The following is a 45,545-nucleotide window of genomic DNA, read 5'->3' as shown; positions in this document are numbered from 1 at the left end:
TTTTGTTTATAAATCCCTTGAAAAATGTAAGGAATATAATCTTGATATCCAGCCCTATGCTCCAGTTTTCAATGTAATAAAGGTCATATTCGATTCTTTTTCTTATGGATGTGTCTCCGCGATAACCATTCACCTGAGCCCAGCCGGTAAGTCCCGGGCGAACCTGATGTTTCACCATATATCTCGGGATTTCTTCTCTGAATTTCTCTACAAAAAACGGACGCTCCGGTCGTGGTCCCACAAGACTCATGTTACCCTTCAGTATGTTGAAAAGCTGTGGCAGTTCATCAATACTGGTGTGACGCATAAACTTTCCGATGGGTGTTACTCTTGGGTCATTCTTTACTGTCCATGCCTTCTTCTCTTCCGATTCCGGCTGTACTTCCATGGAACGGAACTTGTACATCCGAAAAGTCTGGTTATGAAGTCCAACCCTCTCCTGTTTATAGATCAGTGGTCCCGGTGATGTCAGCTTAATGATAGCACACATTAACAGCATCAGCGGTGAGGTTACTATGATTCCAACAATAGATCCTGCAATGTCCATCGCCCGCTTGACCAGTGCATTGAATGTATTGTTCAACGGTACATAACGGATATTGATAACCGGAAGTCCCAGTATGTCTTCTGTATATGGTTTTGTCGGAATGATCTTATTATAATCCGGAATAAACTTGGTGTGTACCCCGGACTTTTCACACAGTGCTACAATCTCTTCCAGGCGGTAATATTCACTTAAGCCCAGAGTGATCGCTATTTCATCCAGCCGGTTCTCCGGAAGTATTATATTCAGATTGGCAATCCTTCCAAGAACTTTGATTCCCTTGTACTCTGTTCCTGCCGGAACATTGTCATCCAGTATTCCGCGGATCACATATCCCCACTGAGGATTGGCAAGAACTCTGTCAATGTATTCCTCTGCTGCGCGGCTGTATCCCACACAGATCATCTGTTTCTGATTCAGTCCCTTCTCTCTCATATCTCTCAGAAGAGCGAAAATCAACATTCGGGCACACCACTGAAGCACAATATTGATTACATAAAACATAATATAAGTAGAACGGGAAAAATCGCTCTCATCTATCATGTAAAATGTAAACATCAGAATAAGGAGCCCAAGCGAGTTGGCCTTTACAATATTAGCCAATACAAGCCGACGCCCCTGCATCCGCATGGGAGTATACAATGTGAAAGCCTGATACAACAACAGATAAACCGGTACAATAAAAACCAGCATCAGCATATACTGCTGAAAGCTTCTGGTTCTGACTGCTGTTGCTGCCATAGGACCAACAAAACGGATCAGCCATGCCAGAAAATATGACAGTACCAGTACAATTGCATCAATGATCATATGGAGACGACTGAAATTCTTTTCATTGTCCTTTAGCAATCTTTTGTCACCTCATTTTTTTATCGTTTCTATATTATAATAGTTGTTTTATAAAAGCAATAAAAATTTATCTTTCTTTCTTATCATCCGCACAAACGCCTGAAGATATTCACCCACAATTCAACTTGAATCCTAAAATAGTTTGACAGATTTTGAAATTTAAAAGGTATTTTATGATTTTTTTTACTGATCTGGAATCCATTCTTAATTCCCGCAATATACTCTCTTCCGAATCCTTTCAGCGTAAAAAACAGAATTTTGATTCCAAATCCTGCAACAAGAAACGGAAGATTGATAATAATCTGTAACACCGGCATATTTTTGTATATCAGATAAATATTATTTCTGGAAGAATACCGGATCTTGAACTGATTATATCTGGATCCGCTGGTACCGCTTCCCACATGGTATACCATGGCATCAGGTGCATACCAGTTTTCATATCCGTAGATCCTGGCCCGGTATCCCACGTCCATGTCCTCCAGATATGCAAAATGTTCTTCGTCAAAATATCCCAGTTCATCAAAGATCTTCTTTCTGTAAATAGCAGCTCCTGCGCAGGAAGCAAAAATCTTCTCTTCCTTTTCATAGGTATGGATATCTTTCCCTTTACCTCTCGCATAAGCCCATCCAAGAGCGCAGTAATAGTTTCCTGCATCATCCAGCCTGTCCCTGTCATGAAACTGAATCATTCTGGCAGCACAGGAGAAAGCTTTGGGATGCCTTTTGATGGCTGACAGCATTTCTTCTATAAAATTCTCCGTTACTTCAATATCATTGTTTAAAAGCAGTACATAAGGTGAGCGTGATGCTCTGATCCCTTCATTGACCGCTTTACAGAATCCGAAATTCTCCGGCAGTTCGATCAGATGGACCCATGGATACCTTGCAGCAACAAAAGCACAGCTTCCGTCATTGGATCCATTATCCACAAGAATTACATCAAAATTGCTTACAGTCTGACACTCCAGACCTGCAAGTACGCCATCCAGATAAGCCATCCCATTAAAATTCGGAATGATCACTGATACTTCCTGCATGATTTCCTCCCTGTCTTCTCTTTTTTCTGTCCTGCTTCTGTCTCCATTCCCAGGATTGGCTTCAGAGAATAATTCCATTTGGTAAGAGACAGGTTTTTGTTATAACAGGGATCTCCGTTTTTGAGAATGTCTATCCAGTGACATCGCATATATTCAATCTCCGTCTGAAAACGGCGCACTTTCTCCTTGCTGTCCTCAGCTCCTCTGGTCTTTGATTCCATATGATAAAGCTTCGCATAGGGATCATATACGATCAGATAGCCGTTTTTTCTTACTTTCAGGCAAAGATCCACATCATTAAATGCCACAGCCAGTTCTTCTGTAAATCCTCCTGCCTGCTCAAAAACCTCTTTCTTCATCAACAGACAGGCGGCAGTCACTGCACTCATATCCTGAAGAAGGGATGCCTTATGCAGATAGCCAGTACAGTCCGCAGGCATATCTACGAACATATGCCCCGCAATACCGCCCATTCCGATCACACATCCTGCATGCTGGATCGTATTATCCGGATAAATGAGCTTTGCTCCGACACCGCCCACTTCCGGACGCTGACACACTCCAAGCATTTCTTCCAGCCAGTCCGGATTGATGGATTTTACATCATTATTCAGGAAAAGCAGATATTCTCCCTTTGCATGCGCCGCAGCAAAGTTATTGATGGCAGAATAATTAAATTCTTTTCCCCATCTCAAAAGATGGATCTTCCGGTTTCTGGAAAGCTCTTTATAATATCGGAAAATCTCATCAGTGGTACTGTTATTCTCCACGATTATGATTTCAAAATTCTGATAACCGGTATTCTTCTCCAGCATTTCCAGACAGGTCTGAAGAGTCTCTTTCTCGTCTTTGTTTGGTATGATAACAGACACCAGAGGTTTTCCCTGCACCGGATATTTCACCCGGTAAAAGCCCAGATCCTGTGTATGGCTTACCTCGCCTTTTGTACCTGTTCTCTCAAGATGAGCTTCTATTGCTCTCTTGCCGGCTTCAAATGCGTACATTTTACTGGCAGGATTATCTGCAGTGGAGGCTTTGTGTGTTCTCCAGTGATACAGGATTTCCGAAACATGTAAAACCTCTCCGGCATTCTCCGTACAGCGGAAGATAAAATCGTAATCCTGAGCTCCGTCGAATTCTTTTCGGAAACCTCCGGCCTTTTCTACAATACTCTTTCGCACTACAAAAAAGTGGCAGATATAATTATTGGAACGCAGGAGATCCAGATTAAAATCCGGTTTCAGATGTGGCTGAAAATGCTCGTCCAGTTCTGTTGTAACCTTATCCTCGTCTGTATAAAGCGCATCTGCCTGCGGATGATCCTGCAGTATTTTCACGATCTCATATAATGCATTGGGTGCCAGCAGGTCATCATGGTCAAGAAGCCCCACAAATTCACCTTTTGCCATTGCAAACGCGCGGTTTGTGTTCTCTGCAATGCCAAGGTTCTCTTTAAGATTGCAGAATCTTACCCGGGAATCTCCGGCTGAATATTCTGCCAGTACTTTCTGCATCTCCTCATTGTCAGGACTTGCATTTACGATACACAGCTCCCAGTTTGAATAAGTCTGAACGATCAGTGATTCTATCATCTGTCTCAAAAATTCTACAGGTGTCTGATAAGCCGGAACTGCAATGCTGATCAGCGGTGAATAATCAAATTTCTGTTTCCTCTGTGTTTCCAGTGTTTCCTCCGTCGGAATGTAAGCCCGGTACCATGGACCATATGGTACTTCTTCCGGTTCAAAACGTTCATGCAGCCTGATCCAGAATTCCTTTGGTCCATAATGCTTCATGTAGCGGAACCCTTTCCGGATCGTATAGGGGGAAAGCTTCCTGAACATTTTCGTCCACTGGATTTTTCCTCCTGCAGATGGTTTTTTACTCATATGATAACCTCGATTTTTACTATGATTTTTTATTTTAACATTGTATGATATTTTTTGCAAGAAAGGAGAGAAATGTGTTATACTGTTATTGTTTTTATGGTTACTGTTCACATACAATGAACAGTTACTTTTCAACATTTTTATGCACAGGAGTATTATATACCATGATGATAAAGAAAAAAAGAATCACTGCAGCCCTGCTGGCTCTGGGACTTGGTGCTGTCACCATGTTTTCACAGTTTCCGGTATCTGCTGCTGAAGAAACAGCCCAGAATACAGATGCCGCCGCACAGACAGCAGATCCGTCTGTCGTAGTCACCAACGGTATCGACGGATGGCCCCAGGCTTCCGATATTTCGTCTGCCGCAGCAATTGTAATGGAAACTTCCACTAACACAGTCCTGTATTCCAAAAATGCAGATCAGCCTCTTTACCCTGCAAGCGCAGTCAAGATCATGACCTGCCTGGTTGCTCTTGAGAACAGCAGCCTGGATGAACAGATAACCATGACTGCAACCGGTGTTTCCGGTGTTACTGACGGAGGAGCCAATATTTCCTCACAGTTAGATGAGGTTTTCACCATGGAACAATGTTTATATGCCATCATGGTTGCCTCTGCCAATGATATCGCACTGCAGGTAGCTGAACATGTGGGAGGTTCTGTGGATGCTTTTGTACAGACAATGAATACCCGGGCACAGGAACTTGGCTGCACCAATACTGTCTTTACCAATCCTACCGGTCTTCCTGATGAAAACCAGCATATCACCGCCCATGATATGGCTCTGATCATGGAAGCAGCTATGGCAAATGACACTTTCCGCACCATTGCAGCAACTACTTCCTATACACTTCCGGCAACAAATGTTTCCGGCGGTGAACGTGTACTTACAAACAATTTTACCATGATCAACAGCGCCAGCGACGGTTATTATGAACCCTGTATCGGCGGTAAGGAAGGGTACACAGAAGCTTCCGGAAGTACCCTGGTATGTGAAGCTTCCAAAAATAACATGAAACTGGTATGCATTGTATTAAATGGCGCATCCGGTGTTACCGATGATGAAGCGATCGCGCTTCTCAATTATGGTTTTGACAATTTTGCACCCCTTACCATCGCAGACGATGATTTTAACCGTCTTTCCGGTGGTACAGTCATTGCACCAAACGGTGCCACAGAAGATAATCTGACCACAGAAGATACTTCTTCTGACGGACAGATCACACGCCAGTATTACTTTGGAGGAACTCCTGTAGGAACTGCGATTCTGGAAGACGCAGAGCAGCAGACAAATGATGCCGCAGTAACCGGTCAGAAGAATATGGAAGCAGCACAGGCATATTCTGCTTCCCATACAACTGCTCCTTATTATATCATCGGGGCGATCGGGGCAGCATTCCTGCTGTTTTTCCTGTTCCTGATGATCAAAGTGATCAAATCCTGAAGCATACTTCTGAATACCAGACAGTAACCATTTCTTTGATAGATAAATTTAAGGGACTTCCGCAAAAGCTTTTCATGCGGCAGTCCCTTTATTTCTTTTAAGGCAAGATTAAAAATGCCCAGCAGGCAAATGGCGAAATCACCAGCAGTACAGTCAGTACTCTGTATATCAGACTCCGCACCTTTTCATTTTTCACTGTTTTTGTCAGAATATTATTCCAGCCCAGCGTAACAAAGTACATCAGAGGATATAATGCAGGCATAAGATATCTTCCCTGTGGCTGATTATCACTGTAATAAACATAATACAGAAACAGAAATACCGGAATCATAATCAGAAATACCATCATCAAATGGAAAATACCTTCTTTATTCCACTCTCGGGATATCACCTTTGTTTTGATCTTCCATCTGTCATTTCCGACTGCTTTCCGCTGTACAACATATATTTTCTTTTTCAGATCAAATGTCTCTTTTACAAAAAATACACTGATGATCCCAACAGCAAAGAACAGCATATACAGTTTGCTGACTGTATATGGCATATAAATTTCCATCAGTCCAAAAGTACCGATGAAACTTACACACACTGTCAGAATCCAGTTATGACACCAGCCCGGATCCTGATAAAGGATAATATCCTTCCAGTTCCATCCCAGTTTTGCAGGAGTCGGATACAGTGAAGGTCTGTAATCCTTCTGAGCATATTTCTCAGCACATTCCGCACAGGATTTCCTTCCCAGGAAATCTCCGTTATACAAAACTGCGTTACGGATGAACCACCAGCCGCAGAGAACTAAAGTAACTGCTGCGATCACTGCTCCTCTGCTGAAAAGGAAACGAACTCTCTGTGAAAAAGCTTCTTCTCTGCAGAGTAATACCGTAAAACAGAAGAAGAAAAAACTGCAGAGTATCCAACCGTATGCATTATAATAAGACAATGCACATACGGCCATTCCCACTGCAAGGAGTATACAGTTTTTCCATGTCCAGTCTTCTCTCAGATAAGAGGCCCATGCATACAGGATCATGGCTGCTGCCAGCAGTGCCAGTGAGTCTGTATTCACATAAGTTCCCACAAAGATTGCCTGCGGCATAAATCCTGCCAGTGCTGCAAACAGCCATCTAACTTCTCTGGAATATTTTTCTTTCGGAAACAGTTTGCCCGAAGCTTTTACAACAAAATATACTGCACCTGTGACAAACAGTACATCTGCCATACGTGCAATTTTGAACATGGAGTATCCCGGATCTGCAAAAAGCCGGGATATTCTCATAAATAATGCAGACACCATATAAGATACAACCGGATAATATGCATAGGAAATTCCCCACACTTTATTCCTGACAGCCGGATCATCTCCCCCCGGAAGAGCTCCATGGTGTTTATAAATGTAATCTGCAACATAATATCTCATCTGTTCATCCGGCCCTGAATTAAAAGGCTGTGTCATCGCCCAGGTTGTCAGCAGGATAAACGCCAGAAATACAAAAATGAAAATTTCTGTTTTTTCATTGATCTCTTTCTTTTTCTTTAACATATCTTCTTTCACATTCATTTTATAGCAATTTCATCTTCAGATTCTTTTCAGAGAAAAGTCCTGGCTCTTCAGAGTGAGATTGGGGTTATAATAAGGATCTCCGTTCTCCAGGATCTCCGGCCATTTTTTCTCAAAGGTGGCAATTTCTTTGTTAAATCGTGCCACTTTTTCCGGAGTATCCTCAAGGCCTCTGGATTTGGATTCATAATGGTATAATTCCGCATATGGATTATACACGATCAGATATTCCGCCTTTCTCAGCTTCATGCAGAAATCAATATCATTAAATGCAACAGCCAGTTCCTCTGAAAGTCCTCCCACTGCATCAAATGCAGATTTCTTCACCATCATGCAGGCAGCTGTAACCGCACTGTAATCCTGTGCACAGATAATTCTGTGACAATATCCGGTGGTACCTCTCTTCTGCTGGACAAAACAGTGTCCTGCAATTCCGCCAAAACCGATCACAACACCTGCATGCTGGATCGTATCATCCTCATAATAAAGTCTTGCACCCACTGCGCCTACATCTTTACGCATGCAATAACCCAGGAGTTCTTCCAGACAGTCCGGATTAATGATCTCTGTATCATTGTTAAGCAGAAGCAGATACTCACCCTTTGCAAAAGATGCACCATAATTATTAATGGCAGAATAGTTAAAGACTCCGTCCCAGTATACCATGCGAACCTTCGGATTCTCTGCCTCCAGTTTTTTGTAATATTCAAAAGTAGCAGAATCTGTACTGTTATTCTCTACAATAATGTACTCATAATTTTTGTACGTAGATTTCTGTTCAATGGATTCCATACATCTCTTCAGATCATCAATATGGTCTTTATTCGGAATAATAATAGAAATCAGCGGATCATGATCTCTGATAAACTTCGTTCTGTACAGCCCCAGATATTCACCCTTAAAAACCTCTGCGTGGATTCCTGTTCTCTCATAGTGAGCCTGTACTGCACGTCTTCCGGCTTCAAAGGCATAAAGCTTGCTCTCGGGATTCTCTGCTGTGGAGTCCTCATGGCAACGCCAGTGATACAGGATTTTTGGAATATGACAGATTTCTTCATCCTTTACTGCTTCCACACAGCGTAACACAAAATCATAATCCTGTGCACCGTCAAACTCACTTCGCAGCCCGCCAACTTTTTCAATTACTTTTCGTGATACCACAAACAGATGGCAGATATAATTGACCGTACACAGCAAATCCGGATTATAGTCCGGTTTAAAATGCGGCTGAAAGAATTTATGTCCATCCATAGACATCTTATCTTCATCTGTGTAGATCACCAGTGTCTGCGGTTTCTCATTTATTGCTTTCACACATTCAAATAATGCATTCGGCGTCAGCTCATCATCATGGTCTGCAAAGGCAATGAAATCACCTGTTGCAATTTCAATGGCACTGTTGGTATTCTCTGAAATCTGAAGCGACTCCTCATGAGAAACGTATTTAATTCTGTTATCCTTCGCTGTCAGTTCTTTTAACAATTCCGTCAGCGGTGACTGTGCGCCGCTTCCGTCAGAGAAACAAAGTTCCCAGTTTGAATAAGTCTGTTCCTGAAATGATTCTGTCAGTCTTCTGAGATATTTCTCCGGTGTCTTATACAGCGGTACTACAAAAGAAATCTTGGGTCTGTATCCAAAGGATGTTTTCTTCTGTTTCTCCAGTTCGTTCCTGTCCGGCAGATGATGTCTGATCCATTTCTGATAGGATGGCGGTCCCTGACGTACATTTTTAACCTTTGTCACTACCTTCTCAGCAAGAGCCGCCGCACCCTGAGATTTCCAGTAGCGGATTCCTTTTTCTACATATTTGTCTAATTTCTTTGCCAGAATATCAGCTTTTCTCAGAGGAACCACATGTACAGTTTTCTTCTCGCCTGCATAAAACACTACATACAGGCATTTTCCCGAAACGTTGGTGATCTCAGAGAAGAATCCTGTCTTTCCCGGATCCTGTGCTTCTTCAAACAGCTGGTTGACATCCACCCTGTCTGTTCTCTGGATTTCAGCGGCAACCGGCTTTTTATCCGCATCAAAGATACGGACAGTCACAGGCTTCGGTGCAATGGCCCACCCTCTGATTCGTACAGTTCCCTGTTCTGCACTCTCTTCTTCAAAATATACCTGCGGTTTATCTCTTTTTTTATCCAGTTCACCGGCAGTGATGGAAAACCAGACATGTTTTTTATCCGAAAACTTCTCATAGATCACAAGCTTATGATATCCCTCCAGATTTTCCGGTATCTGAACAGTTGCCGTAATCTGTATTCCCTGCATTTTCTCCGGATCTTTAAAACGTTCCAGTGCACTTACATTTTCATTTTCTTTCACAGACACCTTCAGTTTGTGCTGATCCAGATATGCCTCCATCACCGCATCTTTCGGCCAGTGTCCCTGCACAATATACTGTGTCCTGTCTGATAAATGAAATCTTTCTCTTACTACTTCAAATATTTCCTTAGGCATGTTAATCTCCGTTCTTCTCCTGTTTTCTCAGAGAACAGTCTGTGTTGTTTAATGTCAGATTGGGATTATAATAGGGATCTCCTTTCAGGAGCTCTCTTTCCCATTTTCTCCGGAAACAGTTTACTTCTCTGGAAAAACGCAGCTGTTTCTCCGGTGTATCTTCCATTCCTCTGGATTTGGATTCATAATGATACAGTTCTGCATACGGTGTGAATACAATTTTCACTCCATATTTTCTCACTTTCATACAGAGGTCAATATCATTAAATGCAACCTTCAGCTCCTCGTCAAATCCTCCGACTGCTTTAAAAACAGAAGTCTTTACCATCATGCAGGCGGCAGTGACTGCACTTATCTCCTGCACACAGCGCAGACGTCCCATATATCCTTCCGCATCCCGCGGAAGTTTACATAATACATGTGCGGCAACTCCACCAAGACCAACTACCACTCCTGCATGCTGAATGGTATCATCCGGATAATACAGTTTCGCACCGACCATTCCCACGTCTTTTTGCTGACAAAGCTGAAGCATTTCTTCAAGCCAGTTCTCTGTAATGATCTCCACATCATTGTTAAGAAACAGCAGATATTCTCCCCGTGCCTCTCTTACTGCAAAATTATTGATCGCAGAATAATTGAATTCTTTTTTCCATGTAAGGATCCTTACATTTGGGTATCTGTTTTTCAGTGTCTCATAGTATACAAAGGTTTCTTTTTCCACACTGTTGTTCTCAACAATAATGATCTCGTAATTCTTCCATGTTGTCTTCTCTTCTATGGATGAAATACACAGTTCCAGATCATTAATGTGATCTTTACTTGGAATGATCACAGAAATCATCGGTTCGCCGGAAATAGTCAGATGGCTTCTGTACCATCCCTTCTTGTCTGCAAGTTCCGCTGTTGCAGAAACCTCCGCCCTGCGGTAATGCTCCTCCAGTGCCTTTCTGCCTGCTTCCCAGTTTTTCTTCTCCTGTTCTTCTGTGATCAGGTTCTCTGCTTTCATGGAATGACAGAGGATCTTTGGAACATGCACAATATTCTCTGCCTGCTCACTGCATCTTAAGAGCATATCATAATCCTGTGCACCATCATATTCCGGATCAAACTTTCCGGCCTGTTCCAGAATTTCCTTCCGGATTGCCCAGAACTGTCCGATATAATTATTTTCCCTTAATCTGAACAGATTGAAATCCGGCTTGAATTCCGGCTCAGAATAATGTTTTCCGTCTGCGCTGATCTCATCTTCATCTGTATAGATCATATCCGCTTTTTTCTCTGTGATCGCTTTGACCATCTGAAAAAGTGCATCAGGTTCAGGTATGATCTCCTGGCCGGCAAACAGAACATACTCTCCCATTGCAAGTTTCAGAGATGCATTAAGATTTCCCGAAATGCCGTTGTTTTCCGTAACCTTCTTGTAGGAAAGGCGGATCTCTTTTTTATATTTTTTCCGCAGAAACTCTCCTGTTTCCTCTCCCTCACATGCATCTGCAAGACACAGCTGCCAGTTACCATAGGTCTGTTCTGTATAAGCATCGATCACACTTTTTAACCTTTGTTCATCTGTATCCGTCACCACCATCACAATACTGATCAGCGGTGAATAAGAAAAAACAGCATTTCTCTGTCTTTTTAATTCCTTTCGGAATGCGACATGATCTTTCAGCCAGTCTTCATAATCCTGATCTCCGTCCTTAAGCTGGGAATTTCTCACATAACGGATAAATCTTCCAATACCGTTTTTCTTTATATATTCCTGATTCTTCTGCCTGTTCTTCAGAGACAGCAGTTTCATCTGCTGATACAGTCCGGTATTTTCCCGTTTTATTTTTTTTACATTTACAGTATAAATTTTCTGTACATCTTTTCCCCTGAAACAGATGCAGATATTCTGATCGTTTGTATTCTCCAGATTGACAGTAATACTGAATCCCAGATTTCTTTTCTCTTCTTCGGAAATCCCCTTTGCCTCTTCCACGTCCGGACGTCTTTGTCTGGTGATCGTACATTCCAGAACCTTCCCATCTGTACCCTGTACAAATATCTCATCCGGCTCCAGCTGGTTTACAACCCAGCCTCTGACTGTCAGGATACTCTCCTGTGTGATCTGTTCCTCATCAATATGATATTCAATAAGACTTTCCTCACAAAAGTCCTTCACTTCTGCAGCTGTGGCTTCCCAGATGATTTCTTTTTCATCTCCTGCTCTCAGCGCAAGCTGCAGTTTCTCATGTTCTTCTGCAAGTTTTATAATTTCCGGTATCTTTACTGTGAATCCGACATTTCCCACTTCTTTTATATCTTTTGTTTCTTTTAAATCTTTGGCAACATCCGCTCTTTCACAACGCGAAGGTTCAGGAACGGAAAGTTCCTTTCCCGAGCCATAAAGAATGAACTCACATTCTGACTGATCTCTGGTTATCGCCCATCCGGTAATGGCCAGAGTATGATCTTCTTTGTCACTGTATATTTTTTTATCTACACTCCAAAGTATATTTCCCATAACTAAACCCTTTTGATGGCACGATACACTTTCCATGCCTTACTGCCTTCCACCTGATCGACCAGAGCTTTCTTCTGCGCAAGCTCCTGACTCATCTGCTCCATTGCCCTTTTCTGCTCTGCATATACTTTCCAGAATTTCTTTTCTGTGGTTTTCCGGTCCAGGATCTCCATCTCAATCTTTATGGACTTTCTGTTCTCAGGAACAGAATCTACTATGATCTGCGGATCGTCACCGCCGAAATAGAATTCTCCGGAGGACACTTCACAGCCATCTGTGTGAAACTTTACCTGACTTTCATCTTCCCATGTCAGCTTTACAATTTTAAGTCCCTTGGACATTTCGCCCGGATCAAGGCGAAGCATTGTGGTATTCTCCGGAAGTTCAAACTCCGTCTGAATTTTCCCGTTTCTGAACAGATATCTCACAGAATCAGCCTCATTAAAGCTCTTTCCGTTATCCCAGAAAATCTGAAGCATTTCCAGAGATTCCTGTTTCTTTTCTCTGTAATAATCTTCTACTTCCACCCGGCCCGGAGAGATCTGGGCATACATATTTCTCATCGCTGTATGCTCACCCAGAATATACTTCTGGAAATTATGTTCCATCTCCACATAAACTTCTATATCTTCAGGCAGGATTCCTGCTTTCTCATAGAAATCCCGCTCTTTAAGTACTCCCCGTTTGTCATTCAGTTCCAGATAGTAAAAGATCATCCTGTAAACCAGGAACTGTGAAGGTACAGGAAATGCAAAGGTCCACTCATAGTCGATCACAGATACTTTATTCTCAGAGAGGATAATATTTGCAGGAACAAAATCAATATTGGATATTTCTGTACATTTCAGATCAGAACGCAGGTTTACATTTCCAAATACCCTTACAAATTCCGGTGTTTTCTCAAAGTGGTTCTTCTCGTGAATATTCTTTACTTTCTGTATATAAGAGAAGAATAATTTCTCCAGTTCCTCTGTTCTGCCTTCTTCCAGAAGATGATCCAGCTTATCTTCCAGGGTGATACCTGTCAGATATTCCAGCTGCGCACAGTCACCTTTGAGCCGGCAGCGGTTTACTTCTATTTTCTCTTCTTTATACATTCCGGTCAGTTCTTCACAGATAGTTCCCAGATTCCGTACATGAGCTGCCGCTTTCTTCTGTGACGGTACTTTCTTCACAGTCAGCTGCCCATCTGCTGCTTCACTGATTTCCGTATAAATGGAGAGCTTCTGATCTCTCTCATTGGAAAACTTCACATAAACCGGTGCTGTCTGTGGCTGTTCTTTTCCGATCACAAGAAGAAAGGAATTGGCAAATTGCGGGTAAAGATCATTGCTCAAAAGCGTGTTATACACTTGAGATTCCTGAAACAGGTCCAGACGGAGTCTGTCAAAATTGTAGTCCCTCATATGCAGCTCTCCGCTTGCAGGGAGATGTCTGTCTGAATGAATAGTCATTGGAAATTTGTAATCCGGATATGGATAATACCAGTCGGCTTTTAAGTTTCCTGCTTCCTCCAAAATTCCATTAAATTCTTTTCTTGAAAAAGTTTTAACCCCTTTTGTTTTAGGGTATCCCTGGATTCCTTCGAATAAAGTTCCAAAATGGTCCTCTGTACATCCGGCCCAGTATTTCAGTCCCAGTCTGTTCTCAATGGCCAGAATGATCTTTCCATCCGGCTTCAGATGCTTTGATATGATCCTGAGAAAGTCCACATAGGGATTCTCACTCCGGATATAGGATTCTCCATACTCAAATACACCGATCAAAGTAATATAGTCGTATTTCTCAGTAAGGTTTTTCTCGATCTCCTGAAAGTTTCCCACAAGGATCTTAAGATTATCCTGATCCTGATGTCTGTATGCATTGATCTTACTTCTTTTCATAGAAAGCTCGATGCAGGTAACTTCCTTCGCCCTTTCACAGAGAGCTCCTGTCACAGCACCACATCCGGAACCAATCTCCAGAACCTTCTCTTCTCCTGTAAAGGGAATCCAGCTCAGAATATTCTCCCTGATATGAGAAAAATGATAAAGAATTGGCCAGCTCTTTCTCTCACTGATCACTCTGTTAAATTCTTCCGGTGCAAAATCTCTGGAAATTGCAAGCATTTCATCCTCTATCGCACCATCACTGTATAGATCTTTTCCCGGATAGCACGTGGTATCCAGAATTACTTTCCCGATTTTTTCTTCCATATATAGTCCTCGCGCTGATTATTTTTTCGCACTGATATTTGTCATCATAACATTCTCAGACCTGTTCTTCGCACCGTACTTCCACCTTTGAATCCATATCATAGAATCCAACTGTATTTTTACTGGAAATAACTGTTATGTTACATGCGTCATAAAGTCTGTGGAATACCGTAAAATCTCCGTTTTTATACCCTGTACATCCAAATGACAGGAGATACTCACCGCCCTGAAGGTTCATGTTCTGTGTAAATGTTACAGTACATATATCCCCTTTTCCGGAGTGTTCTATCTTTGCATTTTCATACATGGTATTGGTACCTGTGATTTCCGTACCCTGAATATTTTTAAATGTGTATGCCATGATCGGCTCCTGAATCTCTTCATTAAACCGGACTTTCATACGAATTTTGAAGCAGCTTCCCTTTTCAACAGTATTGGAACATCTTCCTTTATCATCAATGACTCTGAAATCTGTAATCTCAGCAATACGGCTTCCATATTCCAGCATATTGGGATTTACCTGAAAATCTCCCAGTCCTTCACTGTCCTCTGCCACAATCTGCTCTGTACCGTCAGATTCATTCTGTTTTACAGGATTCTGTCCTACCAGAAGCTGTTTGTACAGGTCAACCATCTGCTTTGGTGAACCTTCATCCATCTTTACCCCTTTGTTCAGAAGAATAACTCTGTCACAATACTTGGAAACGCTTCCAAGATCATGACTTACAAACAGGATCGTCTTTCCCTGTTTCTTAAATTCCTCAAACTTGTGATAACATTTTGCCTGAAAGAACACGTCGCCCACAGACAACGCCTCATCTACCACCAGGATCTCCGGATCAATATTGATCGCAACAGCAAAAGCCAGACGCACGAACATACCGCTGGAATAAGTCTTTACAGGCTGGTGGATAAAGTCTCCAATGTCCGCAAATTCCAGAATATCATTCAGTCTGGCATCAATCTCTTCTTTTGAAAAACCGATCATGGTTCCATTCAGGTATACATTCTCAAGACCTGAATATTCCATGTTAAATCCGGCTCCCAGTTCCAGCAGCGCGGAAATTCGTCCGTCTACCTTTACTTCCCCTGCTGTGGGAGTCAGGACACCGGTGATGATCTTTAAGATCGTGGATTTACCGGAACCGTTGGTTCCGATAATTCCCACGCATTCTCCTTCATAAATATCAAAATTTACATCATGAAGTGCATAATGCTCTTTATAAAGTTTCTTTCTGGTAAGCCCCAGCGCTTCTTTCAGTCTGTCCGAAGGCTTATCATATAATTTATACATTTTGGTGAGATCCTTCACCTGAATTACTTTCTTGTTCTCCACGTGATTTCCTTTCTGTTATGTTCCTGTGTTTTTCATCTTCTTCTGACTTATTTCACGCTTACCAGTACAGCGAAAATTAAGTTTCTGCTATATTAATATTCGCTGTACTAGTTACAGTACATCTGCAAAATGAATGCGCAGACGTTTAAATACCCAGCTTCCGAACAGGAAACACAGAATTGTAAATATCCAGAAATAGACCGTCCATCCTGCATGTTCCCAAAACCAGGTTTTCATCAGGAATGTATCTCTGTATCCGGAAACAATATAATACATCGGATTCAGTTTCAGGATCTTCATGATCACAGGATGTCCCATCAGAGGTGAAGCCTCAACGATCCACATGATCGGAGTCAGCCAGACTCCTACCTGAAGCACAATGTTGATGATCTGGGTCAGATCTCTGAAAAAAATAACGATTGCACTTGTGGCATAGGATAAGCCCAATACCAGAATGAACACACATACACTGTAATAAATAATCTGCAGATAATAGAAATCAGGAAATTTCCCATACGCTGCATACAGGATGATCGTAAACAACACAAAGAATGCATGCACAAACATAGCAGAAATGATCTTGACTACCGGAAGCACACTGATATTAAAAACGACTTTTTTTACCAGATAATTGTATTCCAGCAGAGAATTTGTCCCCCCTATCAGCGCATCCTGGAAAAAGAACCATGGCACAATACCTGCTACCAGATAAAGAACAAAAGGAACTCCCAGATCCCCTGTTCCGGAACGAAAACCTACAGAGAATACAAACCAGTATACCAGGATCGTGATCACAGGCTGGATAAACGCCCACACAATTCCCAGATAAGAACCTGCATATCTTGTTTTGAAATCATTCTTTGCAAGCTTTGCAACAAGCCGTCTGTTCTTATAAATATCCATCGGTAAAGAAAAAATTGTATTCAATCGCTCATTCTCCTATTTACGGTACTCTTTAAAGCTTCCCCATTTGGTATCTTTGTCAGAAAAGCTTAATTCCATTCCTTCCGGAATCGGCCATTCAACTCCGATATCCGGATCGTTCCAGATCAGGCCGCCCTCATCATTTGGATGATAGAAATCAGAGCATTTGTAAACAAATTCCGCATGCTCGGAAAGTACAAGAAAACCATGTGCAAATCCTTTTGGAATGAAGAACTGTTTCTTGTTTTCAGCAGAAAGTACGACTCCAAACCATTTTCCATATGTTTCTGAACCTTCACGAAGATCTACCGCCACATCAAATACCTCACCATTTACAACACGTACCAGTTTATCCTGTGGGTAATTGATCTGGAAATGGAGTCCGCGAAGTACACCCTTATGTGAGCTTGACTGATTATCCTGTACAAATTCGACATCAATTCCTGCTTCTTTGAAATCATTGTAATTGTAGGTTTCCATGAAATATCCTCTGGCATCTCCGAAAACTGTAGGTTCTACCACTTTTAATCCCTTAATTCCACCACATTCTGTAACTTTGATTTTTCCCATTTTATTTTCCTCTTTTCTTTAGCTTTCTCTGTGTTTCTGTTATATCTGTTCGCATAAATCCACCCATAGCAATCCTCGTAAATAATGCATTTAAGACAGTTCAGCAGCGTGCGAAAGACAAGGAAGATATCTGCAGGCGTGCTGACGCACGGCAAAGATATCTGACGCAGGATTTCACACTCTGATGGACTGGATTAAGATGCATTATTTTAGAGGATTGCTATAGTATGCAGACTTAGCCATAATATCTTTTTTCCTTTTTTGCAAGTGCAATACTCAGAATAATAATAAGAAGAAGCATTGCCGCTCCTATGATCAGAAGTATTTTTCGCAGCTTTGGCATGCCTGCAGAAGTTTTTTCTTCTCCGACAGTATCTGCTTTCTCATTTTGATCCGCCTGATCCGTATTTCCTCCGGATGTATCAGAAAGGGCATCCACTGCAGGTTCCGGTGTAGGTGTAGCTTCCGGAACTTCAACGCTTCCCAAAAGATAATCATTATAATAGTAATCATCTACTGTATTTCCATTCTGTGAATTCTCCTGAACAGTCAGGTTATCCACAGTCACTCCGTTTGGAACTGATACTTCTCCACCATTTACCTGTGCTTTTGTGAAATTTTGATAACCATAGTTGAACAGTGCTGTGGAATCCGTACTGGCAACTGCAAGGTCTGCCGCCTTCATTGTCACTGTAATATAGGTAGTTCCATTCTTCCCTGCTGCTGTCACAAGAGTGTTTCCGGCCTCACTGGTATATCCTGTCTTGCCGCCAATACAGCCATCATAATGATAACTGCTCTCCGGGGCAAGCATCGGATGATGCGTATGCAGTACCCTTGGCTCACTGTTCATGTTCGTAGGTTTGATCGTATAATCTGTAGCACCGATGATCCTGCGGAATTTTTTATTCTTCAGACCTTCCCGCATGATCAACGCCATGTCATGTGCAGTAGAATAGTGATCAGGATCCGGAAGACCACTGGCGTTTACAAAATGTGTATTCGTGCATCCGATCTGTGCCGCACGTTCATTCATCATATCTACAAAGTGCTGCTCTGTGCCGCCTACATGTTCTGCAATCTGGGCTGCGACCTCGTTTGCAGAGCGGATCACAAGTGCATAAAGGCATGCTCTCATGCTCATCACTTCTCCCACCTGCATTCCAATATTGCCGGAATCCCAACTGATATCACGTGTTCCTGTTTCCGTAAAGACAACATCTTCTTTCAGGGAACAGTTCTCCACCGCCAGAAGCAGTGTCATGATTTTGGTAATACTTGCCGGATAACGGATTTCATCTCCGCCCTTGCTGTACAGAAGAGTTCCGCTGTCTGCATCCATCAGTACCCCTGTCTCAGATGTGATCTCAGGACCTGCAGGCCAGCCTGAAATCTCATTAGTTGAAATGGATACGGGTGTAACCTCTGAAACAGCAGCCTGCGCAGTTCCTTCCGCAGCAGTGCAGATCTGAACAGCAGTCATTGCAATGACTCCCACAGCCATAACAACCTTTAATAAATATTTCCATTTTTTCATAATATTTCCTCTTAATATATGTCTCTGTTTTCCGTCCGATGTACCGACAGGTTGATTCCTGAAACAAACTTGCGGCACACGATTATCAGAATCCGTCAAAAGAAGCTATGGTATCTGTGATATACTTCACATCCTCCATATCCAGATTATAAAACATCGGCAGTCTCAACAGACGTTCACTTTCCTTTGTAGTATAAACATCTTCCCCTGAAAATCTTCCAAATTTCTGTCCCGCAGGTGCAGAATGAAGAGGCACGTAATGAAATACGCTGCAGATTCCTTTTTCCCGAAGGTAAGCAATCAGCCGGGTTCTTACCTGTATATCACGCACCTTGATATAATACATATGGGCATTGTGGCTGCATTCCTCCGGCACATAAGGCTGTTCGATCTTACCTTCCTGTGCAAGATGAGCCAGATTTTTATGATAATAATTGTATATCTCCATTCTTTTGGCAAAAATCTGATCTCTTGCTTCCAGCTGTGCATAAAGATATGCTGCATTCAGTTCACTTGGAAGATAGGAAGAACCATAATCTATCCAGCGGTACTTGTCAATCTGTCCGCGGAAAAACTTACTTCTGTCAGTTCCCTTTTCTCTCAGGATCTCTGCCTTCTCCAGATATTCATCCCTGTTAAAAAGGATTGCACCGCCCTCTCCCATAGTATAGTTCTTTGTCTCATGGAAACTGTAACACCCAAAATCTCCAATGGTACCAAGAGCTTTTCCCTTATAACAGGCATCTACTCCCTGCGCAGCGTCTTCAACAACCTTCAGATTGTATTTTTTTGCAATCTCCATAATGGTATCCATCTCACAGGCAACCCCTGCATAGTGGACCGGGACGATCACTTTTGTTTTCTCAGTCACTGCCGCCTCGATCAATTTCTCATCAATATTCATTGTATCCGGTCTGATATCAACAAATACAATCTTTGCTCCCTTTAATACAAAGGCATCTGCGGTTGAAACAAATGTATAGGACGGCATGATCACCTCATCACCGGGCTTAATGTCGCAAAGATGGGCTGCCATCTCCAGAGCATGGGTACAGGATGTGGTAAGCATTACATGATTTACATGAAATTTATCCATCATCCACTGAGAACATCTTTTCGTATATTCTCCATCCCCACAGAGCATTCCTCTCTGTACCGCATCACGTATGTAATCAAATTCCCTGCCTGTAAAAGCAGGTCTGTTAAAATCAATCATCTGTTTTCTTTTCCTTCTCGTATTCCGGTATCTTATTTCTGTAGGCAACTTCTCTTCCCTCCGGATCCCGGATACTCATCTCACTGAAAAATTTCTCAGTCTCCATCTCCAGCTGCCTGCGGTTTTCTGTTTCTATATAATACAATGCAAGATATGGATTCGGCCCATATTCTATCACATGTTCGCCTTCTTTATAAAAAATCCAGGGTTTTACAACGCATTTTTCTTTTGCAAGCTCACAGGCTGCCGTCTGATCTGCAATCTGAAGCTGTCGTCCCTGAAAATACAGTACAGCCCCATATTTTACCGGATGATAAATATCATGACGGTCAAACATCTCCTTTATCCGGTCTTTTTCATAAAGATAATCCAGCAGCAGTTCCTCTGTCTGAAATCCATAAACCATATCTGTCAGCTCATGTTCATATCCAAAGAAACGTCCTGCAATCTCACATACCTGAATGCCCCTGCCAGGTTTCCAGAAAAACTGCATGGATAATGCACCTTCCGTCTGTCCGGTATAGCGGATATAATTCTGCAGAATATCTGTGGCACTTTTTTCGACCTCCGCCAGGAAACGGGATGGATAAACATTTCGTGTGCTGAGCGGAAGCATTCCCTCTTCCATTTCCGTTTTCTCACGATCTGCAATACTGATCACATTGACTTTCCCATCCATTACCCATGTCATCATGTTAAACTCATAACCGTCATTGTATTCCTCAACCAGAATTTCCTGACAGTCCGTATATTCCGCTGTCTGCAGGGCTTTTTTTCTGACTTCATCTGAATGATGAATAATAAAGATTCCTCTTGAACCATATTTATCCAGAGGTTTACTGATCAGAGGATACTGCAGATTTGCAATACTCTGTTGTATTTCTTCTTCTGATCCCTGTTTCAGCAGTTCCACAGATATTTTCCGAAATCCCGGTGCCGGCAGTCCAAGCTTGTCCAGAACATCCCGGCATGCCGATTTATCCCTGTACCAGGAAAGCTGTTCCGGTTTCAGATAACAGGGCAGTCCTGCTTTGTCTGCAATTTTAACCATACACTCCAGGAGCAGATCTGAAAATGATGTGATGATCCCGTCCACACCTTCTTCCCTGCACATCAGGGCAATAGCATCTACATCTGTTACAGGAATGGTATAAGCCTTATCTGCATACGTTCTGGCAATACCATCTGCATATCCGTCGCACACAACAGTCTCATAACCTTTCTCTTTTGCTTTCTTTACCAGCTCTGTAAATTCTCCGAGCGTTCCCAGAATCAACACTTTATGTTTCATATCCGTTCCTCACATTCTCTGACAACCGAAGCCATATATTTCATATCCTCCACGCTGTAACGCTGATCGCAGGGCAACGGAAGAATATTGGCAGCCCAGGTATATTCCAGACTTTTTTGTCTCAGAGTTCTCAATTATATTTTTCCAGTAAGTCGGCACAAATATCTTCTTTTCGGCAAGATATCTGCGAAGTTTCATTCCATCAGCGTGGAAATACGGATATGCAAAAGGTCCCTCCGGCACAGTCTGATTAAATATACTTTCCGATGGAAGCAGTTCTCCGAGAATCCGGTAGTTTTCTTCCCTTTTTTTCTTTGCTCTGTCATAATCCACAGCTTTCAGAAGATTCTGTGTAAGCTTTGACATCTGCCGAAGCTCCATCCCGTCATATTTTGCCGCATTTTCCAGCATATCTTTGTAGTAGGTTCCGGCATTATGCTCATAACGCCCCAGAATATGTTTCATACGCTCTGCAGAATAATCGACAGTCTTATTTTCTGTCAGGCTGGTATCTGTTGACAGATATGCGCCATCGCTGACACCCCAGAATTTTCTGCAGGAATACAGTGTATCTATCCCTTTTAATGGTTTCTGAAAAAATGCATGGGTATGGTCCACTATGATGTTTCCGTAAATCTTTTTATACTCTGATATCCGGGAATCAGACAGCTGACCATAGTAATTAACCAGATAAAGATATTCCCCTTCCGGAAGCTGTTCTTTCGGATACAGAACTTCCAGTTTCTCATTCAGATGATAAAATTCTGTCTCTATCTGATTTTCCTGACAGGTATGCACCACTGATCCACACAGAAAATACGGTAATAGGATTTTCCTGCACCTGCGGCTCTTCAAAAGCCACAGCAGTGCGGTTCTTCCAAGATTGACCCTGTACAGGTCAGGATAATATTCCTCTCCCGGCATCTCTTCCAGCTGAAAATATCCGCCAATTTCCTTCATTATTCGTCCGTATCCTCCCGACGTATTACATAATGGGGCATTTTTTTTGCCTCATTAAGAATATTCATTAAATAGATTCCCATAATTCCGATCGATAACAAAATCAGTCCAAAAAACGCCAGCATAACCAGCATCAGCGAAGTCCAGCCCTGCACAGATATGCCCAGTGTAAAATATCTTACCAGATAACAGACCGACAGAACTACACTTATCAGGAAACTGACAATTCCGATATTTCTCACCAGCAGAAGGGGAAATGCAGTATGTGTCGTGATATCATAAATCAGATCTTTCAGCAGTCTCTTAAAGGAATAACCGCTTTTTCCGTAAGCTCTGTCTGCATGCTGAACCGGAACATTAATAATACGGTTAGAACTCCTGATCAGAAGGTTTCCAATCTGTGGAAGATATGTATTTGTTTTTACCATGGCATCCACAAGGAATCTGCGGATCAGCCTGTAACTGGTGATCTGAAGATCCGGATCTTTTCCCAGCATCTTTGAAGTTGCCCATACAGAAAATTTCGTTCCCAGTTTGCGTATCGGACCATGCTTTCTTCCTTCATAGCTTGCAATGATAACATCCACATCCGGTCTCTCCTGCATGGTTCTGACCATCTTCGGAAGTTCCTCCGGCTGATGCTGAAGGTCATCATCCATTGTTACCACAAACTCTCCTTTTACATGTGCAAATCCACACAGAAGTGCCGGATGCTGTCCGAAGTTACGGGCCATCTGTATGATCCGTACCCTGTGATCCTTTTCTCTGAGTTCCGTCATGATCTCATAAGATCTGTCCTTTGATCCGTCATCTACCAGGATCAGTTCAAAGTCTTCTTTAAGAGTTTCCCGGAATACTTTCTCCAAACGGGTATATAGTTCTCCCAGTGTATGTTCAGAATTATATACAGGAACAACCACTGAATATAAGCTCATATGCTTTTCCTTTCTCTTTTCATCTTTTTGCAATCATTTTTATCATATCATTTTCAACATTTCTTTTCAAGATTCCTGCTGCACAAACCTTGACTTCCCTGCTTTTTTATGTAAAATAGTTACTGTCCGACAGCTTTCAGACACGCTCTATTGGATGAAATCCGTAAAATACCATTATCGCCCGGAGGTATTATGTCAAAACTCAAAGACTACATACAACTTCATCTGAATATCCTGCTGTTTTCACTGACAAGTGTTTTTTCCAAAGCTGCATCTGTTCAGTATAATAAACATGGTCTCAGCAGTCCTCTGCTTTACCTGTTCCTGTTCCTGATGGTAGCCAACTGCGGAATCTACGCCATCACCTGGCAGCAGGTCATCAAGAAATTCTCTTTGTCTACTGCCTATGCCAATAAAAGTGTTTATCTTCTGTGGTCGCAGATATGGGCAGTGCTGATCTTTCATGAAAATCTTTCCATTCAGAATATCATAGGTATTCTGGTGGTTTTATTTGGAGTATGGACGGTGCAGAGATATGAATAGAACATTTATTTTAATCATGTTGAGCGGAACATTTTTTTCCGCTGTTTCACAGATACTTCTGAAACAGAGCGCAAATATCAAATACGAAAACCGAATCAGGGAATATCTCAATTTCCGGGTGATTCTCTCATACACCATATATATGCTGATCCTCCTCCTCAATACATGGTGTTATACAAAAGTAGATATGCGCTATGGTCCTGTCATTGATACTGCCGCCTATGTGTTTGTCCTGCTTCTCTCTCATTTCATTCTGAAGGAAAAAATCACGAAAGGAAAAATCATGGGAAACCTGATCATCATTGCAGGTATCCTGATCTATACGCTTTAATTACGGCAATTTCATAAAAAGATCCCGAAGCTGTTGCAGAATTTCCATCAGTGCCACAGCTGCAGGATCTTTTTATATGTTTCAATATTTTTTACCGCTTTTTATATTGTCTGGTACACACTCCATTTCCATCAAACACAGATACAATCCTGTTGGAACTGGTCAGTGTAATGTTCTCGGCACGCGTACCGGAAAGTGCGGAACTGCCTTTGTAAAAATAGTATTTTTTACCATTCAGTGTCAGCCATCCCTTATACGCTTTTCCGTTTTTCCGGAAATAATAGGTGTGCTCCCCACTTTTTTCCCTGACTTTGTACATTCCATTCTCGCAACGTACACCGTCGCTTCCAAAATAGTAGATATCGCCGGTAGATCTGGTCACGCGGCGGTTTTTAAACATATATCCGGATTTTGTATGGAACCAGTAACATTTCCCGTCTACTTTCTTCATTCCCATCAGAGCATAACCATCAGAACTGATATAATAGGTCTTTCCATTTACAGTTACCCACTGATCTGACACACGTTCGCCATTTTCATTGACATAATAGTATTTTCCATTTTCCTGATGAAGTCCTGTCTGTTCCTGGCTTCCATCATTGCTGCCTGTATCGGGTTTCATTGCCGGAACATAGGAATGCAGAGATTTCCATCTCGGCGTAATTTTCTTTGTATAGTCCACATAGCCAAAATCCATATCAACATCATTGCCTGCAGGAATTCCTGCTACCAGTCCGCTGGTACTATTCAGTCCGCTTTCCCGGTTACCGTCTGTGGACTGCCATATTGTATAATTGTACCGTTCCTTATCAGGTGCCTGAATCGTGTCCCCATATCTTGCGATCCATACATCCACTCCTGATAATAAGGACCAGTCTATGTAATTATCATACCAGTTGGTATTGCAGTAAACCATTGGATAATATCCGGCCCTGCGCACTTCATTGCAGAAGGTCAGTGCCATCTCTGAGACTGTTTTTGCAGAAAGCTTACTTGCTTTTGCATACTCCAGATCATATACGACCGGATAGGAAACCTTGTAACCCTGCATTTTGCTGATGGCAAGCTGTGCTTCCTTTAATGCGGTAGTTGTCGATAAGGCTGTACTGTACACATAGGTGCCTGTGGGTACTCCGGCAAGTTCTGCATTTGTCATATTCTCATCATAGGTATAATCTTCGTGAGTCAGGCCATAGGAGATCCGGACAAACGCAAAATCTATATCAGACCTCTTTACCTGTTTCCAGTCAATATTGCCCTGCCATTCAGAGACATCCATGCCTCTGGTTATCGCACCCGGAATGATTTCACCACTTCCGTTATAGCAGACACCGTTGATCTTTTTCCATGCTTTGGAGTTCACTTTTTTTCTTGATGACTCTGTACCGGAAGTTCTTGCAGAATAAATAAATTCCTCCTCAGCCACTGTATCACGTCTGTCATAATGCGGATTTGCAAAAACAGAGCTTACAGGCTGCGCTACAGCTATCGCAGCTGCCAGACAACCAACAATAAGCCTTTTTCTGATTTTTAAAAAATCTCTTTTCATCTTTCTACTCCTGTCTTCTAATAAACGTCCATTTTATTACAATACTATTAACATATTATACACACTATATTACATTTTCGCAAGATAATCCCTGATATATACCCAAAAACGGCTGCACATTTCTTGCTCTGTGCAGCCGTTTTGCATATTTCGTTTCTATAAGCAATTATGTTTATTTATCCTGGCAGAAATATCCGGATCAGACAGCCGGATCTGTAGGATCAAAATTAGCAGCTCCTCTTAACGGAGTCAGTGCTTTCTTTCCAAGAGGTCCTTTCATTGCATCATCTGCTTTATATTTACCATCAATAATACTGATCGGTGCGCCATTACAGTTCTCATAAACCCACTTCGCATCTGCCACACAGGTTCTGATACATCCATGTGATGCGGGAGATCCAAGCTTATTGTACTCTACTGCCGGAAGATTATATGAGTTTGCCTGGCCGCAGGCTACAGAATGAACAAAGATTCCTCCCTGTCCGGCACCGTCTACATGAGTTCCATACTGTCCCCAGGATGGTCCCATAAGAGGCTGCCACCTCAGGCTTCTGCTCAGTGTAAAGTTACCGGTCGGAGTTGGTGTTCCTGCTAAACCTACAGATACCCTGATCGTCTTAACAGGAATTGTTCTGGCTGAATCAGCATAAACAGTCATAACTCCGTTTACTCTGTCCACCTGAACAGAATACGGTCCTCTGTATCTGTTTGTCAGATCAGTGATACGGTATCCGTTATGGTCAAAGTAATACAGAATTCCATTAACTCTCATACTCTTATTTCTTGCAAATCCGTTTCCTGACGGATCGATATATCTCACCAGGTTTTTAGCATTACTTACAATTACCCATCCTCTTGTATATTTACCGTTTGCATCCAGATAACCGTTTACTCCATTCTTTTTCATAAACTGATTTGTCTGAACCACACATTCTTTAAGATAATAGTAATTGCCGCTGTATTTTCTCCATCCGCTCTTATACAGGCTTCCCTTAGAGGATGCGATATACCATTTCTTTTTATAGCGCACCATTGTGCTCTTATATACTTTACCTTTGTGTTCTGCGGATGTAGATGATTCAAATATATATTTCTTTCCATCGATTTCTGTCAAACCGCTTGCAAGCTTTCCTGATGGTTTAAAATAATAACCTGCGGAAGTCCACTTATCCGTATAATGATTTCCCTTGGAATCAAAATACAGCCAGCCAAGGAATTTGCCACTGGTGCTGACAAGTTTCTGCCAGCCATGTTTCTCAACAACACGACCCGGAGTACTTCCAAAGTAATAGTAATGATCGCCTGCTTTTGCCCATCTCTTTGTCCAGGTTGCCCGCTTTCCGTTTGAGCCAAAATAATATCTGAAATTGCCGTATTTTACAAGTTTATTTCTATAAATCTGGCCGTTACTGTCGGTACAGTAATATGCACCATTCTGAGCCTTCTTCATCACTGATTTCAGAACATATCCATTGGCATCCAGCAAGTAATCTCCGGTTCCTTTCTCCGGGATAGCTGTGGCAACTACGCCACGCTTATAATATTTACCGATGTCTGCCGGAATATTTCCCTTTTTAAAATACAGCCAGCGCTCTCCCTTAGTGGTATCTGAACGAAGCCATCCATTGTGGAACATTTTTCCGGGAATGTCGCTGCTTGCAGGATCAAAATAATACAGGTTTGATTCGCCGTTAACTGTGAGGGTGATCTCTCCTGTCTGTGGCTTACCTTCAGAATCAAGGCAGTAATAATCCTCATTGATCTTGAAATATCCGGTATATGTACCTGCTGCTTTTGCTTTCGCTTCAAGCTGTGCAATTGTCTCCAGATTACCATTCTCATCGTAGTACTGGAAATATGTTCCTGTCCATTTCCATACACTCTTCTCCTGCTGGCCTACTGTAGATGTATATGGAGTTATCGCTTCTCCTTCACATCCGGTATAAACAACAGCCTCATCTGCAGTTGTAAAATAGGACTGATTTGCCTGGGCTTCTGTTTCTTCCCCTGTGGCATCTTCTCCTGCTGACTGAGCTGCATCTGATGTCGGTTCTTCATCAGCTGAAGATTTTTCTTTTACCTCAGCCTGTCCAGTTACAAGGATTCCCTCTTCATCAAACAGATAATATCCTGTATGGGTTTCCCCTTTATACTCTGTGCTGATCTTTACAATTCCGTCTGCCACTGTATAAAATTCTTCATTTGTTACAGACACTGTATCCGTTGCTGCTGGTGTTTCCATTGCTGTAACCTCTGCTGTCACAGCTGTTGTATCTGTTTCAGCCACTGCTGTTTCAGATGATTCTGTCTGATCTCCTGAGAATCCGTCAGTCTCAGACAGCATCTCCTCATCGGGTAGTGCTGCTGTTGCTGCTTTCTGATCATCTGTATTTGCTGTATCCTGATTTTTTGCAGGTTTGCGCAGTTTAAAGCCATTCTCTGTGCTTACCCAGTCCTCAGCTTTCACTACAGCGGCTCCAACGGCATCCGTAGCATCTGCTGTTGACGGCGTCTCGTCCGGCAATGCAGCAGCCGTATCCGTTCCCGCTGTAAATGCGTCGTCTGTCTGTTCCTGTGATGGTACTGCTGTCCCATCATCTCCATCTGAAAAAGCGTCTGCTTCTGTTTCAGAAGTTTCTTCTGTAACATTTACTTCTTCTGCATCTGTCTGTGTGGCAACAGCCGGAGCTGTATCAGGTGAAGTAAATGCAGCAGCACCTGCTTCACTGACAGTTGCCATTGTCATAATAAGACTCAATGTAACCGCAACTAATCTTCTTTTCACAATAAGTTCCTCCTCTTTTATTCATGTTACTTTATGGTTACTGTTCACTCTGTTTGTGCACAGCAGCTTTCTACTCGCCAAGGCCGCTATCAATAGCAGCAACAAGATGATCCAGGGCTTCCTGTTCATCAACACCTTCACAGGTAAGTTCTATCTCATTTCCGCATTTTACGCATGCACCAAGTACACTCAGTACACTCTTTGCATTTGCCATGCCCCCATCGTAGACAAATGTTATCTGTGACTGGTATTTCATTGCCTCATTGCACAAAATCCCCGCAGGTCTCAGATGAAGACCTGTGGGATTTTTAACTGTCACTTTTTTACTGACCATTTCACTGTTCCTCTTATATTGTTACTACCCCTTCTGTAAGTGGAGAATTCTTTTATTCCTTGTTTTCCTTACTGTCATCAACAGCAGTCCCTGATGAAATCACTACTTCCGTAGTCACATCTTCCACTGTCTCATAACCATCCGGCAAGACTATCTCAACCGGGACTTCATAACTTCCTTCTTTTTTGCCATCCAGATCTATAGATGCCTTAATGTCTTTGTCATTATTCAGATCATCCAGATCTTTGTTATCTGATTTGATTCTCACTTCTATCTGCGCAGTCTCAAATGTTACCTGCAGATCTTTCGGTTTATTCTTAACCTCTATATTCTTAGTCGGAAATTCAAACTCTCTGCTTCCGGCCGGAAGAATACTTACAGTCACCCATACATCTTCACTGGAGTCACTGGTAAGTTTCACATTGTCCGGCAGAAGATTCGTAAGACTGATTTTTTTCTCCACATCTTCGGATTCACCGGAAATATCAATACTGTCTTCCGGTATAGTGATCACATTATTATTATCCGCAAGACTTTCAAGACCTTCTGCACTGCCTGCTACACTGATCGTATCCGGCACTGTTCTCACAGCCCCAACCTGATATCCTTCAGCCGGTGTCCCTACATAATCTGCAGATATCTGCACTCCCTGACGGATTTTCCATAATTTTGCAGTCACTGTTACTTTTGCATTATTCTCAATCCGCAATGAATTCATTTCAGAATCGGTAAGTACCTCCTGATTCTTATCAATGATCGTAAGGTTTACATCCTGTGTAAAATCCTCTGTATTCCCATCCAGTTCAATGGAAGCATTTACCTTATCTATTTTATTGATCAGCGTCTTCGGGCCTGTAATCCTTACTTTCTCCGGACTGGCAGTCAGACTTCCTACTTCATAATCTTTGCCCGGTTTCGTATCACCTCTGCTGACATTTACCACAAACTCCTGTGTCTCTTTTTCATCAAGATTTACACTGAGATTCTGAGGAGTAACTTTGATATCACTGGGAGATACCCCCGGTACAGAACAGGTAACGGTAATAGGAACCATAACCGGATTTGTATCCAGGCTTACCGCCTGCTGAAGATCAGCTACCGCAGAGATGTCTGTGACTTTGATCTTGTCTCTGATCTTCTTGGTTGTAGTGATCGCAACTTTTATGGAATCCTGGTTCTGTTCCGGCATACACATCTTACCGATGGTATCTGAAGATTCCACATATTCCTTGTTGATCAGTTCCACATCATTGAGCGTATAGTAATTGGTTCCTGTCGGATTATCTATGTTTACAACGATCAGCCATAGCACAACAGCTATTGCGACAGACATGATTTTCAGAGGTATATTATCTGTTATTTTTCGCTTCTTCATGCTTCACTCTTCCTTTCAGTAAATGGCGAAGTTTGCTGTTGTCTACAACCTGCTTATTCTGCGCTCTGACCAGGATTTCTCTGAGTTTTGCACTGTTTACACTTCTGGTCAGCTTTCCTCCCTGCGCTACAGATACCTGACCGGTTTCCTCTGATACAATGATCGTAACAGAATCTGTCTGCTCACTGATCCCCACACCTGCCCTGTGCCGCGTTCCAAGCTGTTTGCTCAGTTCCATATTATCAGACAGTGGAAGATAGCATGTTGCAGCCACAATCCTGTTCTCTCTTACAATAACAGCTCCGTCATGAAGTGGTGTGTTATGTTCAAATATATTGATCAGAAGCTGACTGGTAAGGATTGCATCCAGATTAATACCTGTTCTTATATAATCGGTCAGCAGCTCATTCTGCTCAATTACGATCAGTGCTCCGGTCTTAACTTCTCCCATATCAAAACATGCTTTGACCAGCTCACTGATGGTTTTATCCGTAAATCTTTCCTTCACCTCTTTACCTGCATCAAAAGGTATCAGTGAAGCCATGATTCGCTTTTGTCCAAGCTGTTCCAGAACTTTTCTGAGCTCCGGCTGAAAAATAACGATCACACCTACGATCAGTGTACTTGCCAGATTTGAAAAAATCCACAGAATCGTATTCATCCTGAAAATATACGCGATCAGAATGAAGAGGAGAACGACCAGTATTCCTTTCAGAAGTGTATATGCATGAGTATATTTGATCCATACCATGAACTGATATACAAAAAAAGCGATCAGTGCAATCTGTATGATATCTATAATCCCAATCTTAGGAAATGCCAGTCTTGATAATGTTTCTATCAAATTTCCTGAAAAATCCTGCATATGGCTCTCCTTTCCTTATCATTTTTATATATCTTATCGTTGAAAATGTTTTCAGTGGATTTTGTGTTACTGTTCACTCCGTTCACAGTAACGTAGCCAAAATTCATTCCAGATTGCCTGCGGCAATGGAATTTTGGCTCGTATGTCTCATCGTTACCGGAAACTGCTTTTTACAGATTTTTTAATGATTCTTCCAGTTTCTTCTCAAAATCCACGCTGTCAATATCTTTCTTTCTCTCTACAGGTGCTGCAGCCTCATCTGTCGTCACTGCTTTCTCATCACCATGAAAAATAGGATTCGCATAAGAAACAACGTTATCCTGTGCCGGTCTTTCATCCTTTGCAGAACTTCCGTTAATCTTCTTTATACTTCTTTCAGATGTTGTGACACAGGCTTTCGGCACTGCTTTTACATAATAATAATATTCATCATCCTCATATTCCAGTCTCTCGGTACGGGTATAGTCACCACCAAATACAAAGAATTCAAGAAGTAATCCTATCACCACAGAGATCACTGTATAAATGATCAGCGTAACAACATCAATATCCAGTCTAAAATAAAATCCACCTGCAATAATCATCAGAACATACACAACTCCACCTGCAATAATGGCAATTCTCCATGCATAGTCAAAAGAGCGGGTACGTATCAGATTCACCAGCAGAATCACTGCGATAAAGGCAATCACTGTGATCCACATTCCCCAGTTCTGCACGATTCCATCTGTCAGAAGTTTTAATTTGTCAGCTATGGCAACATCCGGGTTTTCCAGAAGTTTATGCTGTACACGTATAAAACGGATAAAATAGTAAATAATCACTCCGCAGCCTGCAGGAAGTGCAGAAAACGCATTGCACAAAAGTCCGCTTCCGATAGGAAGAAGCGTCGGAACACTGAACCCAAAGGAAAGCGGTGTAAATACAAGTACTAAATTATTGTCTGAACTGAATCTCAGGAAGAGAATTGCCATAAACAGGATCAGCACAAGCATAAAACCTGCAACTTCTATCCCCAGTGCATAACCATGTGCGACCATCAGGGCAAATCCTACAAAAATCATTACACCTGAAGGAAGAATGGAACAGATCAGTGCAAGGATCAGAACAATAAATATATTATCGATCTGCTTCATATATCCCATATTGGTATTGATCCATATGAAATAAACCATTGCCAGAACGAAACGTAAGACAGGCAGGATATAAATCTCATACTGGCTGTATAAATTCTTTATTCGCTGTTTTAATTCGAGTAATGCTGTCATTTTTTATATCCTCCTGTAACTCCTCTGGCTGAAGATTTTTTATCTTCGCGACCGTAGATTTTACTTAATTGTGTAAGTTCTTCATAATAATTTTTCACACTTTTCTTTGCTTTGTGGTATTTCACCGTATATTGGATATATGTCAGGACAGAAAACAGTACCAGCACTGCCACATACCCCAGAATAACTTCCACGCCCAGTGAAACAAGGTTCATCTTATGAACATTATCTATCAGATATTCAGCAAAATATGCTGCGATACCGGCCAGAATCAGGCAATACCCAATCGTAACAAGGAAAAAATTCTTAATCATGGCAAGTCCGATATAATCACTACGGTAGTACCTGCTGACCGGAAGATATTTCTTTCCTTCCCCCTGTTCATACATGGCAAGTTTATTCATGATTTTTATCTTCTCTTCATTTAACATAAATTACTCCTTACTGTATGCTTTTCCTTTTGCTATAATCCGCTATTACTGTTCACTCTGTTCTCAGCAACAACCTGATATCATTCATATAATCATACAGATTAATTGTAACATATATCATTATGTATGAAAAGTGTTTTTTCTTATCTCCTGCCTATGCAAACCGTAAGAAAATAAACATTTCCGGCACCTTTTCTCTTCAGGCATCCGGCCATTGCATCGATCGTACTTCCTGTTGTATACACATCATCTATCACCAGGATATTCTTTCCCCTGACATCTCCGGTCACGCAGAACGCTTTTTCCAGGTTTTTTCTTCTCTGCAAAGCATTCAGTTTTTTCTGCGACTTTGTCTTTAAAACTTTCTGCACAATATTGACATCTGTGGAAATCCCGGTATAATGACCGAGTTTCTCCGCCAGATATGCAGCCTGATTAAAACCTCTCTGCCGCTCCTTCGACCTGTGTACCGGAACCGGCACGATCAGATCCGGCTTCCATTCCCGCAATTCTTTCTGTGCATATCGATACATTGCTCTGGCGTAAAAATCACCGTATTCTCTGCATCCATAGTACTTATATCTGGTAACAGATCTTCTCATTATGCCATCATAAACAAAAATACCTCTTCCCTGTTCATACATATGCCTGTGTTTCTGACAGTCTCTGCAGTATTCCCCTGTTTCTATGGGTTTTCCACATTTATAACATCTGGGATGACCAATCGGACGAAGTTCTTTCTCGCATTCCGGACAGATCATCCTTCGCTGATCTGCCAGTATTTTCTGACAGACCGGACAGCATCTCGGGTAAAAAATATCAGCAACCATGTTCAGAAACCGTTTCATTTCCATTTCCTTCCACTATTTTACTCTTTGTTTTGCTATCCTCTGTATTTCTGTTTTTTTCATATTATCGGAATAAATTTTTTCTCTGTTATTATTCAGTCATCAGATCACAGTCTGCAATATCATTCTTCACCATCTGTATTATTATCCCCTGTAGTCTCACTCAGTTCTCTGATCCGTTCATCCAGTGCACTGTATCTCTTCTGCTGTTTTTCATTGCGTATCATCTCTGCAAAGGTCTCCTCTTTTCCCACAACCGTCACACATTTTCTTGCTCTGGTAACTGCGGTATAAAGAAGGTTCCTGTTTAAAAGCATCTGTGGTCCGGAAAGCAATGGAAGTATGACTGCCGGATACTCAGATCCCTGAGACTTGTGGATTGTAATAGCATATGCAAGTTCCAGTTCCTCCAGCTGTTTGAACGAGTACATTGCAAAACGTCCATCCTCAAATTCCACTTCTGCTGTCTCAGCAAATTCATTGATTTCCCTGAGGATTCCGGTGTCTCCGTTAAATACTCCCACGCCTTTCTCAATGACAACCCCATATCGTCCCCGGATTTCCCATTCCATCTGATAATTATTTCTGATCTGCATGACCTTGTCCCCTGTGCGGAACAGCCGGTCTCCAACCGCCCTCTCGGATTTCCCGTCTTCCGGCGGATTCAGGTATCTCTGCAGGATCTGGTTCAGCCGCTCTACTCCCAGAAGTCCCTTTCTCATAGGTGTCAGTACCTGTATCTCAAAGGGTTTGGCATCTACATAGCGCGGCAGTTTCTCCTGGATCAGCGCGATCACTACTCTTATAATGATATCTGCATCATATCTCTTCAGAAAAAAGAAATCTCTGCTCTTATTATTGATCTGAACCTGTTCTCCCTTATTTATCTTATGAGCATTTACAACAATATCACTCTCTGATGCCTGTCTGAATATCTTAGTCAGTTCCACTACATGGAAACATCTGCTTCGGATAATATCTCTCAGCACATTGCCCGGGCCTACACTCGGAAGCTGATTCTCATCCCCCACAAGGATCAGTCTGGTTCCTGCTACCACTGCAAGAAGAAGAGAATGCATCAGATGGATATCCACCATAGACATTTCATCAATAATGATCACATCTGCCTCCAGCGGATTCTGCGCATTCCTCTCGAATTTAGCTGAATGCCCGTCCCTCTCTTCTTCCGGCATTCCATTCAGTTCCAGCAGACGGTGAATTGTCTGCGCCTCATATCCGGTAGTCTCTGTCATTCTCTTTGCAGCACGTCCGGTAGGTGCAGCCAGCCGAATCTCTGCACCTTCTCCCTCAAAAAAGCGGATGATCGCATTGATCGTTGTCGTTTTACCTGTACCGGGGCCTCCTGTAAGAATAAAGAGTCCATGATCCGCTGCTTCAGTGATTGCTTTCTTCTGCATTTCATCCAGAACAGTTCCTGTCTCTTTCTCGATCAGCTCAATTCTGTGCCTGACAAGCTCTTTATCCTCAGGACACACAATATTCAGTTCATTAAGCATCCTGGCAGTGTTCAGTTCCAGATAATAATACTGTGCCGGATAAACGATAGTTTCTCCGCTTTTTTCTTTCAGCACCAGCTTCCTGTCAATAACCATATCCATAAGATGTTTCTCCATATAGGATTCATCTACTCCCAGAAGTCTGGCACATCTTGTAAATAACTGTTCCCTCGGAAGATAAGTATGTCCTTCTCCCGAAGCCTGCAGAAGAGTATACAGCATTCCGCTGCGGATTCTGTAATCTGAGTCTGCGTGAATACCGACTCTGGCAGCAATCTCATCAGCAATCTTAAATCCCACACCGGAAATATCTTCCGCAAGTCTGTAAGGATTCTCCTGAAGGATCGTATAGACAGATTCCTTATATTTCTGATAAATCTTTGCGCCCAGGTTCAGGGAAATCCCATATTTCTGCAGAAAGATCATTACTTTTCGCATCTCTGCCTTCTCACTTACCTGCGCAGCGATCTCCCGGGCTTTTTTCTCACTGATCCCCTTTACCTCTGCAAGCCGCTCCGGCTCTTCTTCTACGATACGGAGTGTGTCATCTCCAAACTTCCGCACGATCCTGGCAGCCAGTGCAGCACCGATTCCCCTGATGGCGCCCGAACCCAGATAACGTTCTATTCCATATGTATCCTCCGGCATCTTCTCTGTAAAAGAACTGATCTGAAACTGTTTGCCATATACCGGATGATGGATATATACTCCGGTTGCTTCAATAGATGCCCCCTGTGTGATCGCAGGGAAACTTCCCACGCAGGTCAGCTCTTCCTCTTTTTTTGTACCTTTCAGTACCATAACTGTATATCCGTTATCTTCATTTCTGAAAATAACATGATCTATGTATCCTGTGACAGTTTCACTCATGTGCTTTTCTCCACACCTCCTGCTTCTTTGAGCCTCTGACAACGCAAAAAGGCACTGCACTGTGCAGTACCTCCTGCTTTATCCGTCAAAACGTGCCATTACCTCTGCATACTTACCGGTTCCCACTGCGACCACGCTCATTGCATCCTGCACAGTCAGTGTACTTACCCCGGTTCTCTGCTCGATCAGTGTATCCATCCCATGAAGAAGGGCACCGCCGCCTGTAAGTACGATTCCTCTGTCTACAATATCCGCAGCCAGTTCCGGCGGTGTCTTTTCCAGAATTCCATGAACAGTCTCCACAATCTGGCTTGTAGCATCCTTTAACGCCACACGTATTTCTTCTGAGGTAAGTGTCACTGTCTTCGGCAGACCGGTGATCACATTTCTCCCCTTTACTTCCATTGTTCTCGGATTTGATTCCTCTATAGCCGTACCAATCTGAATTTTGATCTTCTCTGCCATATCTTCTCCGATAAAAAGTCCATGATTCTTTCTCACATAGTTCAGTATAGCCTGATTAAAAGTGTCCCCTGCAACTTTCACAGAAGCGGAAACCACAACCCCCGCAAGAGAGATAACCGCAACATCCGAAGTTCCGGCTCCAATGTCTACGACCAGATTTCCAAAGGGCTTGGTCACATCCACCCCGGCTCCGATTGCCGCAGCTATAGGTTCCTCCACCATATAGACATCTCTGGCACCAGCCTGATAGGTTGCTTCCTCCACTGCCTTTTTCTCAATCTCTGTAATTCCACTGGGAACACAGATACTGATCCTGGGCTTGCGGAAAGCTCTTCTTCCTATTGCTCTGGATATAAAGTATTTCAACATCTTCTCTGTAACTGTATAATCAACGATCACGCCCTGTCTGATGGGACGGATGATCTCCATATCTGAAGTAATGCGCCCTTCCATCAGACGGGCTTCTTCACCGATTGCACGTATCTTCTCTGTATTTTTATCATAAACTACGATCGAAGGCTCATTTAGCACAAGCCCCTTTCCTGTAGAATAAGCCAGACTGTTCCTGGTTCCCAGGTCAATTCCAATATCACTTGTCGGCATGGAAATCCCCTTTCTGTTCTTACGTTCTCCTCATCCCCTTCAACTGATCATTACTTTTTACAGTCTCTACCGGGGACTTATCCGGTTTAGTTATAACAACTCCATAAAATAATGCGATCAAAACAGTCCAACAGGGCTTCACATCCTGATAAGCCGGATCAAAATATATTATTTACGAGAATTGCTATAAATAATCTCTTCTATTATATACAACTTCCATTTAAAAAGAAAGTCCTGCAATATGATTTCAAGATTATTTCAGATATTTCTTTACATATTTTCCGGTATAGGAAACCGGTGACTGTGCCACCTCCTCAGGAGTTCCCTGAGCAACTACGGTACCTCCTTTGTCTCCGCCCTCCGGTCCGATATCAATGATATAATCTGCGGTCTTAATCACATCCAGATTATGCTCGATCACAACTACTGTATTACCGCCCTCCGATAATCGTTTCAGAATCTCCACCAGCTTATGCACATCCGCAAAATGCAGACCTGTGGTAGGCTCATCCAGAATGTAGATAGTCTTACCTGTGCTGCGCTTGCTCAGCTCTGTGGCAAGCTTGATCCTCTGTGCCTCTCCTCCGGAAAGCTCTGTGGAAGGCTGTCCCAACCGGATATAGGAAAGTCCTACATCATAAAGAGTCTGTATCTTTCTTTTAATAGAAGGAACATTCTCAAAAAAAGTCAGTGCTTCCTCCACCGTCATATTCAGCACATCGTAAATATTCTTATCCTTATACTTTACTTCTAGGGTTTCTCTGTTATATCTCTTACCTTTGCAGACCTCGCATGGTACATATACGTCCGGAAGGAAATGCATCTCAATTTTGATAATACCGTCACCGCTGCATGCCTCACATCTTCCGCCCTTTACATTAAAACTGAATCGTCCTTTCTTATATCCTTTTGCCTTGGCATCTGCTGTTGCTGCAAAAAGATCTCTGATCTGGTCAAATACCCCGGTATAAGTCGCAGGATTGGAACGTGGAGTACGGCCAATAGGTGACTGGTCAATATTGATAACCTTATCCAGTTGGTCTGTTCCCAGAATGTCCTTATGTTTTCCCGGAATCACTCTTGCCCGGTTCAGATCTCTTGCCAGGCGTTTATAAAGAATCTCATTGATCAGAGAGCTCTTACCTGAGCCCGAAACTCCTGTGATACAGGTCATGATCCCAAGAGGTATCTTCACATCGATATTCTTGAGATTATTCTCTGCCGCCCCCTTGACAGTAAGAAAACCGGTTGGCTTCCGTCTCTCCAAAGGTACCGGAATTTTTAATTTTCCGCTCAGATAAGCTCCTGTGATGGAATCCTCGTTCTTCATCAAATCCTCTGCAGTTCCCATGGCAACCAGTTGTCCGCCATGCTCCCCTGCACCGGGACCTATATCTACAATACAGTCTGCGGCACGCATGGTATCTTCATCATGCTCCACAACGATCAGGCTGTTTCCAAGATCACGCAGTTTCATCAGAGAACCAAGAAGTCTGTCATTATCCCTCTGGTGAAGTCCGATACTCGGTTCATCCAGAATATAGGCAACTCCTACCAGCCCGGAACCAATCTGGGTAGCCAGACGGATTCTCTGCGCCTCGCCGCCGGAAAGAGTTCCTGTCGCACGTCCCAATGAAAGATAATCCAGTCCTACATCTGACAGGAAACTTACCCTTGCCCTGATTTCCTTCAGAATCTGTCTGCCGATAAGCTGCTGCTGCTCGGAGAGCTGCATATCCGCCAGAAAGGCTTTCAGCTTCTCTATGGAAAGATTGGTGACCTCATAAATATTCTTATCCGCCACAGTCACAGCCAGTGATTCCTTCTTCAGTCTCTGACCTTTACAGGTTTTACATGGAGTAATGCGCATGAAAGATTCATACTCCTGCTTCATGGCATCAGAGCCTGTCTCTCTGTAACGCTGCTCCACATTTCGGATCAGCCCCGGAAACGCCACATCGTAAACGCCCTCTCCGCGCTGCCCTTTATAGTAAACCTTTACAGAATGTCCATTAGTTCCGTTGATCAGAATGTCCTGTATCTTCTCCGGATACTCCTCAAAAGGTGTTGCCAGGCTGAAATCATATTCTCTGGCAAGAGCATCCAGGATTGCCCTGGAAAAGCTTCCCTCATTTGTGCAGGACTGCCATCCTGTGACCACAATGGCACCATCCAGGATACTCAGAGATCTATCCGGGATCATCAGATCAATATCAAATTCCATTTTATACCCAAGTCCCAGACAATCCGGGCAGGCACCAAAAGGATTATTGAAAGAAAAGCTTCTCGGTTCAATCTCATCCACACTGATACCGCAGTCAGGGCAGGAAAAGCTCTGGCTGAAATTATGGATATTTCCATCCATAGTATCTACCATCAGAAGGCCCTCTGCCAGATCCAGCACTGTCTCAATGGAATCTGAGAGTCTTTTCTCAATCCCGGGCTTCACGATCAGACGGTCTACCACAATCTCTATATTATGCTTGATATTCTTGTCCAGACTGATCTCCTCGGAAAGCTCATACAGGTTTCCGTCAATCTGCACACGTACATATCCGCTTCTCTTTGCCTGCTCCAGAAGCTTTGCATGAGTTCCCTTGCGCCCCCGCACAACAGGCGCCAGAAGCTGGATCTTCGTTCTCTCCGGAAAAGACATGATACTGTCTACCATCTGGTCAACTGTCTGCTTCTTAATCTCTCTTCCGCACTTCGGACAATGAGGGATTCCCACTCTGGCATACAGAAGTCGGAAATAATCATAGATTTCTGTCACTGTTCCTACTGTGGAACGGGGATTGCGGTTGGTAGATTTCTGATCAATGGAAATGGCCGGCGGCAGACCTTCGATGCTCTCCACATCCGGCTTCTCCATCTGTCCAAGGAACTGTCTTGCATAGGAAGAGAGAGATTCCATATAACGGCGCTGTCCCTCTGCATAGATGGTATCAAAAGCCAGTGAAGATTTACCGGAGCCACTCAGTCCTGTAAATACCACAAACTTGTCTCTGGGAATATCCACACTTAAATTCTTAAGATTATTAACATTGGCACCTCTGATCCTGATAAAGTGCTTCTTCGTTGTATCTGCTGCCATTGTGGGCCTCCTGTTTCTCATTTATAAATAATAACTGTTTCTTACCTTAACAGTTACACCTTTTTCGTATGTTATGATATTCATGGATTGTGCGCAGTTTCGCTGCCCCGCAATCCTCATGGCATCAGTATAATACAGGAACATTTGTTCGTCAAGGCGTTTACGGCAAAAAATCCGCCATAACGGAATTGCTTACATGGATTCCATCTCTGCTCAGAAAAATCCTTCCTTTTTCTTCCAAAAGCAGTCCCATTGACTTATATTTTCTCAGAACATCCCCGTATATTGCATCTATTTCACTGCCAAACTGTCGCTCAAACTCAGCTTTTGAGATTCCTCTGGTCATACGAAGTCCCAGAAACATGAACTCCGCCATCTCATCCTCTCTGGTGAGGGGCGGCTCTTTTTCTCTTATTTTTTCCGGTGTTCTGCTGTTTTCCAGATATTTTTTCATATCCTGTGTATTGGCAAAACGTTCCTTTCCATAAAGAGAGGAAGCTCCCAGGCCAAACCCCAGATAATCCTGTCGGATCCAATAGCCCACGTTATGCCTGCATTTTCTGCCTTTCTTTGCGTAATTGGAAATCTCATACTGCTCAAAGCCATATTCTCTCAGAATCTGTGCTGTTGCCTCATACATATTGTACTCCGCATCTTCATCCGGCAAATTCAGCGTCCGCGATGCAAAAGGTGTGCCCTCCTCAATGATCAGGCTGTATGCGGAAATATGTTCCGGATCCAGTCCTGCAACAGTGCGAAGATTATGGATCCATCCTTCATAAGTCTGATCCGGGATCGCACTCATTAGATCAATATTGATATTGTCGAACCCTGCCTCTCTTGCACTTCTGTAAGTCTCCAGAAACTGCTCATAATTGTGGATTCTTCCAAGGATCTTCAGTTCTCTGTCATCCGGCGACTGTAAACCTATGCTCAGGCGGTTGATTCCATATGTTCTGTATGCCTGCAGTTTGTTTCTGTCTGCAGTCCCCGGGTTTACTTCTATGGTGATCTCAGCATGATCCGCAATCTGAAATTTTCGTCTTATATGATTTAAAATTTCTCCTATGAATCTCTCATCCAAAACAGAAGGAGTGCCCCCTCCAATAAATACAGAGGATACACTCCTTCCTTTTCCTTCTTCTGCTGCATTGATTTCTTCAAGCAGAGCATCTACATAATCAGCCTGCTCCTTTGGACCTGACGGACCGGAAAGGAAATCACAGTAATCACATTTTTTTATGCAAAATGGAATGTGGACATAGATTTCCATGGGAGAATCTGTGATATTCCTTCTCTCCATTGTAATCTGCTCCTGTTATGACCTGTTTTCTATTCCTCAGTATCTGATGTACTGCTGTCTTGCTCATTGTTATCTGCTGAGTCGACACTGTTATCTGTACTGTCGGCATCACTTTGGCTGTCTGAACTTTCCGCAGATGAGATACCTGCTGCATCCTGCTCTGCCAGATACGTATTTACCATTGTTAGATTACCATTGGTGGTAACTGCTGCGGAAGCTACCTGATCCGGTGCCGGAGTGGGACTTGTCTCTTCCGGCGCAACACTGATCTGGATCACTTTGGAGGACGCTTCATCTACCTCCCTGGTTTTCCCACATCCGGAGACAGAAATTCCAAGCAATAACATACATAGTATAACTGTTTTTCGCTTAATCATTTTCTTCAATATTTTAACCTTCTGTTGAGATGAGCACTATTCACAGATAACTGTTCAGTACCTTCACAGTTATGTGGACAGCAGGCTGCCGAATAGTTACCATTCATACTTTATTTATCATCCAGTTTCAATACACTCATAAATGCTTTCTGCGGAATCTCCACATTGCCTACCTGACGCATACGTTTCTTACCTTCCTTCTGTTTCTCCAGAAGTTTCTTCTTACGGGAAATATCACCGCCGTAACATTTGGCAAGTACATCCTTACGCATGGCTCTGACTGTCTCTCTGGCAATAATCTTGCTTCCGACAGCTGCCTGGATCGGAATCTCAAAAAGCTGGCGGGGAATCTCGTCTTTTAATTTCTCGCACATCTTACGGCCTCTCTCATATGCTGTATCTGCATGTACGATAAAGGAAAGAGCATCCACTTCTTCTTTGTTTACCAGAATATCCAGTTTCACAAGCTCGCTGCGCTCATATCCGCAGAGTTCGTAATCCAGAGAAGCATAGCCTCTGGAGCGGGATTTGAGGGCATCAAAGAAATCATAGATAATCTCATTTAACGGCAGCTTATATTTCAGAAGCGCACGTGTTTCTTCCATATAATCCATTCCCAGATACTGCCCTCTTCGTTCCTGGCAAAGATCCATAATTGCACCGATAAATTCAGTTGTTACCATGATCTCGGCATTTACCATTGGTTCTTCCATGTATTCAATCTCTGATGGATCCGGCAGATTGCTTGGGTTTGTCAGATTGATAACTTCGCCGTTAGTTTTGTATACTTTATAAATAACACCGGGAGCTGTGGTCACAAGATCAAGGTTGTATTCTCTTTCCAGACGCTCCTGAATAATCTCAAGATGGAGCAATCCCAGAAAACCACATCGGAAACCAAAGCCAAGGGCTACGGATGTCTCTGGTTCATAGAACAGAGAGGCATCATTGAGCTGAAGCTTCTCAAGAGCATCTCTCAGATCACCGTATTTGGCACCGTCTGCCGGGTATAATCCGCAGTACACCATAGGGTTTACTTTCTTATAGCCCGGAAGTGCTTCTGCACATGGTCTGTTTTTGTCTGTAACTGTATCACCTACACGGGTGTCGCCAAGATTTTTGATGCTGGCTGTAATGTAGCCTACCATACCTGCTGTCAGTTCCTCGCATGGAATGAACTGACCTGCACCGAAGTATCCGACTTCCACAACTTCTGTGGTAAAACCTGTTGCCATCATATGGATCTGGGTGCCTCTTTTCACACGGCCATCCATGACACGGCAGAATACAATAACGCCTTTGTATGCATCATAAACGGAGTCAAAGATCAGGGCTTTTAATGGTGCATCTACATCACCATGCGGTGCCGGGATCTTTGTTACGATCTGTTCCAGGACTTCTTCTACATTAAGTCCTGTTTTAGCAGAAATTCTTGGTGCATCATGGGCTTCAAGGCCGATGACATCTTCGATTTCATTTACCACACGATCCGGTTCTGCACTTGGCAGGTCGATTTTGTTGATAACTGGAAGGACATCCAGGTCATGGTCAAGGGCAAGATATACATTTGCCAGTGTCTGGGCTTCGATTCCCTGAGCTGCATCTACTACCAGGATTGCACCGTCGCAGGCTGCAAGGCTTCGGGATACTTCGTAATTGAAGTCTACATGGCCGGGGGTGTCGATCAGGTTGAAGATGTATTCTTCGCCGTCTTTGGCTTTGTATACGATTCGTACTGCCTGAGATTTAATGGTGATTCCACGTTCTCTTTCAAGTTCCATGTTGTCCAGTACCTGTGACTGCATTTCACGTTCTGTCAGAGTGCCGGTCATTTCGATGATTCGGTCGGCAAGAGTGGATTTGCCGTGGTCTATGTGTGCAATAATACAGAAATTTCTGATTTTGCTCTGGTCTATCATTAAGGGATTCCCTCCTGAGTTCTTTCTTATTTACTATAATTTTGTATTATAGCATATGGGGAGAGGATTTGTCATCTATTTATCTACAGAGACGCACAGAAACAGTTACTGTTCACTCCCAATGTCATTAACTTAAGCAATTTGCTAATACTGCATTGATGAAAATATCAGCAGAAGGATTTGATTATGATAAAAAAGGGGATATTGAGGGATTAAGATACAATGTTTTACTGAAATTTGGGTATAACAAAAAGACAAAATCAATATTTAACATTGAAATTTGTCTAAAGATGAAATATAGTAATATATGAGTTAATGCTAATGTCTATAACAAAAACTCATCGGGAGTTTAAACCTATGCTGGCGGGCAAAGGTTCTTCCAGGTCTGATCGGCTCAATATTTTGAGCGATCAGACCTTCTACATTTATCTTTGTTATCCCATCGTGAATCCTTAAAAAATCCCTGCATGTTTTAAGCGCGGATGAATAATTCGCCTGATATTCATAAGCACGATCTTCCCGATCAATAGTTACATTTATGATTATGCTGGAACTGAAATTATATAGAATAACTCTTGCCCATACTTCCTGCACAATATAATCATATTTTTTTGAGTGAAACGCTTTCAGACACAGGGAATATTTTAAATCTCGGAAAGAGTTTTCCTCCTGCCATCTCAGATGATAAAGAGCTTTGAAATCTTCAGCTTTAAACTCTTCTTCTGGAAGATTCGTAGCAATGTTTTCATAAGAGCCATCATCAAGCTGTACGCGTAACAAACGTAAAGCAAGGTCATATTCCGTTCTTTGATCATTGAGATAATCCATCGGAGCATTCTGATAAATGTATCGGTATGAAGAGAATAGTTCAGGTCTGGAATATTTGCTTACAGCTTTAGACCTCGTCAGTATAAGAGAGATATCTTCATCAAAAGCTGGCAGGGTATCAACCGGATATCCCATCATTCCGGAAGCTCTTTTATCGTTACATCGGATAAGGAAGTACTGCCCCTTTTCAATCACATGGGCAAAGTTGTTGTAAGAAGCATAACCTCTGTCCCCAAAGAAAATGACTTTGTAGTGTTCATGGATATCTGCAGAATCAACCATGGAACAAAAAGCAGAATACTCATTTCGCTTTCGGGCAGGCTGGACTAAAATATCAGTAAAACGCTTATCAAGTAAAGAAAACATAGCATTGATATGGATCTGGTTAAATCCTCTGGTAGATTTACCATTTGGTTCAAAATAGGTATCCTTATCTTCAGGGTTAAGGAAAATATCACAGGAAGAACCATCGCAGGCCCAGAATTCATATTTACCGTTATATAGTTTTTTAGGAAGTTTCCTGTTAAAAGCAAGAAGAAGATTCCGAAAAGCATCTTCCCTGATCTTTTTACGCTGTCTGTAAAAAGCCGCTTTGGAAGGTGCATCGATAGTACGTCCGAAAAAACGGTACAGTTCTTCCCTGATACAGTCAGCTTCCATAGTCAGAAACATCAGCATATAATCTTTAAAACCAAGTTTTCTGTTTCTGATAAAATCAACTCCGGGTTTGACAGCATATTTTTCCGGTGTTTTGGAAAGATCATTGATAGCAGCAAGTAAAATAGCTTTGATAGAATCTGAATAGTTCATAAATAAATACTCCTTTGATTAAGTAATTAAAAATAACAGTGCCTAATCAAAGGGCGTTATTACTGATTGATCAGTAATAACGCCGCATATTGAGGAGTATTTGTCAAGTAATATTTTAGGAAATATCAAGCAGGTATCAGAGAGAGCATTGCCCGTTTAACAAGCAACA

At 42.5% G+C, this 45,545-nt stretch carries 33 protein-coding genes; 3 read left to right on the top strand and 30 right to left on the bottom strand.

Going from position 1 to position 45,545, the window contains the following annotated elements:
• The 3 genes from AC075J_RS06965 to AC075J_RS06955 form a co-directional block, all read right to left on the bottom strand.
• The coding region (locus AC075J_RS06965) for an undecaprenyl-phosphate glucose phosphotransferase (protein WP_476390177.1) at positions 1-1,393 on the bottom strand (1,393 nt) is incomplete at its 3' end.
• A gap of 83 nt (positions 1,394-1,476) precedes the next feature.
• Positions 1,477-2,433 carry a glycosyltransferase family 2 protein gene (locus AC075J_RS06960; protein ID WP_008706107.1) on the bottom strand — a complete coding sequence of 319 codons (957 nt, stop codon included), beginning with the start codon at positions 2,431-2,433 and terminating at the stop codon, positions 1,477-1,479.
• Positions 2,415-4,322, bottom strand: coding sequence for a glycosyltransferase family 2 protein (locus tag AC075J_RS06955; protein ID WP_476390176.1), 1,908 nt, complete (start codon positions 4,320-4,322; stop codon positions 2,415-2,417). Before AC075J_RS06955 ends, AC075J_RS06960 begins: the two co-directional genes overlap by 19 nt.
• Before the next feature lie 164 nt (positions 4,323-4,486).
• Here AC075J_RS06955 and AC075J_RS06950 point away from each other — a divergent pair, with 164 nt between their 5' ends.
• Complete coding sequence (locus AC075J_RS06950) at positions 4,487-5,767, top strand: D-alanyl-D-alanine carboxypeptidase family protein (RefSeq protein WP_243100024.1); 1,281 nt, start codon at positions 4,487-4,489, stop codon at positions 5,765-5,767.
• Positions 5,768-5,864: 97 nt separating this feature from the next.
• Here the strand turns inward: AC075J_RS06950 and AC075J_RS06945 are convergent, their stop codons facing one another.
• The 12 genes from AC075J_RS06945 to AC075J_RS06890 all read right to left on the bottom strand — a co-directional run bounded on the left by AC075J_RS06945 (position 5,865) and on the right by AC075J_RS06890 (position 23,261).
• On the bottom strand, positions 5,865-7,325 hold the full coding sequence (locus AC075J_RS06945) for an ArnT family glycosyltransferase (RefSeq protein ID WP_476390175.1): 1,461 nt from the start codon (positions 7,323-7,325) through the stop codon (positions 5,865-5,867).
• Between the two features lie 18 nt (positions 7,326-7,343).
• Positions 7,344-9,788, bottom strand: coding sequence for a glycosyltransferase family 2 protein (locus AC075J_RS06940; protein WP_055199723.1), 2,445 nt, complete (start codon positions 9,786-9,788; stop codon positions 7,344-7,346).
• A gap of 1 nt (position 9,789) precedes the next feature.
• Complete coding sequence (locus tag AC075J_RS06935; RefSeq protein WP_343099495.1) at positions 9,790-12,297, bottom strand: glycosyltransferase family 2 protein; 2,508 nt, start codon at positions 12,295-12,297, stop codon at positions 9,790-9,792.
• Between the two features lie 2 nt (positions 12,298-12,299).
• Complete coding sequence (locus tag AC075J_RS06930; RefSeq protein ID WP_343099494.1) at positions 12,300-14,492, bottom strand: class I SAM-dependent methyltransferase; 2,193 nt, start codon at positions 14,490-14,492, stop codon at positions 12,300-12,302.
• Positions 14,493-14,547: 55 nt separating this feature from the next.
• Positions 14,548-15,828, bottom strand: coding sequence for an ABC transporter ATP-binding protein (locus AC075J_RS06925; RefSeq protein WP_008706114.1), 1,281 nt, complete (start codon positions 15,826-15,828; stop codon positions 14,548-14,550).
• Positions 15,829-15,939: 111 nt separating this feature from the next.
• Positions 15,940-16,755, bottom strand: a complete 816-nt coding sequence (locus AC075J_RS06920; protein ID WP_008706116.1) for an ABC transporter permease — start codon at positions 16,753-16,755, stop codon at positions 15,940-15,942.
• 12 nt (positions 16,756-16,767) lie between these two features.
• Positions 16,768-17,322: a dTDP-4-dehydrorhamnose 3,5-epimerase gene (rfbC, locus tag AC075J_RS06915; RefSeq protein WP_008706119.1), complete on the bottom strand. Its 555-nt coding sequence runs from the start codon at positions 17,320-17,322 to the stop codon at positions 16,768-16,770.
• 235 nt (positions 17,323-17,557) lie between these two features.
• Positions 17,558-18,859, bottom strand: coding sequence for a D-alanyl-D-alanine carboxypeptidase family protein (locus AC075J_RS06910; RefSeq protein WP_476390174.1), 1,302 nt, complete (start codon positions 18,857-18,859; stop codon positions 17,558-17,560).
• 85 nt (positions 18,860-18,944) lie between these two features.
• Entirely contained in the window at positions 18,945-20,075 is a 1,131-nt protein-coding gene (gene rffA, locus AC075J_RS06905) for a dTDP-4-amino-4,6-dideoxygalactose transaminase (RefSeq protein WP_008706122.1), read from the bottom strand.
• Positions 20,068-21,366 carry an ATP-grasp domain-containing protein gene (locus AC075J_RS06900; RefSeq protein ID WP_020993493.1) on the bottom strand — a complete coding sequence of 433 codons (1,299 nt, stop codon included), beginning with the start codon at positions 21,364-21,366 and terminating at the stop codon, positions 20,068-20,070. Before AC075J_RS06900 ends, rffA begins: the two co-directional genes overlap by 8 nt.
• Positions 21,367-21,375: 9 nt before the next feature.
• A complete protein-coding gene (locus AC075J_RS06895) occupies positions 21,376-22,326 on the bottom strand; it encodes a hypothetical protein (RefSeq protein ID WP_476390173.1) in 951 nt (316 codons plus the stop codon).
• Complete coding sequence (locus tag AC075J_RS06890; RefSeq protein ID WP_008706126.1) at positions 22,326-23,261, bottom strand: glycosyltransferase family 2 protein; 936 nt, start codon at positions 23,259-23,261, stop codon at positions 22,326-22,328. Before AC075J_RS06890 ends, AC075J_RS06895 begins: the two co-directional genes overlap by 1 nt.
• A 192-nt stretch (positions 23,262-23,453) precedes the next feature.
• Between AC075J_RS06890 and AC075J_RS06885 the strand changes: the two genes are divergently transcribed.
• Both AC075J_RS06885 and AC075J_RS06880 read left to right on the top strand, forming a co-directional pair.
• Positions 23,454-23,804 carry a hypothetical protein gene (locus AC075J_RS06885; protein WP_008706128.1) on the top strand — a complete coding sequence of 117 codons (351 nt, stop codon included), beginning with the start codon at positions 23,454-23,456 and terminating at the stop codon, positions 23,802-23,804.
• Positions 23,797-24,135, top strand: a complete 339-nt coding sequence (locus AC075J_RS06880) for an EamA family transporter (RefSeq protein WP_008706130.1) — start codon at positions 23,797-23,799, stop codon at positions 24,133-24,135. Before AC075J_RS06885 ends, AC075J_RS06880 begins: the two co-directional genes overlap by 8 nt.
• A 91-nt stretch (positions 24,136-24,226) precedes the next feature.
• Here the strand turns inward: AC075J_RS06880 and AC075J_RS06875 are convergent, their stop codons facing one another.
• From AC075J_RS06875 to AC075J_RS06805, 15 genes are all read right to left on the bottom strand, one after another.
• Positions 24,227-25,684, bottom strand: a complete 1,458-nt coding sequence (locus AC075J_RS06875; protein ID WP_008706131.1) for a glycoside hydrolase family 25 protein — start codon at positions 25,682-25,684, stop codon at positions 24,227-24,229.
• Positions 25,685-25,883: 199 nt separating this feature from the next.
• The gene (locus AC075J_RS06870) at positions 25,884-28,469 is read right to left on the bottom strand and encodes a L,D-transpeptidase family protein (RefSeq protein WP_243101537.1); all 2,586 of its coding nucleotides are present in this window, start codon (positions 28,467-28,469) and stop codon (positions 25,884-25,886) included.
• Positions 28,470-28,539: 70 nt separating this feature from the next.
• Positions 28,540-28,803 carry an HPr family phosphocarrier protein gene (locus tag AC075J_RS06865; protein WP_022380118.1) on the bottom strand — a complete coding sequence of 88 codons (264 nt, stop codon included), beginning with the start codon at positions 28,801-28,803 and terminating at the stop codon, positions 28,540-28,542.
• A 52-nt stretch (positions 28,804-28,855) separates the two neighbouring features.
• Positions 28,856-30,178 carry a CdaR family protein gene (locus tag AC075J_RS06860; RefSeq protein ID WP_118338553.1) on the bottom strand — a complete coding sequence of 441 codons (1,323 nt, stop codon included), beginning with the start codon at positions 30,176-30,178 and terminating at the stop codon, positions 28,856-28,858.
• Positions 30,153-31,043: a diadenylate cyclase CdaA gene (gene cdaA, locus AC075J_RS06855; RefSeq protein ID WP_022380116.1), complete on the bottom strand. Its 891-nt coding sequence runs from the start codon at positions 31,041-31,043 to the stop codon at positions 30,153-30,155. The genes AC075J_RS06860 and cdaA overlap by 26 nt, the downstream gene beginning before the upstream one ends.
• Positions 31,044-31,213: 170 nt before the next feature.
• Positions 31,214-32,311, bottom strand: coding sequence for a hypothetical protein (locus AC075J_RS06850; RefSeq protein WP_008706140.1), 1,098 nt, complete (start codon positions 32,309-32,311; stop codon positions 31,214-31,216).
• A complete protein-coding gene (locus tag AC075J_RS06845; RefSeq protein WP_008706141.1) occupies positions 32,308-32,742 on the bottom strand; it encodes a hypothetical protein in 435 nt (144 codons plus the stop codon). Before AC075J_RS06845 ends, AC075J_RS06850 begins: the two co-directional genes overlap by 4 nt.
• Before the next feature lie 143 nt (positions 32,743-32,885).
• A complete protein-coding gene (locus AC075J_RS06840; RefSeq protein WP_008706142.1) occupies positions 32,886-33,590 on the bottom strand; it encodes a ComF family protein in 705 nt (234 codons plus the stop codon).
• Positions 33,591-33,712: 122 nt separating this feature from the next.
• Entirely contained in the window at positions 33,713-35,977 is a 2,265-nt protein-coding gene (gene recD2 / locus AC075J_RS06835; RefSeq protein ID WP_008706143.1) for an SF1B family DNA helicase RecD2, read from the bottom strand.
• 78 nt (positions 35,978-36,055) lie between these two features.
• Positions 36,056-37,045, bottom strand: a complete 990-nt coding sequence (gene mreB, locus AC075J_RS06830; protein ID WP_008706145.1) for a rod shape-determining protein — start codon at positions 37,043-37,045, stop codon at positions 36,056-36,058.
• Between the two features lie 253 nt (positions 37,046-37,298).
• Entirely contained in the window at positions 37,299-40,139 is a 2,841-nt protein-coding gene (uvrA, locus tag AC075J_RS06825) for an excinuclease ABC subunit UvrA (RefSeq protein ID WP_022380114.1), read from the bottom strand.
• 160 nt (positions 40,140-40,299) lie between these two features.
• Positions 40,300-41,442, bottom strand: a complete 1,143-nt coding sequence (hemW, locus tag AC075J_RS06820; RefSeq protein WP_055199721.1) for a radical SAM family heme chaperone HemW — start codon at positions 41,440-41,442, stop codon at positions 40,300-40,302.
• Positions 41,443-41,471: 29 nt separating this feature from the next.
• On the bottom strand, positions 41,472-41,828 hold the full coding sequence (locus tag AC075J_RS06815) for a hypothetical protein (protein WP_025578510.1): 357 nt from the start codon (positions 41,826-41,828) through the stop codon (positions 41,472-41,474).
• A gap of 101 nt (positions 41,829-41,929) precedes the next feature.
• On the bottom strand, positions 41,930-43,738 hold the full coding sequence (gene lepA, locus AC075J_RS06810; protein WP_055199720.1) for a translation elongation factor 4: 1,809 nt from the start codon (positions 43,736-43,738) through the stop codon (positions 41,930-41,932).
• A gap of 318 nt (positions 43,739-44,056) precedes the next feature.
• On the bottom strand, positions 44,057-45,376 hold the full coding sequence (locus AC075J_RS06805; RefSeq protein WP_476390172.1) for an IS4 family transposase: 1,320 nt from the start codon (positions 45,374-45,376) through the stop codon (positions 44,057-44,059).
• Between the last annotated feature and the right edge of the window lie 169 nt (positions 45,377-45,545).

Source organism: Blautia sp. ZXY-1-C6, assembly GCF_056339875.1.
This window is presented reverse-complemented; position numbering and strand designations above follow the sequence as displayed.

Bases quoted from the DNA above. Each gene is read 5' to 3' on its own strand.
- AC075J_RS06865 (WP_022380118.1), bottom strand. From the start codon at position 28,803: ATGGTCAGTAAAAAAGTGACAGTTAAAAATCCCACAGGTCTTCATCTG.
- AC075J_RS06840 (WP_008706142.1), bottom strand. From the start codon at position 33,590: ATGAAACGGTTTCTGAACATGGTTGCTGATATTTTTTACCCGAGATGC.
- AC075J_RS06850 (WP_008706140.1), bottom strand. From the start codon at position 32,311: ATGACAGCATTACTCGAATTAAAACAGCGAATAAAGAATTTATACAGC.
- AC075J_RS06860 (WP_118338553.1), bottom strand. From the start codon at position 30,178: ATGAAGAAGCGAAAAATAACAGATAATATACCTCTGAAAATCATGTCT.
- AC075J_RS06880 (WP_008706130.1), top strand. From the start codon at position 23,797: ATGAATAGAACATTTATTTTAATCATGTTGAGCGGAACATTTTTTTCC.
- rffA (WP_008706122.1), bottom strand. From the start codon at position 20,075: ATGATTGATTTTAACAGACCTGCTTTTACAGGCAGGGAATTTGATTAC.
- AC075J_RS06885 (WP_008706128.1), top strand. From the start codon at position 23,454: ATGTCAAAACTCAAAGACTACATACAACTTCATCTGAATATCCTGCTG.
- AC075J_RS06910 (WP_476390174.1), bottom strand. From the start codon at position 18,859: ATGAAAAAATGGAAATATTTATTAAAGGTTGTTATGGCTGTGGGAGTC.
- AC075J_RS06940 (WP_055199723.1), bottom strand. From the start codon at position 9,788: ATGCCTAAGGAAATATTTGAAGTAGTAAGAGAAAGATTTCATTTATCA.
- AC075J_RS06845 (WP_008706141.1), bottom strand. From the start codon at position 32,742: ATGTTAAATGAAGAGAAGATAAAAATCATGAATAAACTTGCCATGTAT.
- AC075J_RS06895 (WP_476390173.1), bottom strand. From the start codon at position 22,326: ATGAAGGAAATTGGCGGATATTTTCAGCTGGAAGAGATGCCGGGAGAG.
- AC075J_RS06945 (WP_476390175.1), bottom strand. From the start codon at position 7,325: ATGAATGTGAAAGAAGATATGTTAAAGAAAAAGAAAGAGATCAATGAA.
- AC075J_RS06875 (WP_008706131.1), bottom strand. From the start codon at position 25,684: ATGAAAAGAGATTTTTTAAAAATCAGAAAAAGGCTTATTGTTGGTTGT.
- AC075J_RS06805 (WP_476390172.1), bottom strand. From the start codon at position 45,376: ATGAACTATTCAGATTCTATCAAAGCTATTTTACTTGCTGCTATCAAT.
- rfbC (WP_008706119.1), bottom strand. From the start codon at position 17,322: ATGGGAAAAATCAAAGTTACAGAATGTGGTGGAATTAAGGGATTAAAA.
- AC075J_RS06955 (WP_476390176.1), bottom strand. From the start codon at position 4,322: ATGAGTAAAAAACCATCTGCAGGAGGAAAAATCCAGTGGACGAAAATG.
- lepA (WP_055199720.1), bottom strand. From the start codon at position 43,738: ATGATAGACCAGAGCAAAATCAGAAATTTCTGTATTATTGCACACATA.
- AC075J_RS06890 (WP_008706126.1), bottom strand. From the start codon at position 23,261: ATGAGCTTATATTCAGTGGTTGTTCCTGTATATAATTCTGAACATACA.
- AC075J_RS06960 (WP_008706107.1), bottom strand. From the start codon at position 2,433: ATGCAGGAAGTATCAGTGATCATTCCGAATTTTAATGGGATGGCTTAT.
- AC075J_RS06950 (WP_243100024.1), top strand. From the start codon at position 4,487: ATGATGATAAAGAAAAAAAGAATCACTGCAGCCCTGCTGGCTCTGGGA.
- hemW (WP_055199721.1), bottom strand. From the start codon at position 41,442: ATGGAGAGAAGGAATATCACAGATTCTCCCATGGAAATCTATGTCCAC.
- AC075J_RS06900 (WP_020993493.1), bottom strand. From the start codon at position 21,366: ATGAAACATAAAGTGTTGATTCTGGGAACGCTCGGAGAATTTACAGAG.
- AC075J_RS06935 (WP_343099495.1), bottom strand. From the start codon at position 12,297: ATGGGAAATATACTTTGGAGTGTAGATAAAAAAATATACAGTGACAAA.
- AC075J_RS06930 (WP_343099494.1), bottom strand. From the start codon at position 14,492: ATGGAAGAAAAAATCGGGAAAGTAATTCTGGATACCACGTGCTATCCG.
- mreB (WP_008706145.1), bottom strand. From the start codon at position 37,045: ATGCCGACAAGTGATATTGGAATTGACCTGGGAACCAGGAACAGTCTG.
- uvrA (WP_022380114.1), bottom strand. From the start codon at position 40,139: ATGGCAGCAGATACAACGAAGAAGCACTTTATCAGGATCAGAGGTGCC.
- recD2 (WP_008706143.1), bottom strand. From the start codon at position 35,977: ATGAGTGAAACTGTCACAGGATACATAGATCATGTTATTTTCAGAAAT.
- cdaA (WP_022380116.1), bottom strand. From the start codon at position 31,043: ATGCAGGATTTTTCAGGAAATTTGATAGAAACATTATCAAGACTGGCA.